This is a genomic window from Flavobacterium tistrianum, assembly GCF_003254545.1.
In the GTDB taxonomy this organism is placed as follows: Bacteria; Bacteroidota; Bacteroidia; order Flavobacteriales; family Flavobacteriaceae; genus Flavobacterium; species Flavobacterium tistrianum.
In genome coordinates, this window is the sequence record NZ_QJRH01000066.1 from 173015 (window position 1) to 230685 (window position 57671).

At 34.1% G+C, this 57671-nt stretch carries 51 protein-coding genes and 1 pseudogene (2 of these 52 running past the window's edge); 38 read left to right on the forward strand and 14 right to left on the reverse strand.

All coding sequences use genetic code 11. The features are described 5' to 3' along the window. The 18 genes and pseudogenes from gltB to DMB71_RS08960 all read left to right on the forward strand — a co-directional run. Positions 1 to 3856, forward strand: partial view of a glutamate synthase large subunit gene (gltB, locus tag DMB71_RS08875; protein WP_111365387.1) — the 3' portion only. Its footprint begins 662 nt before the window's first position; only the last 3856 of its 4518 coding nucleotides appear in the window; its start codon lies off the left edge, out of view; it ends in the stop codon at positions 3854 to 3856. A gap of 93 nt (positions 3857 to 3949) precedes the next feature. Next, positions 3950 to 5404 carry a glutamate synthase subunit beta gene (locus DMB71_RS08880; RefSeq protein ID WP_111365389.1) on the forward strand — a complete coding sequence of 485 codons (1455 nt, stop codon included), beginning with the start codon at positions 3950 to 3952 and terminating at the stop codon, positions 5402 to 5404. A 501-nt stretch (positions 5405 to 5905) separates the two neighbouring features. After that, the gene (gene lysA / locus DMB71_RS08885) at positions 5906 to 7129 is read left to right on the forward strand and encodes a diaminopimelate decarboxylase (protein ID WP_111365391.1); all 1224 of its coding nucleotides are present in this window, start codon (positions 5906 to 5908) and stop codon (positions 7127 to 7129) included. Between the two features lie 257 nt (positions 7130 to 7386). After that, a pseudogene (locus tag DMB71_RS08890) lies at positions 7387 to 7701 on the forward strand (GIY-YIG nuclease family protein). Between the two features lie 112 nt (positions 7702 to 7813). Beyond that, entirely contained in the window at positions 7814 to 8347 is a 534-nt protein-coding gene (locus tag DMB71_RS08895) for a hypothetical protein (protein WP_111365393.1), read from the forward strand. Between the two features lie 91 nt (positions 8348 to 8438). Beyond that, positions 8439 to 8843, forward strand: coding sequence for a helix-turn-helix domain-containing protein (locus DMB71_RS08900; RefSeq protein ID WP_111365483.1), 405 nt, complete (start codon positions 8439 to 8441; stop codon positions 8841 to 8843). Positions 8844 to 8943: 100 nt separating this feature from the next. Further along, positions 8944 to 9465: a hypothetical protein gene (locus DMB71_RS08905; RefSeq protein WP_111365395.1), complete on the forward strand. Its 522-nt coding sequence runs from the start codon at positions 8944 to 8946 to the stop codon at positions 9463 to 9465. Positions 9466 to 9502: 37 nt separating this feature from the next. Further along, the gene (locus tag DMB71_RS08910; protein WP_111365485.1) at positions 9503 to 9955 is read left to right on the forward strand and encodes a hypothetical protein; all 453 of its coding nucleotides are present in this window, start codon (positions 9503 to 9505) and stop codon (positions 9953 to 9955) included. Between the two features lie 57 nt (positions 9956 to 10012). Beyond that, a complete protein-coding gene (locus tag DMB71_RS08915; RefSeq protein ID WP_111365397.1) occupies positions 10013 to 10378 on the forward strand; it encodes a hypothetical protein in 366 nt (121 codons plus the stop codon). A 335-nt stretch (positions 10379 to 10713) separates the two neighbouring features. After that, positions 10714 to 11181 carry a DUF1572 family protein gene (locus tag DMB71_RS08920; protein WP_111365399.1) on the forward strand — a complete coding sequence of 156 codons (468 nt, stop codon included), beginning with the start codon at positions 10714 to 10716 and terminating at the stop codon, positions 11179 to 11181. Positions 11182 to 11200: 19 nt separating this feature from the next. Beyond that, complete coding sequence (locus tag DMB71_RS08925) at positions 11201 to 11911, forward strand: M949_RS01915 family surface polysaccharide biosynthesis protein (protein ID WP_111365401.1); 711 nt, start codon at positions 11201 to 11203, stop codon at positions 11909 to 11911. Positions 11912 to 12018: 107 nt separating this feature from the next. Next, positions 12019 to 13206 carry a hypothetical protein gene (locus DMB71_RS08930; RefSeq protein ID WP_111365403.1) on the forward strand — a complete coding sequence of 396 codons (1188 nt, stop codon included), beginning with the start codon at positions 12019 to 12021 and terminating at the stop codon, positions 13204 to 13206. A 155-nt stretch (positions 13207 to 13361) separates the two neighbouring features. Further along, entirely contained in the window at positions 13362 to 13688 is a 327-nt protein-coding gene (locus DMB71_RS08935; RefSeq protein WP_008462100.1) for an ArsR/SmtB family transcription factor, read from the forward strand. Continuing rightward, complete coding sequence (locus DMB71_RS08940; RefSeq protein ID WP_111365405.1) at positions 13678 to 14175, forward strand: SRPBCC family protein; 498 nt, start codon at positions 13678 to 13680, stop codon at positions 14173 to 14175. Before DMB71_RS08935 ends, DMB71_RS08940 begins: the two co-directional genes overlap by 11 nt. Positions 14176 to 14225: 50 nt before the next feature. Continuing rightward, positions 14226 to 14732, forward strand: coding sequence for an SRPBCC family protein (locus DMB71_RS08945; RefSeq protein ID WP_111365407.1), 507 nt, complete (start codon positions 14226 to 14228; stop codon positions 14730 to 14732). 102 nt (positions 14733 to 14834) lie between these two features. Next, positions 14835 to 15221 carry a hypothetical protein gene (locus DMB71_RS08950; protein WP_162614805.1) on the forward strand — a complete coding sequence of 129 codons (387 nt, stop codon included), beginning with the start codon at positions 14835 to 14837 and terminating at the stop codon, positions 15219 to 15221. Beyond that, complete coding sequence (locus DMB71_RS08955; RefSeq protein ID WP_111365411.1) at positions 15221 to 16090, forward strand: alpha/beta hydrolase; 870 nt, start codon at positions 15221 to 15223, stop codon at positions 16088 to 16090. The genes DMB71_RS08950 and DMB71_RS08955 overlap by 1 nt, the downstream gene beginning before the upstream one ends. A gap of 323 nt (positions 16091 to 16413) precedes the next feature. Next, entirely contained in the window at positions 16414 to 17640 is a 1227-nt protein-coding gene (locus DMB71_RS08960) for an outer membrane beta-barrel protein (RefSeq protein ID WP_111365413.1), read from the forward strand. Positions 17641 to 17709: 69 nt separating this feature from the next. Here the strand turns inward: DMB71_RS08960 and DMB71_RS08965 are convergent, their stop codons facing one another. Both DMB71_RS08965 and DMB71_RS08970 read right to left on the reverse strand, forming a co-directional pair. Continuing rightward, the gene (locus DMB71_RS08965; protein ID WP_111365415.1) at positions 17710 to 19245 is read right to left on the reverse strand and encodes a YifB family Mg chelatase-like AAA ATPase; all 1536 of its coding nucleotides are present in this window, start codon (positions 19243 to 19245) and stop codon (positions 17710 to 17712) included. Positions 19246 to 19322: 77 nt separating this feature from the next. Then, the gene (locus DMB71_RS08970) at positions 19323 to 20297 is read right to left on the reverse strand and encodes a Gfo/Idh/MocA family protein (RefSeq protein ID WP_111365417.1); all 975 of its coding nucleotides are present in this window, start codon (positions 20295 to 20297) and stop codon (positions 19323 to 19325) included. 315 nt (positions 20298 to 20612) lie between these two features. On the opposite strand from DMB71_RS08970, the gene DMB71_RS08975 reads away from it, so the two are divergent. After that, entirely contained in the window at positions 20613 to 21929 is a 1317-nt protein-coding gene (locus DMB71_RS08975) for an ammonium transporter (protein WP_111365419.1), read from the forward strand. 188 nt (positions 21930 to 22117) lie between these two features. On the opposite strand, the gene DMB71_RS08980 is transcribed toward DMB71_RS08975, so the two are convergent. From DMB71_RS08980 to DMB71_RS08990, 3 genes are all read right to left on the reverse strand, one after another. After that, complete coding sequence (locus DMB71_RS08980; RefSeq protein ID WP_111365421.1) at positions 22118 to 24199, reverse strand: protein-disulfide reductase DsbD family protein; 2082 nt, start codon at positions 24197 to 24199, stop codon at positions 22118 to 22120. Then, positions 24199 to 25509, reverse strand: a complete 1311-nt coding sequence (gene tilS / locus DMB71_RS08985; protein ID WP_111365422.1) for a tRNA lysidine(34) synthetase TilS — start codon at positions 25507 to 25509, stop codon at positions 24199 to 24201. Before tilS ends, DMB71_RS08980 begins: the two co-directional genes overlap by 1 nt. 221 nt (positions 25510 to 25730) lie before the next feature. After that, positions 25731 to 27017 carry an anthranilate synthase component I family protein gene (locus DMB71_RS08990; protein WP_111365424.1) on the reverse strand — a complete coding sequence of 429 codons (1287 nt, stop codon included), beginning with the start codon at positions 27015 to 27017 and terminating at the stop codon, positions 25731 to 25733. A gap of 299 nt (positions 27018 to 27316) precedes the next feature. On the opposite strand from DMB71_RS08990, the gene DMB71_RS08995 reads away from it, so the two are divergent. Continuing rightward, positions 27317 to 27691 carry a DoxX family membrane protein gene (locus tag DMB71_RS08995; RefSeq protein WP_111365426.1) on the forward strand — a complete coding sequence of 125 codons (375 nt, stop codon included), beginning with the start codon at positions 27317 to 27319 and terminating at the stop codon, positions 27689 to 27691. 60 nt (positions 27692 to 27751) lie between these two features. Here the strand turns inward: DMB71_RS08995 and DMB71_RS09000 are convergent, their stop codons facing one another. The 3 genes from DMB71_RS09000 to DMB71_RS09010 all read right to left on the reverse strand — a co-directional run bounded on the left by DMB71_RS09000 (position 27752) and on the right by DMB71_RS09010 (position 30674). Continuing rightward, positions 27752 to 28294 carry a lipocalin family protein gene (locus tag DMB71_RS09000; protein WP_111365428.1) on the reverse strand — a complete coding sequence of 181 codons (543 nt, stop codon included), beginning with the start codon at positions 28292 to 28294 and terminating at the stop codon, positions 27752 to 27754. A gap of 148 nt (positions 28295 to 28442) precedes the next feature. Beyond that, a complete protein-coding gene (gene lpdA / locus DMB71_RS09005; RefSeq protein ID WP_111365430.1) occupies positions 28443 to 29846 on the reverse strand; it encodes a dihydrolipoyl dehydrogenase in 1404 nt (467 codons plus the stop codon). A 369-nt stretch (positions 29847 to 30215) separates the two neighbouring features. After that, the gene (locus DMB71_RS09010; protein WP_111365432.1) at positions 30216 to 30674 is read right to left on the reverse strand and encodes an Lrp/AsnC family transcriptional regulator; all 459 of its coding nucleotides are present in this window, start codon (positions 30672 to 30674) and stop codon (positions 30216 to 30218) included. 342 nt (positions 30675 to 31016) lie between these two features. Between DMB71_RS09010 and DMB71_RS09015 the strand changes: the two genes are divergently transcribed. Beyond that, complete coding sequence (locus DMB71_RS09015) at positions 31017 to 32243, forward strand: aminotransferase class I/II-fold pyridoxal phosphate-dependent enzyme (RefSeq protein ID WP_111365434.1); 1227 nt, start codon at positions 31017 to 31019, stop codon at positions 32241 to 32243. A 110-nt stretch (positions 32244 to 32353) separates the two neighbouring features. On the opposite strand, the gene DMB71_RS09020 is transcribed toward DMB71_RS09015, so the two are convergent. From DMB71_RS09020 to DMB71_RS09030, 3 genes are all read right to left on the reverse strand, one after another. After that, entirely contained in the window at positions 32354 to 33448 is a 1095-nt protein-coding gene (locus DMB71_RS09020) for a DUF695 domain-containing protein (protein WP_111365436.1), read from the reverse strand. 148 nt (positions 33449 to 33596) lie between these two features. Then, positions 33597 to 35531, reverse strand: a complete 1935-nt coding sequence (locus tag DMB71_RS09025) for an amino acid permease (protein WP_111365438.1) — start codon at positions 35529 to 35531, stop codon at positions 33597 to 33599. A 336-nt stretch (positions 35532 to 35867) separates the two neighbouring features. After that, on the reverse strand, positions 35868 to 38774 hold the full coding sequence (locus DMB71_RS09030; RefSeq protein WP_111365440.1) for an FAD-binding and (Fe-S)-binding domain-containing protein: 2907 nt from the start codon (positions 38772 to 38774) through the stop codon (positions 35868 to 35870). A 199-nt stretch (positions 38775 to 38973) separates the two neighbouring features. Here DMB71_RS09030 and DMB71_RS09035 point away from each other — a divergent pair, with 199 nt between their 5' ends. Both DMB71_RS09035 and DMB71_RS09040 read left to right on the forward strand, forming a co-directional pair. Further along, on the forward strand, positions 38974 to 39786 hold the full coding sequence (locus tag DMB71_RS09035) for a mechanosensitive ion channel family protein (protein ID WP_111365442.1): 813 nt from the start codon (positions 38974 to 38976) through the stop codon (positions 39784 to 39786). Between the two features lie 528 nt (positions 39787 to 40314). Continuing rightward, positions 40315 to 40548: a hypothetical protein gene (locus DMB71_RS09040; RefSeq protein WP_111365444.1), complete on the forward strand. Its 234-nt coding sequence runs from the start codon at positions 40315 to 40317 to the stop codon at positions 40546 to 40548. Between the two features lie 171 nt (positions 40549 to 40719). On the opposite strand, the gene DMB71_RS09045 is transcribed toward DMB71_RS09040, so the two are convergent. The 3 genes from DMB71_RS09045 to DMB71_RS09055 are packed head-to-tail and all read right to left on the reverse strand — an operon-like array spanning position 40720 to position 42756. Further along, positions 40720 to 41379 (reverse strand): hypothetical protein, encoded by a 660-nt coding sequence (locus DMB71_RS09045; RefSeq protein WP_111365446.1) that lies wholly within the window; start codon positions 41377 to 41379, stop codon positions 40720 to 40722. Between the two features lie 40 nt (positions 41380 to 41419). Further along, entirely contained in the window at positions 41420 to 41929 is a 510-nt protein-coding gene (locus DMB71_RS09050) for a hypothetical protein (RefSeq protein ID WP_111365448.1), read from the reverse strand. Further along, complete coding sequence (locus DMB71_RS09055) at positions 41926 to 42756, reverse strand: DUF4747 family protein (RefSeq protein WP_111365450.1); 831 nt, start codon at positions 42754 to 42756, stop codon at positions 41926 to 41928. Before DMB71_RS09055 ends, DMB71_RS09050 begins: the two co-directional genes overlap by 4 nt. A gap of 175 nt (positions 42757 to 42931) precedes the next feature. Between DMB71_RS09055 and DMB71_RS09060 the strand changes: the two genes are divergently transcribed. The 15 genes from DMB71_RS09060 to ribB all read left to right on the forward strand — a co-directional run. Next, entirely contained in the window at positions 42932 to 44140 is a 1209-nt protein-coding gene (locus DMB71_RS09060) for an anhydro-N-acetylmuramic acid kinase (protein ID WP_111365452.1), read from the forward strand. A gap of 188 nt (positions 44141 to 44328) precedes the next feature. After that, positions 44329 to 45903, forward strand: coding sequence for a glycoside hydrolase family 10 protein (locus tag DMB71_RS09065; RefSeq protein WP_111365453.1), 1575 nt, complete (start codon positions 44329 to 44331; stop codon positions 45901 to 45903). Then, positions 45890 to 47161 carry an MFS transporter gene (locus tag DMB71_RS09070; protein ID WP_111365455.1) on the forward strand — a complete coding sequence of 424 codons (1272 nt, stop codon included), beginning with the start codon at positions 45890 to 45892 and terminating at the stop codon, positions 47159 to 47161. The genes DMB71_RS09065 and DMB71_RS09070 overlap by 14 nt, the downstream gene beginning before the upstream one ends. 21 nt (positions 47162 to 47182) lie before the next feature. Beyond that, complete coding sequence (locus DMB71_RS09075; protein WP_111365457.1) at positions 47183 to 47524, forward strand: tetratricopeptide repeat protein; 342 nt, start codon at positions 47183 to 47185, stop codon at positions 47522 to 47524. 96 nt (positions 47525 to 47620) lie between these two features. Beyond that, positions 47621 to 48067, forward strand: a complete 447-nt coding sequence (locus tag DMB71_RS09080) for a GNAT family N-acetyltransferase (RefSeq protein ID WP_111365458.1) — start codon at positions 47621 to 47623, stop codon at positions 48065 to 48067. Between the two features lie 2 nt (positions 48068 to 48069). After that, positions 48070 to 49695, forward strand: a complete 1626-nt coding sequence (locus DMB71_RS09085) for a glycoside hydrolase family 3 protein (protein ID WP_111365460.1) — start codon at positions 48070 to 48072, stop codon at positions 49693 to 49695. A 110-nt stretch (positions 49696 to 49805) separates the two neighbouring features. Next, positions 49806 to 50444, forward strand: a complete 639-nt coding sequence (locus tag DMB71_RS09090; protein ID WP_111365461.1) for a peroxiredoxin — start codon at positions 49806 to 49808, stop codon at positions 50442 to 50444. Positions 50445 to 50689: 245 nt separating this feature from the next. Continuing rightward, on the forward strand, positions 50690 to 50998 hold the full coding sequence (locus tag DMB71_RS09095) for a thioredoxin family protein (RefSeq protein WP_007805605.1): 309 nt from the start codon (positions 50690 to 50692) through the stop codon (positions 50996 to 50998). A gap of 110 nt (positions 50999 to 51108) precedes the next feature. Then, positions 51109 to 51366, forward strand: coding sequence for a DUF6952 family protein (locus tag DMB71_RS09100; protein ID WP_008462029.1), 258 nt, complete (start codon positions 51109 to 51111; stop codon positions 51364 to 51366). Between the two features lie 594 nt (positions 51367 to 51960). Further along, positions 51961 to 52458: a thiol peroxidase gene (tpx, locus tag DMB71_RS09105; RefSeq protein ID WP_111365463.1), complete on the forward strand. Its 498-nt coding sequence runs from the start codon at positions 51961 to 51963 to the stop codon at positions 52456 to 52458. Positions 52459 to 52471: 13 nt separating this feature from the next. Further along, positions 52472 to 52846, forward strand: coding sequence for a diacylglycerol kinase (locus DMB71_RS09110; RefSeq protein ID WP_111365465.1), 375 nt, complete (start codon positions 52472 to 52474; stop codon positions 52844 to 52846). 18 nt (positions 52847 to 52864) lie between these two features. Continuing rightward, the gene (locus DMB71_RS09115) at positions 52865 to 55324 is read left to right on the forward strand and encodes a DNA translocase FtsK (protein WP_111365467.1); all 2460 of its coding nucleotides are present in this window, start codon (positions 52865 to 52867) and stop codon (positions 55322 to 55324) included. A gap of 7 nt (positions 55325 to 55331) precedes the next feature. Then, entirely contained in the window at positions 55332 to 56024 is a 693-nt protein-coding gene (locus DMB71_RS09120) for a LolA family protein (protein ID WP_111365487.1), read from the forward strand. Positions 56025 to 56032: 8 nt separating this feature from the next. Further along, entirely contained in the window at positions 56033 to 57487 is a 1455-nt protein-coding gene (locus DMB71_RS09125; protein WP_111365469.1) for an LptF/LptG family permease, read from the forward strand. Positions 57488 to 57489: 2 nt separating this feature from the next. Continuing rightward, positions 57490 to 57671 carry the beginning of a 3,4-dihydroxy-2-butanone-4-phosphate synthase gene (gene ribB, locus DMB71_RS09130; protein ID WP_162614806.1) on the forward strand. The gene runs 952 nt beyond the window's last position, so only the first 182 of its 1134 coding nucleotides appear in the window; it begins with the start codon at positions 57490 to 57492; its stop codon lies beyond the right edge, outside the window.

Consider the following 57671-nt stretch of genomic DNA (forward strand, 5'->3'; position numbering starts at 1 on the left):
TTTAGCGCTTGTACACCAACGTTTCTCTACAAATACATTCCCATCTTGGGATCTAGCTCAACCGTTTAGATACATGTGTCATAATGGTGAGATCAATACACTTCGTGGAAACGTAAGCCGTATGCGTGCTCGTGAAGAGCTTATGCAGAGCAAAGTTTTTGGAGAAGACATCAAAAAATTATTCCCAATTATCTTAGAAGGAAAATCAGATTCTGCTTCTATGGATATGGTAATTGAACTTTTATTAATGACTGGCCGTTCTCTTCCAGAGGCAATGATGATGGTGGTTCCTGAAGCTTGGGAAAAACACCAAACAATGTCTCCTGAGAAAAGAGCTTTCTACGAGTACAATGCTTGTATCATGGAGCCTTGGGATGGTCCTGCTTCTATTCCGTTTACAGACGGTAACGTAATTGGAGCTTTACTAGACAGAAATGGTTTACGTCCTTCTCGTTATACATTAACCCATAGCGGATTCGTAATTATGTCATCTGAAATTGGTGTATTAGACATCGATCCAGAAGATGTGATTCAACACGGTCGTTTGGAGCCAGGAAAAATGTTCTTGGTTGATATGAACGAAGGGCGTATCATCGAAGACGAGGAAGTTAAAAAAGCGATCGTTACAAAACGTCCATACAAACAATGGGTTGAAGAAAACTTATTGCCACTTGCTAAAGTTCCTTACACCAACAATCCTACTCCTGTTGAAAAATTAGATTTCTTAACAAGACAGCGTTTGTTTGGTTACACCATTGAAGATTTAAAAACAATCATCAACCCAATGGGAAGCGACGGAGCTGAAGCAATCAGTTCTATGGGTAATGATACGCCTTTGGCAGTTCTTTCAGATCAACCTCAGTTGTTGTACAACTACTTCAAACAATTGTTTGCTCAGGTTACTAACCCGCCTTTGGATGGTATTCGTGAAGAAATCATTACTGATATCAGTTTAGCAATTGGTGGTGATTTCAATATTTTCGAAATTGAATCTAAACAATGTAAAAAACTAAAAATCCAAAATCCAGTTATTTCTAATGAGGATTTGGATAAAATTAGAAATATCGATCACGCAGATTTCAAATCGGCTACAATTTCTACTTTATACAAAATAGAAAAAGGAGTTAACGGTTTAGAGCGTGCGCTTGAAAAATGTGTTCAAGCAACTTTTAAAGCGGTTAATGAAGGATGCAACATCATCATTTTATCTGATAGAGGCGTTAGCGAAGAATTGGCTCCAATCCCAATGTTATTGGCTTGTTCTTATATTCACCACTCTTTGAACATTTTACAAGTTCGTTCTAAATTCGGAATCATTATCGAATCTGCAGAACCACGCGAGCCTCATCATTTTGCTTTATTGTTCGGATACGGTGCAAGTGCAATCAATCCTTACATGGTAAACGAAATCATTCACGATCAAGTTGAAAAAGGTTTCATTACAAAAGTAAAAGCTGATTATGCAGTTGTTAACTACAACAAAGCGATCGCAAAAGGAATCGTGAAAATCATGAACAAAATTGGTATCTCTACTTTACATTCGTACAGAGCTGCTCAGATTTTCGAGATTTTAGGATTAAACAAAACATTTACATCTAAATACTTCCCTTACACTCCATCTAGAATTGAAGGAATTGGTTTAATGGAAGTAGAAAAAGAGGTTAAAAAACGTTTCCAAAAAGCTTTCCCAAATTCAAAAATTGCAAACTTGCTTTCTCTTGAAATTGGAGGTATTTACAGATGGAGACGTGGTGGAGAAAAACACATGTTTAACCCAACTACGATTTCTAAATTACAACAGGCAGTTCGTTTAAACAGCCCAGAAAGCTATAAAGAATATGCTAATGCGGTAAACGAGCAAAGCTCAAACTTAATGACGATTAGAGGTTTGTTTGAATTCAACAATTTAGATCCAATTTCTATTGACGAAGTAGAGCCTTGGACAGAAATTGTGAAGAAATTCAAAACCGGAGCAATGTCTTACGGTTCTATCAGCCAAGAAGCGCACGAGAACTTAGCGATTGCAATGAACAGAATTGGTGGAAAAAGTAACTCTGGAGAAGGTGGAGAAGATCCAAGACGTTTCCAGAAAGAAATTAACGGAGATTCTAGGAACTCTGCCATCAAACAAGTTGCTTCTGGACGTTTTGGAGTTTCGATCAACTATTTGACAAACGCAAGAGAAATCCAAATCAAAATGGCTCAAGGTGCAAAACCTGGAGAAGGTGGACAATTACCTGGAGAAAAAGTAGTGCCTTGGATTGCTGAAACTAGAAACTCTACTCCTTATGTAGGTTTGATCTCGCCTCCGCCTCACCACGATATCTACTCTATTGAGGATTTATCTCAGTTGATTTACGATTTGAAAAACGCAAACCGCGAAGCTCGTATCAACGTGAAATTAGTTTCTGAAGTTGGAGTTGGAACAATCGCTGCCGGTGTTGCCAAAGCAAAAGCTGACGTTATCTTAATCTCTGGTTATGATGGAGGAACAGGTGCTGCACCATTAACATCATTACAGCACACAGGTATTCCGTGGGAGCTTGGTTTAGCTGAAGCACAGCAAACGCTTATTTTAAACGACTTAAGAAGCCGTGTAGTTCTTGAATGTGACGGACAGTTGAAAACAGGACGTGACGTGGCGATTGCAGCTTTATTAGGTGCTGAAGAATTCGGTTTCGCCACTGCTCCGCTTGTAGCTTCTGGATGTATCATGATGAGAGCTTGTCACTTGAATACTTGTCCAGTTGGTATTGCAACTCAGGATCCTGAATTGAGAAAAAATTTCAAAGGAACTCCAGAGCACGTAATCAACTTCATGTATTTCATTGCTGAGGAGTTAAGAGAAATCATGGCGCAGTTAGGTTTCAGAACTTTAAAAGAAATGGTAGGTCAGTCTCAAAAATTAAATGTAGACAAAGCTATCAAACATTATAAAGCTAATGGTTTAGATTTATCAACTATTTTATACAAACCGGAAAAAGCGAAAACAGTTCCAAATCACAACACAACAACTCAAGACCACGCTCTTGAAAACGTATTGGATTTTGACATCATCAAAGAAGCTATTCCGTCTATCTATAGAAAAGAGAAAACGAGAGTTACATTCAAAATCAAAAATACAGACCGTTCTGTAGGTGCGATTTTGAGTAACGAAATCTCAAAAATTTATGGCGCACAAGGATTACCAGATGACACTATTTTAGTTGATTTTGAAGGTTCTGCCGGACAAAGTTTTGGTGCATTCGCAACAAACGGATTGTCATTTAAAATTCACGGAAACTGTAATGACTATTTAGGAAAAGGTCTTTCTGGAGGAAAACTAATTGTAAAAGTACCTCCTACTGCGACTTTCAACCCTGAAGACAACATCATTATTGGAAACGTTGCCCTTTACGGAGCTATTACCGGAGAGGCTTATATTAATGGTATCGCAGGAGAGCGTTTCTGTGTGAGGAACTCTGGAGCAACAGCAGTTGTTGAAGGAATTGGAGATCACGGATGCGAATACATGACTGGTGGTACAGTAGTAGTTTTAGGAAAAACAGGAAGAAACTTCGCAGCTGGTATGAGCGGCGGTGTAGCTTATGTTTACGATCCAAATAAGAAATTCGATTCTACAGTTTGCAACATGGAAATGGTTGCATTCGATCCAATGGAAGAAGAAGAAGATCTTACGAAACTAAGAAAACTGATCAAAAATCATTCATTGTACACCAGCAGTCCATTAGCAAAAAGAATTTTAGCAGACTGGGAAAACCAACAACAGCACTTCGTAAAAGTAATGCCGACGGATTACAAAAAAGCATTACAAAGAATTGCAGAAGAAAAACAAATAGAAGAATTAATAGCTTAATTAAAGGTTCTGAGATACAAAGGTGCAGAGGTGCTAAGTTTTTAACTCACCTCTCACATTTTACAACTCACAACTAAATTTATTAAAAATGTCATGGGTAAAATAGGCGGATTTAAAGAGTATAATAGAGCCGACGAAAGTAATTTAGCAGTTGCAGAACGTGTTTCGAACTACAACGAATTTACTATTCCGGTTCCAAAAGATAAATTAAAAGAACAAGGATCAAGATGTATGGACTGTGGAATTCCTTTTTGCCACAGCGGTTGTCCGTTAGGAAATTTAATTCCTGACTTCAACGACATGGTACATCAGGAAGAATGGCAGAGCGCGTTAGAGATTTTACAATCTACTAATAACTTCCCTGAATTTACAGGACGCTTATGCCCTGCTCCATGTGAGAAATCATGTGTATTGGGAATCATCAAAGATCCGGTTTCTATCGAAAACATCGAAAAAAGCATCGTAGAAAGAGGTTTCGCAGAAGGATGGATTAAACCTCAGCCACCAAAATCAAGAACTGGCAAAACAGTTGCCGTTATTGGTTCAGGACCTGCAGGTCTTGCAGCTGCGCAACAATTAAACAGAGCGGGTCATACTGTAACTGTTTTTGAAAGAGACAACGCAATTGGAGGTTTATTACGTTACGGAATTCCAAATTTCAAATTAGAAAAAGGAATTATCGACCGTCGTGTAGCTATTCTAGAAGCAGAAGGAATCACTTTCAAAACAAACGTAAACGTTGGGGTAAACTTCAGCGTTGAAGAATTAAACCAATTCGATTCTATCGTTTTATGCGGAGGAGCAACTGAAAGAAGAAGCTTGCCAACTAAAGGAATCGAAAGTAAAGGCGTTGTTCAGGCAATGGATTTCTTAACGCAGCAAACTAAAGTTTTATACGGAGAATCAATTCCAGACCAAGTTAAAGCAACTGGAAAAGATGTAATCGTTATTGGTGGTGGAGATACTGGTTCTGACTGTATCGGAACTTCTAACAGACATGGAGCAAAATCGGTAACTAACTTCGAGATTTTACCAAAACCTCCTGTTGGAAGAAGCGAGTCAACTCCTTGGCCTTTCTGGCCGTTGCAGTTGAAAACATCTTCTTCTCACGAAGAGGGTTGCGACAGAAACTGGTTGATCAACACTAAAGAATTCATTTCTAACGAAAAAGGCGAATTAACAGGACTAAAAACAGTTGAAGTTCAATGGAAAATGACTCCAGGAAATAGACCAGAATTAATCGAAAAAGAAGGTTCTGAGAAAATCTGGCCTTGTGATTTAGCTTTATTGGCTCTTGGGTTTACTGGTCCTGAGAAAACTTTAAGCGAGCAATTAGGTATCGAAATTGACGCAAGAAGCAACTATAAAGCCCATAATTACCAAACAAATGTTCCTCACATTTTCACTGCTGGTGATATGCGTCGTGGACAATCATTAATCGTGTGGGCTATTTCAGAAGGTCGCGAAGCAGCAAGAGAAGTAGATTTATTCCTTATGGGATCTACAAACTTGCCTACTAAAGGAAAAGGAGATTTACCGAGTCTTTAATTTTTAAGGTTCTGAGATGCTAAGGTGCTAAGTTTTTTTCCTTGCATTTTATTTAATCTTTATTCCGATAACAACATAACTACTACAAACCCTTGAATTTATATTCAGGGGTTTTGTTTTTTTGTTTTGCCACAGATTAAAAGGATTAAATGGATTTTTTCTGTTGCCACGACCCGAGCGATAGCGAATTGGCGAAGCAATCGCTCGGGTCGTGGCAAACAAAAAATAATCTGTGAAAATCATTTTAATCAGTGGCAAAAAAAATAATTTCAACGTCACGTAGAAATTAGAAAAATTCGTGAATTCGTGGCGAAAAAAACTTTGTATCTTAGCATCTCAGTCCCGATAGCTATCGGGATAGCACCTTTAAAAAGGTTACAAAACTCCAAAAACACCAACTTTTTGTTTAAAATAAAACAATTTGTTATATTTTGTTATTTTTCTGCAAATTATTTGCTGGTAATCAAAAGTGTAATAACTTTGCTCAAAATAATTTGAAAAATGCAAGCAAAAGATTTACTGCAGTTAGCAGACCAATTTGGAAGTCCATTGTATGTTTACGATGCTGAAAAAATCCAATCTCAGTACAATAGATTAACTAAAGCTTTCTCTAAGGTAGAAAACTTAAGAGTTAATTATGCCATGAAGGCATTGTCTAACATTGCAATTCTTCAGTTATTAAAGAACATGGGGTCTGGATTAGACACTGTATCTATTCAGGAAGTTCTATTAGGACTTCATGCTGGCTATGAACCCGAAAGAATTTTCTTTACACCAAACGGCGTTTCTTTAGAAGAAATCGAAGAAGTTGCCGCAATGGGTGTACAAATCAATATCGACAATTTATCTATTTTAGAGCAGTTCGGAACAAAACATCCACATATTCCGGTATGTATCCGTATCAATCCGCACGTAATGGCAGGAGGAAATGCTAATATTTCTGTTGGACATATCGATAGTAAATTCGGAATCTCTGTGCACCAAATTCCGCACATTTTGCGAATTGTAGAGAACACAAAAATGAGCATTATCGGAATTCACATGCACACAGGATCTGATATTTTAGATATCGAAGTATTCTTGTATGCTGCTGAAATCTTGTTTGATACAGCTAAACATTTCAAAGATTTACAATTCTTAGATTTCGGAAGCGGATTCAAAGTGCCTTATAAAAAAGACGATATCGAAACAGACATCGAAGAATTAGGTAAAAAATTATCTAAAAGATTCAATGCTTTCTGTACAGAATACGGAAGAGATTTAACACTGATTTTTGAACCAGGAAAATTCCTAGTGAGTGAAGCAGGTCATTTCTTAGTAAAAGTAAACGTAGTAAAACAAACAACCTCAACAGTTTTCGCTGGAATCGACAGTGGTTTTAACCACTTAATCCGTCCAATGTTTTATGGATCTTCGCACCATATCGAAAACATCTCTAATCCAAAAGGAAAAGAGCGTTTTTACTCTGTTGTAGGATACATTTGCGAAACGGATACTTTTGCTAACAACCGTAGAATCGCTGAAATCACCGAAGGTGACATTTTAGAATTCAGAAACGCTGGAGCATATTGTTTCTCAATGTCTTCAAACTACAACTCAAGATACAAACCAGCAGAAGTTCTATGGAAAGACGGAAAAGGAATCTTGATTCGTCAAGCCGAAACATTTGAAGATTTACTTAAAAATCAAATTCCGTTGCCAGAAGAAATTGCTGCTACGGTATAACAATAGAAAAAAAGAGAATATCAATTGTTGAAATCCCGTTCCCGAAAGGTGAGCGGGATTTTTTTTTTGCTCAATCTTGTCATTTCGACGGAGGAGAAATCTTCACAAGAAACTCCGCAGTGAAAGTCAAAGTTCACGCCAGTTTTGTCATTTCGACGTAAGGAGAAATCTTCGCAAGTAGCTCTACAAAGATTAGAAACAAAATCATGAAAAAGAAAGAAAAATCTTAAATAAATTTTATCTCTAACATCAAAAAAATGCTACATCAAGAAGGCTATCATACTTACTACGTATACATCCTAACAAACAAATACAAAACCGTTTTCTATACAGGAGTGACAAATAATTTAAAAATCCGTTTGAGTCAGCACAAAGAAAACAATACAACTGGAAACAAAACCTTTACATCAAAATACAATGCTATTTATTTGCTGTAATACGAAAAATTTACTTGGATTCAAGAAGCCATTGTTCGCGAAAAAGAAGTAAAAGACTGGCGCAGAGAGAAGAAAATCGAATTAATAAAAACTATTAATCCTGATTTGGATTTTTTGAATTATTTATTTGAATAACATTTCCAATCTTTGTAGAGTTACTTGCGAAGATTTCTCCTTCGTCGAAATGACAAGATTGTGGGTAAACTTTACGTAATCAAAACAAAAAAATTATTTAATACCTAAACAAATGAGCTTTGAAGTACTTAACATACGTAAAATAGACTCTTCAACAGGAAATTTCAAATTACATGAAGACTACATTCTTTCCTATGATCATTTTGATGGTTGGTCAGAAAGATTATTGAGCTTAGGGATTTATGTAGATATCATTTTTGAATGTAAAGTTCGATTACATTTTCTTGATAAAAATATGGAACAATTCGAAAAACAATTTGAATGTGAAATACCATCAGAAATTAAAACCTTAATTTTAGGATTCATAAATCTCGACCAAGTAGTATTAAAACATTACTATGCAGATATGTTTTTAGAAGATGAAACTAGACAAAATTATGTTATTAATCATTTAGGAAAATCACATAACATTACCATAGGGACTTTGCTCAAAAAATTGCAACCAGAAAACTCATCCGAAGAATTATTTTTTAATCTAATAGATCTTTTCAAAAAATGGCGAGAAGAAATTTATCATGAATGCTTAAAGGAATTAGCACCATCCAATCAAATTCCTATTAATGAAAAGCGGAAACGAAAAAGATAAAAAGTTATTCAAAAGCATAAATCAAATTACCTCAGAAAAATCATATATTTACTCTTCAATAAAATCAAAAAAATTAAATACCTTTGAAACTATGAGCACGACATCAAAACCAAAACATATCGGCAGAAACATCAGCCGAATCAGAGAGCTTAAAGGTATGAAACAGGAAGCGCTTGCAATTGCAATTGGTTTAAGCCAACAGACTGTTTCTAATATTGAAGCAAGCGAAACTATTGATGAAGATAAACTTGTTGAAATTGCAAAAGCTTTAGGCGTAACTAAAGAGGTGATTGAAAATTTTTCTGAAGAATCAGTTTTTAATTTCTTTAATAACTTTTATGACAATAGTGCAAATAACGGAGCGCAAGGAAGTGGAAACACTAACAATTCTTGCACTTTCAATCCACTTGATAAAGTTGTAGAACTTTACGAACGTTTGGTTCAGGCTGAAAAAGACAAAGTAGAGTATTTAGAAAAATTACTAAAAGGAAAATAATTCCTTCAAATTATAAATTTTAAGAAAGCACAAATATCTTTTTATTTTGTGCTTTTTTTAATGTGACCTTTAAATTTAGTTATTACTAATCTATTTCTAAATGTCAAAACTTCAATTCCATTTTATTGCTTTTCTATTCCCGCTCTTATTATTATCACAAAATAAAATCTCCAAATCTGAAGTTCAAAAAATAATTAAAGACAGTCAAGCAGCAAAGAAAGATGGCTCTATTAGTTTACCTTCAATAAAATCATGGAAATTTAATAATGTTGATAGTTTATATTTTAAAAGCGATACATTAATTGCAATTCAAAATAAGGCAAATACACAAAATGATTTTTGCGAATTTATTGATTGGACTTTTTATCAAAAAAAGGCATTTATTTTAGGTCGCTGTTCTTTTTGTAAAGAACCTCCGTCACGAATAGTTACAAAATATCCTAAAGATTATTTTTCGATTGCAATCTATGAAGTTGAAAACAAAACAATGATAGATATTCTCAGATATGACAAAATGATTGTGGAATCATTTAATGTAATAAAAATTGAAAGTGACGAAAAATTTATTAAAATAAAACTAGTTCGAAGATTTATTCCCGAACCATATGATGAAGTTTATTAGATATATTTACATTCTAAATCCAAACCCCAAAAATCAAATGAAACCTACAATCCTACTATCAACACTATTACTATTATTTGCAACCAATTCATTCAGCCAAACCCTTGGTGATTTAAAACTAAAACCAAAAGAAATTCCAAAAGGCGGTTATATGGTAAGCGACGGAAATATTTGCATTACGCCGCAAGCTTGTAGTTTTTATAATGATATTGAAACCTACAGTAACATTGTTGGAACTATAAAAAGTAAAGCTATTCAGAGTTTTAAAAGCAAAGCAGATCGTGGTTCTATTATGTATTTTGAATTTGATCACGTTTTTAAAGGCGATCGTTTTCTGCAAGGTTTACTTTGGGGAAAAGCAGGCGAGCCAACAGATGAGCATCCAGAAGAATATGTTGTAAAAGGAAAATTTCTAATCATTTGGAGTTTGAAAGCAGATAGTCCGCTAAAGGAAAAATCGGAAACCAAAATAGAAACGCTTTTGCCATAAAAACCTAATCAGAGCTTCATTTTAAATGCTTAATTTTGCTCGATAAAAAAATACAAAATGAAACCACAAATACGAATCTTAATTTATTCTATCCTCTTCTTTTTATATCTTACTTCTACGCACCTTCTGCTTGAATTAAACGAAAAATTTAAAGGTGATCCTTTTGTAACTTTAGGAGCTGGTTTCGGTATTTTAAATCTTATTTATGCCTTTACAGCTTTAAAATGGAAACCTTTGCTTAATGCACTTTGTGCCATCGGAATTGCTGCTTTAGCAATGTTTTTGGCTCTACAATTTACCAATTTGCATCTGTTTGTCAATTACGATCCTTATCAGGTTAAAACTGCCATTTTTGCTAATGCTGTTTTCTCAATTATCTTTTGGGAGATTGTGTATCAGGTGAAAATTAGGAAATCTAAATAATATATTCAATTGCCTCCAGCTTTAGCTGGAGGTTCATAAAAAGTCTCAAAAGGGCTTTAGCCAAATCGCTTTTTGGGCTAAAGCCTTTTTTATATCAATACCTATACCCCCAGCTAAAGCTGGAGGCAATTCATAATATGATTTGCGAGGATGGGATCCAATAATTCATAAAACCATAAATTTTCGTACGTATTTTTTTATATTCGCATTTTAAATTTATCTAAGCCTAATATGAAAATTATAAGTTGCGGTGGCTTTATTTATCTGAAAAACGGAAAATACGAATGGATTCAGCAGGAACAAATTCTCAATAGTAACTCCTAAATTTATGGAACATGAAAAGTACAGCAGAAATCGCTAATCGTTTTAGAGAAGTCATTTTAAACGGAACTTGGATTGCAAACACCAATTTTAAAGATCAGCTAGAAAATCTAGATTGGAAAATTGCTGTTAGTCCGATTCAGAATTTAAATACGATTGCATCTTTGGCTCAGCATGTTCATTATTACATAAACGGAATCAATCAGGTTTTTAATGGTGGAACTTTGGATATAAAAGACAAATTTAGTTTTGATTTTCCTCCGATCCATTCGCAGGAACAATGGAATAATTTTCTAACTAAATTTTGGAATGATGCCGAAGTGTTTGCTTCTTTTGTAGAACGATTGCCTGACGAAAAACTCGATGATGTTTTTGTAGATGCCAAATACGGAACCTACAAAAGAAACATAGAGGCTATGATTGAACATAGTTATTATCATTTAGGACAAATTGTATTAATCAAAAAACAACTCGCACATTAAAATTGCATATAAACCTTTTATGAAAAAAATCACGATCTTATTATTGTTTATTGTTCTGTTTTCGAATTGCAAACCAGAGAAAAAAGATGAAGTTAAAACTGTTGTTTCAAATGAAAAACTTTCAATTGAAAAACCTTTTATTTTGACAGTTGAAAAAATCGATTCTACTCAATTTCCCGCTTCTATAAAATATGAAGGTTTTATAAAAAATGCGGTTAGATGGAAAGATAAATTGGGAGATAATATTGTAATTACTACAGAAACTGGCTACCATTTCAACAAAAAATTTGTACACGAAACTGATGGTTCTGATGCTGAATTATTTGCCTATCATTTTATAGTTTCTGGCAACGAAGTGAAACAAACTTGGAAAGTGTACGATTATATTTCAGATTGTCCGGTTGATATTGTTGCTTCATTTGTTAAAAACACTTTTCAAGTCACAGATTTAGACAAAAACGGAATTGCGGAAACTTGGCTCATGTATAAAACCGTATGTCATGGCGATGTTAGCCCTTGTGACATGAAGATTATTATGTACGAAGGCAATACAAAATATGCCATGCGAGGTGAAAACAAAGTTAAAATTGGTATAGATGACAACGGTAAAAAACTGTTTGAAGGCGGCGAATATAAATTGGACGAAAACTTTAAAAAAGGTCCAAAAGTTTTTAAAGAGTTTGCTGAAAAATTATGGAGTGATAATGTAATTGAAACTTGGGAAAATTAATTTTTTCTTTCACATCAAAATCTCCATCCTGCTCCTCAAATAAATTAGAAAAAGGCATAGTTGTTGAAAGTTAAATAAAATATATTTGCAACTTCAAAAAACAAACTATGCAAAAAATTACTTTTCTCGTTTCTATATTGTTTTTAGCCCTTTCTTCTTGTGGGGTAAAAACAACACAATCAATGCTTAGCGATGGAAATTACGACGGTGCAATTGATCGCGCTGTTGAAGCGCTTCGCACCAAAAAAGATTCTAAAGGAAAACAAGATTATGTCTATTTACTAGAAGAAGCTTTTGCAAAAGCCAAAGATCGCGATTTGCGTAATCTTGAAATGCTGAACAAAGAGAATAATCCTGCTAATACTGAACGCATCTACAACACTTATTTACAATTAAATAATCGTCAGGAAAAAATTAGACCTATTCTCCCTTTGCCTTTATTGAAGCTGGGACGAAATGCAAATTTTCCGTTTGATAATTATTCGAATGAAATTGTAAACAGTAAAAATGCACTTTCGAAATATTTATATGAAAATGCTTCGGGACTTTTAAAATCAAACAATAAATTGGATTTCAGAAAAGCGTATGATGATTTTGCATATTTGGAAAGCATTAATCCAGGTTACAAAAACACCAAAAAGCTAATGGATGATGCGCAGTTTAAAGGAACTGATTTTGTAGATGTTTACGCTAAGAATGAAACCGAAATGGTGATTCCAAAAATGCTTCAGGACGATTTATTAGATTTTAAAACCTACGGATTAAATGATAAATGGACAGTTTACCACAGCGCGAGACAAAAAAATGTAACCTATGACTATAGTTTGATTTTGAGTTTTAGACAGATTGCAATTTCGCCAGAGCAAATTAAAGAGAAAGAATTTGTTAAGGAAAGACAAGTTAAAGATGGTGTAAAAACGCTTTTGGACAGTCGCGGAAGACCTGTAAAAGATAGTTTAGGAAAAGAAATTAAAGTAGATAATTATAAAACGCTTCGTGCCACGGTTTACGAATTCAGACAGTTTAAGTCTTGCCTTGTAACAGCAAAAGTCGATTATATAGATTTAAAAAGTAATCAGCTAGTGCAGACTTTCCCGATAAGCAGCGAATATGTTTTTGAAAATATTTATTCTACTTACAAAGGAAACAGAGGCGCTTGTGATGATAATTATCTCGGGTATTTTGACAAACGTGCTGTTGCGTTTCCTAACAACGAACAAATGGTTTATGATACTGGTGAAGACTTGAAAGCCAAGCTGAAAGACATCATCGTAAAGAATAAATTTAGACGGTAATTATATAACAAGATTATAGAGAAAAAGACGCATTTTTGATGCGTCTTTTTTTATTTAGGTTCTTCTCATTTAAAAAAAATCATGTTTTTATATTGCGCAACCAAAAAGTTGCGTATATTTGCAACTGATTAGTTGCGAATAAATATTCCAAAAACATGAAAAGAGATATTTTTCAAGCTATTGCCGATCCGACGAGAAGAGCAATATTAGTTTTGATTTCTTCGAGTGCATTAACCCCAAATGCAATTGCAGAACAGTTTCAAACTACAAGGCAGGCGGTTTCTAAACACATTAAAATATTGAACGAATGTGATTTATTGGAAGAAAAGAAATTGGGCAGAGAAATTTATTATCAGCTCAAAATTGAGAAAATGAAAGAAGTTGATCAATGGCTGGAGCAATTTAAAGCAATTTGGGAACAGCGTTTTAGCCAATTGGATCAAGTATTACTTAACTTAAAATCTAAAGAAAATGAAGACTGATTTATTAATGAATTTTTCTGTAGACAAGGAAAATAAAATGGTGAATGTAAAACGCGAATTTGATGCACCATTGTCAAACGTTTGGTCTGCATGGACAGAACCTGAGATTCTAGATTTGTGGTGGGCGCCAGCTCCGTTTAAATCTAAAACTAAAACTATGGAATTTAAAGAAGGCGGACGAAGATTGTATGCCATGGTTGGTCCTGACGGCACTGAGCGCTGGAGCTATTTTGAATATTCTTCGATTTCTCCTAAAACTAACTTTAAACATTCTGCTACTTTTTCTGATGCCGATGGAAATCCAAATTCAGAATTTGGCAGTTCATATTGGGATATCACTTTTTCTGAAGAAGGTGGTTCGACAATTGTTGATATTGTGATCAAAAGAGACAGTTTTGAAGAACTGCAAAAAATAATCGAAATGGGCTTTAAAGAAGGTTTCACTTCTGCAATGCAAGGTTTGGACAAAGTCTTAGCGGAGAAATAAAAGCTGTTTTAATTGAATTAACTATTTAACAAACTTTAAAATCTAAAAAAATGAAATCAAATCTTTTAATGAATTTTACTGTAGATAAAGAAAATAATACTGTAAATGTAAAACGCCAATTTGATGCGTCATTGCCTCAAGTTTGGTCAGCTTGGACAGAACCTCAAATTCTAGATTTATGGTGGGCGCCAGCTCCATGGAAATCTAAAACAAAAAGCATGGATTTTAAAGAAGGCGGACGAAGATTATATGCAATGCTTGGGCCAGAAGGCGAAGAACATTGGGCCATTGCTGATTTTACTTCAATTAGTCCGAAAACTAATTTTAAATACTCAGATGCTTTTAGCGATAGCGAAGGAAATTTAAACAACGAATTTCCGCGTTCTGACTGGAATGTAACTTTCTCAGAAAAAGACGGTTCTACTTTTGTAGACGTTGTTATTAAACACGAAAAACTATCTGATTTGGAAATGATTATTCAAATGGGATTCAAAGAAGGCTTCACCATTGCAATGGAAGGTTTGGATACTATTTTTGCTGAAAAAAATAAGAACTAAATAAATTCTTACTATTTGTTAAATCCTGCATTTTTGCAGGATTTTTTTGTATTTTCGATTTGAAAATTAATTTTATGATCTAAAAAACTAAAAAAAATACAAATGATGAAATTCTTCACTTTCCTGTTTTTATTTATAACAGCTACTGTTTTCTCTCAAAACAGATACGAGCTTTCTGACGAAGGACAAGACAAACTCTATCTTTCTGACTCTATTTCAAATCTTGCTAAAGCCGGAAAAATTACAGATCATCCGATTGTGGTGGTTGACGGAATTCCGCATCGCTTTGAAGATCTAGAAAAAGAAAAACTTGTTCTTTCTAAAATTGAAATCAAAAAAATTATTGCTCTTGAAAAAAAAGCTGGAATCAGTATTTATGGCAATTACGGAGAAGCTGGCGTTTTAATTGTTACCACAAATAGAAGTAGTTATTATAAGCCTGAGCAAGAAGTAAAACAAGAATCACTACCACAAAATTTTAAAAATTAATGACCAAATTTATTGCCCTAGCTTTTTTACTTTTTTCTTCCACTTTAACATTCAGCCAAAAGAATAAAGCTAAAACTATAGAAACTCCGAAGCCTTTTGTATTAGGCGTTATCGACGAAATTCAGTCAAAAGAATTAAACGAAAAAAGGATTTTAAACATCTATCTTCCTGAAGGTTATAATCCTGCCGAAGCGACAAAATATCCAGTCATTTATTTGCTGGACGGTTCTGCCGATGAAGATTTTATTCATATTTCGGGATTGGTTCAGTTTAATAGTTTTGAATGGATTAATCAGGTTCCGAAATCAATTGTTGTGGGTATTGCAACTGTTGACAGAAAAAGAGATTTTACTTTTCCTACTACTCTTGAAAAAGATAAAACCCGTTTTCCAACTACAGGACATTCCGATCAGTTTATTGCTTTTATTGAAAAAGAATTACAGCCTTTTATTGAAAAGAAATACAAGACCAATAATTCTAGAACCATAATCGGCCAGTCTCTTGGCGGATTATTAGGAACTGAAATTCTGCTTAAAAAGCCAAATCTTTTTAATAAATATGTTATAGTAAGTCCAAGTATATGGTGGAACAATGGTTCTTTGCTTGACTTGGATTCTGAAATGCTAAAAGAAAATTTTAATCAGCAAACTGAAATCTATATTGCTGTCGGCAAAGAAGGATTAGCCCCAACAGAAATTCCGCGCGTTATGGAAGTTGACGCTAATTTACTTGCAGAAAAATTAAAGGAATCTAAAAGCAAAAATGTAAAAGTCTATTTTGATTATTTCCCAGAAGAAAACCACGGGTCGATTCTACATACAGCTGTTTCTAATTCGTTTAAATTCTTTTATTCCAATATTAAAGAATAAAAAAATTGCTTTTATAAAAAACAACTCATTTTGTTTAACTAAAAAATCATAAAGGAAGAGTTTCTTTTATGATTTTTTGTTTTAACACTATAAATCAAAGAATAACAAAAAATTAAAAGACATTAAATAATTTTCTGAAAAAACAAACAAAATTACGGTTTCCCGTAAAGATCATAGATTCTTATTGCATTATATTTGGCTCCAAAAAAAGTCAAAAACTAATCAAAATAATTTAATCTAAACACCACTATTTTTATTACTTAATTAAATAAAGAATAACTATACACCAAAATAAAACAAATCTATTTAACCTAATTAACTTAATGAAAAAACAAATTTTATTTATTGCCTTAACTCTATTTTTAACTATTAAAAACTACTCTCAAATAACTTTCGAAAAAGGGTATATCATCTCAGAGAACAATCAAAAAACAGAATGCTTAATTGAGAATGTTGATTGGAAAAATACTCCAACCAATTTCAGATACCGACTTTCTAATGATTCGCCTATTATCGATGCAGATATTAAAACTGTAAAAGGTTTTGGAATTTCTGGTCAAAACAAATTTATAAGATCAACTGTAAATATCGATCGCTCCACAAAAAACCTGCAAAATATGAATAAAGACAAAAATCCTGTTTTTAGACAGGAAAACTTATTTCTGCAAGTTTTAATGGAAGGAAATGCTTCTTTGTATTTGTTTGATGATGGAACTGTAAGACGTTTCTTTTACAAAATGAATGATTCTGAAATAAAACAGCTTGTTTACAAAACTTACTTTGCAAATGACGACCAAATTGCTAAAAATAATCAATTTAGAGAACAGCTTTATCTTGACTTGAAATGTGATAATATTCAACAAAATGAATACGAGACATTAAGCTATACTAAAAGTTCTCTATTAGGTATTTTCACAAAATACAATAAATGCACGAATTCTGAATTTGTTGATCTTGAAGTAAAAGAAAAGAAAGACTTATTCAACCTTACACTTAGACCTAGATATAATAATAGCTCACTATCTATGGACAATTCTGTTTTTAAAGGAATGGATTTTGATTTTGGCGGAAAATCAAGCTTTAGCGTAGGGATTGAAGCCGAATTTATTTTGCCATTCAATAAAAACAGATGGTCTGTTATTGTTGAGCCAACGTATCAATATTACAAAGGAGAACAAACAATACAAAGCCCTCAAGTTGTTGGCGGAACTCTGACAGGCAAAGTAGATTACAAATCTATTGAACTACCAATCGGTCTTAGACGATATTTCTTCATCAATAAAAATGTCCAAATATTTGCTAATGGATCTCTTGTTGTAGATTTCAGTAACAACTCTAAAGTTAGCGTTACAAGAAAAGATGGATCTGAATTAAATAAATTGGATGTAAAATCAGGAATCAATTTTGGTTTTGGTTTAGGATGTAAATTTTTGGATAAATTTAGTGCAGAAGTAAGATACCAAACTCCGAGAGGTGTATTGGCTGAAAATCCTAACTGGGGTTCTTCTTACCAAACCACTTCTTTAATTGTTGGATATTCTTTTTTTTAATTTCAATTTAACTAATTATATATGCTAATTGAGAATCTTATCAATTAGCATATATAATTAAATAATAAACTATCCCAGCCACCCTTCTCGATCCAGACTTCTATATTGAATCGCTTCAGCAATATGAGAAGAAACAATATTTTCTGAATGATCCAAATCTGCGATGGTTCTCGAAACTTTTAAAATTCGATCGTAAGCTCTTGCGGAAAGATTCAATCGTTCCATTGCTGTTTTTAGCAACTCTTTTGAAGGTTCGTCTAAAACACAAAATTCTCTAATTAATTTACTGCTCATTTGGGCATTATAATGGACATTTTCGACGTTTTCAAATCGTTTGGTTTGGATTTCTCTCGCTGCGGTAACTCGTTTGCGAATTTCGACACTGCTTTCTGCTTTTCGTTCATCTGATAATTTCTCAAACGGAACAGGCGTAACTTCTATATGAATATCGATTCTATCCAATAAAGGTCCAGAAATTTTACTCATATAACGCTGCATTTCGTGTGGCGAAGAAGTATTCGGCATACTAGGATCGTTAAAAAATCCGCTCGGACTTGGATTCATACTGGCCACCAGCATAAAAGACGAAGGGTATGTAATTGTAAACTTGGCTCTTGAAATAGTTACTTCACGATCTTCTAATGGTTGGCGCATTACTTCTAAAACATCGCGTTTAAATTCTGGTAATTCATCTAAAAACAAAACACCATTGTGCGCCATGGAGATTTCGCCAGGCTGAGGATAACTTCCGCCTCCGACTAAAGCTACATTAGAAATAGTATGATGCGGACTTCTAAATGGTCTTTGATTCATCAAGCCGACTTCTTTTAATTTTCCTGCAACGCTATGAATTTTGGTAGTTTCCAATGCTTCGCGCAAAGTCATTGGCGGTAAAATACTTGGAACACGTTTGGCCAGCATCGTTTTTCCTGCTCCAGGCGGACCAATCAAAATTATATTATGACCGCCAGCAGCTGCAATTTCCATACAGCGCTTAATGCTTTCTTGTCCACGAACATCTGAAAAATCATGTTCGGGAAAATCTAATGTTTTGTAGAATTCTGCTCTTGTATCAATAACCGTTGGCTGTAACGCTCCTTTACCAGCAAAAAAATCAATGATTTCTTTTAAATTTTCAACCCCATAAACATCTAAACCCGCTACGATAGCGGCTTCTTTTACATTCTGAATTGGTAGAAAAAATCCTTTATAACCTTCTTCTTTGGCTTTGATTGCAATGGGTAATGCTCCGCGAATAGGCTGTAAACTTCCATCAAGAGAAAGTTCGCCCATAATAATATATCGTTCAATTTCAGGCGCTTTTATCTGATCTGAACCGACTAAAATTCCCATTGCCAATGTTAAATCATATGAAGATCCTTCTTTTCGAAGATCGGCTGGCGCCATATTGACTGTAATTTTCTTTCCTGGAAAATTAAATCCGTTATTTTTTAAAGCAGCGGCAATTCTAAAACTACTTTCTTTTATAGCATTATCTGGAAGTCCAACTAAATGATAACCAATTCCTTTATCCATATGAACCTCAACTGTAATCGTTGTGGCCTCAACACCAAATACGGCGCTTCCGTAAACTTTTACTAACATAATTATCTTTCATTAATAATTTTTAAAACTAATGAAAAATAATTAATATGTAAATATTTTATTACAAATAATTAAATCTAAAAAGGCAGTTGGATTTGATTCTTTATCTCCTCCACTATCCTACTCAGATCCAAACTACTCTGGTGTGACCAAAGTTTGCTTTCAATTTCATTATTCAGAATACAATTCTGGCATTCCATTATTTCATGAGAATATCCTTTTCCTAAAGTTGGCAAAGTAAAAGTGGCTTCTTTTTCTTCATTAATAAATAAAGAATAACCATCAGCAACATACCACGGAGCATTTAATTCTATTCGTCCTTTAGTTCCTGAAATAATCGCTTTCATATCAGATTCAGAGACTATAGAAGCATGCAAAGCCGATTGAGCAGTTTCGTATTGCAAAACCATTGAAGTTTGCAAATCGACATCGTTTTTATGTTTGATTGCTTTTGCTAAAATCTCTTTTGGTTTTCCTAATAGTATGTAAGACAGGAATAAAGGATAAACACCAATATCAAATAAAGCTCCTCCGCCTAATTCTTTATCAAACAGTCTTTTGTTTTCGGTTTCACTTCCGTGAAAGGCAAAATCGGCTTTTATATAATTTACCTCTCCTATTATTCCGTTGCCAATTTTCTGAAGAAGATTTTGAATTGACGGAATAAATCTTGTCCAAACAGCTTCCATAAAAAATACATTATTTTTTTTAGACGCTCCTATCATTCTCTGTGCATCTTGATAAGACAAAGCCATTGGTTTTTCGCAAAGAACATGTTTACCTTTTTCCAATGCTTTTATAGATAATTCAGCATGCGAATTATGAGGAGTTGCAATGTAAACAATCTCAACTTCTGAATCTTCAAAAAGCAAATCATAAGAATTGTACATTCTTAAAGCATTAAATTTTCCTCCAAATTCCTCAGCTTTAGTAAAATCTCTAGATGCAACTGCCGTCAATTCAGCATTTTCAATCAATAATAAATCTGACGCAAACTGAGTGGCAATATTTCCCAATCCTACTATTCCCCATTTAATTTTTCTATTCCCCATGTTTATAATATAATCATAAAAAGTGTTAAAATGATTCAAAAATATCCTTCACAATCAACTTCAGACGTTTTTTAAACAACAAATATCTATTATCCTACAAAAAATAGCAATCAATTACCCCAAAAATTATCAAAAAGGGTTGTAACTGAGAAAAAAATGTTGCCAAATTGTAAATTTTAAGTTTGTTTTAAGAAATTCACGCAAAATCATAGGGGCTAAATTTTAAATTTAACAAAAATTAAACATCAAACCCTATTTTTCTAGGGGGTATTAAATCATTTTATACTTTTATAAAAAATTTAAAACTAAATAACTATGCGAAAAATTATTTTAAGTGTGATTCTTATCACGATTTTGGTCCTAAGCTTTATTTCAAACTTTATCATTGCAGACAACCCAATTCCTGCAGAAGCGGTAAAGTTTGATACAGGAGATACTGCCTGGATGATCGTTGCTACTGCTTTTGTATTGTTAATGACACCTGGATTAGGATTCTTCTACGGAGGTATGGTAGGTAAGAAAAACGTAATTAGTACTATGCTTCAAAGTTTTATGGCTATGGTAATTGTTACTATACTTTGGACTGTTGTCGCTTTTGGATTGGCTTTTGGACCAACAATTGGAGGAATTATAGGAAACCCGTCTGAGAATTTGTTCTTTGCAGGAGTTGGAACTAATACAGCTTGGAGCCTTGCACCAACAATTCCATTTATATTATTCGCATTATTTCAGGCAAAATTCGCTATCATTACTCCTGCATTAATTACAGGTGCTTTTGCAGAACGTATTCGTTTCTGGGCTTATTTGTTATTCATGGTTTTATTCATATTATTGATATATGCTCCATTAGCTCACATGACATGGCATCCTGATGGAGTTTTCTTCAAAATGGGAGTTCTTGACTTCGCTGGAGGAACTGTAGTTCACATGAGCGCTGGATGGGCTGCATTGGCTGGAGCAATTTTCTTAGGAAAAAGAAAAGTTCAAAAAGTTAATCCTGCTAGAATTACTTATGTATTATTAGGAACAGGTTTACTTTGGTTCGGATGGTTTGGTTTCAACGCTGGATCTGCTTTAGGTGCTAATGGTCTTGCTGCTCAAGCTCTAGGAACAACTACTGTTGCTGCTGCCGCTGCTGCAATGGCTTGGGTTTTCCTTGATAAAATATTAGGACACAAATTATCTGCTCTTGGAGCTTGTATTGGAGCTGTTGTAGGTCTGGTTGCTATTACACCTGCTGCCGGATTTGTAAGCATTCCTCATGCAATCTTCATCGGTTTATTTTCTGCAATTGTAAGTAACATTGTAGTAAGCAAATTCCCTAAAGGAAAAATCGACGATGCTCTAGACGTATTTGCTTGTCACGGTGTTGGCGGTATGGTAGGTATGCTTTTAACTGGAGTTTTCGCTTCAAAAGCAATCAACCCTGCTGTTGGAGATAATCAAGGTTTAATCTTCGGAACTCCAACTTTATTCATCAACCAATTAACCGCTCTTGTTGTAGTTTCAATCTTTGCTTTTGTTGCTTCTTATGTATTGTTTTTTATTGTAAACAAAATCACTCCTCTAAGAGTTACAGAAGAAAAAGAAGAACTAGGATTAGACATCTCTCAACACGGAGAATTCTTATAATAAATTAATTTTCACTTTCGCTTGATAAATAAAAAAGCACTCTAAATTTGACTTAGAGTGCTTTTTGCTTTTGAATTAAATCCCTTTTATATTTTAGATTTTAGATCGCAGATTTTAGATTTCTGAATCATCATCCCACTTCTATTATCTTGCTTCTATTATCTTGCTTCTATTCTCTTTTCTCTTAATTACTTAAAATTCGAAATTCCTTCGTCCAGCCATTGCAAATATTCTTCTGTACTCACGTAACTGATAGTTGGTTTTGTGCTGTTCAAATTATTCCCTTCTAAATCCGTAATTACATACAAAGGCTGTGTGTTTGTTTTATATTTAGAAATCATAAAATCGGTCCATTTATCTCCAACTGTAATGATTTTGTCTCCAGATTCTGTTGTAAATTGCTCTTCTTTTGGCAATTCACGCTTATCATCAACATAAAGCGAAATCAAAACCACATCGTTCTTAAGAATTGGTAAAACTGAAGGATCTGACCAAACATTGTTTTCCATTTTTCTGCAATTCACACAAGCATAACCTGTAAAATCAAGCATAATTGGCTTATTGATTTCTTTAGCATAAGCTAAACCATCTTCGTAATCATGGAAAACCATAATTCCATGTGGGCCTAATTCAGCTCCTTCTGGCATACCTTTAATAGATCCTGCCGAAACCGCTCCGTTTCCTGAACCTCCAACCCCAAACGGACTTTCACTATATTGCGGCGGCGGCGGGAATGCACTGATTAATTTTAAAGGCGCTCCCCAAAGTCCCGGAATCATATAAATTGTAAAACTTAAAACAAGTAATCCTAATGATAATCTTCCTACTGAAATATGATGAGTTGGGCTATCGTGTGGCAATGTAATTTTTCCGAATAAATAGAATGCAAGAGTTCCAAAAATAGCAATCCAAATCGCTAAGAAAACTTCTCTTTCCAAGAAATGCAATTGTAAAACCAAATCGGCGCTTGACAAGAATTTGAATGCTAATGCTAATTCTAAAAATCCTAAAACAACTTTTACAGTGTTTAGCCATCCACCAGATTTTGGTAACGAATTCAACCACCCCGGAAACAATGCAAATAGCATAAATGGCAAAGCTAATGCTGAAGAGAATCCTAACATTCCAACGATTGGCGCGATCCCTCCATTTGAAGCTGCTTCAACCAACAATGTCCCTACAATTGGCCCTGTGCACGAAAACGACACGATTGCTAAAGCCAAAGCCATAAATAATATCCCAACCAAACCACCTTTATCTGCTTGCTGATCAGCTTTGTTTGCCCATGAATTTGGAAGCATAATTTCGAATGCTCCTAAAAATGAAACCGCAAAAATGATTAAAATCACGAAGAAAATAAGATTGAACCAAACATCTGTCGATAACGCATTTAATGCATCCGCACCAAATATTTTTGTTACAATCAATCCTAAAACCACATAAATAGCAATGATTGATAATCCGTAAAAAATAGCATTTCTAATTCCTTTTGCTCTGCTTTTGCTTTGTTTTGTAAAAAAACTCACTGTCATTGGAATCATTGGGAAAACACATGGCGTAAATAAAGCTGCAAAACCACCTAAAAATGCAAGAAAAAAGATCGACCACAAACTTCTCGAAGTCGCTGGCGCAGGAATTTCTTCTTTACCAGTTTTGGCTGTTTTCTCTACTTTTGGTTGCACAGCTTCTTCCTTTTTAACAGTATCAACCGCCAAACCAGCAACTTTTGTTTCGTCCAATTTTGCCTCAGCTACAACTGGAACTTCATCCATTTTAAAAGTTGAAGGAACTGCAATAGAGAATTTTTTATTTGAATTGATGCAAACTTCTTTACAAACCTGAAAATCAAACTCTACATCTACCGTTTTTAAATTTGGGTTTATGATTTTTATTTCTTGTTCGATATGTGCTTTGCCTTCAAAGAAAGTTTCATCTACGCCAAAAACATCGTTAAAAGCTGTTCTGGTTTTACCTTCTTTTGCTTTTCCAACCAACTCGTAATTTCCTTTTTGATTTTTAAACGAAATTTCTAATGCAAGCGGACCGCCGTCTGGCGTAAACTGAGAATACATATGCCAGTCTTTCTCGATTGTTCCATCAAAAATTAGAATAGTCTTATCTGCTTTTTTCTCCATTCTAGAAGTCCATTTTACTGGCTCTAATATTTGAGCGTTACTAGCTAATGCAAAAAAGAAAAAGAGTAAAAAAACGGTTATTTTATTCCAAATACTTTTCGAAGTTATCGACTGATGGGCTTGTGTAAAGTTCATTATAGTAATTCTATTTTTAATATTTTATTTGTGGCTTTTTCTATTTTAAAACGTTCGTCTTGTCTCATTCCGACGACCCAGACTATTTGATCTTCTGAGCATAAAATCCAAGTTTTTTCTTTTTCGATCAATGATAGTTTTTCATCTTTAAAAAGTTTACTTACTTTTTTAGACTTTCCATGCATTCCAAACGGCTGAAAAACATCTCCTTCTTTCCATTTACGCAAAATCAAGGGATAACGGATTTTATCAGAATCGACAAATATAACTTTATTTGAGCCGAATGTTGTGTGATCTACGTTACAAAGACTCATTTTTAAGGGAAAATTAACTTCTGTATCGTTTTCACTAATTTCATATTCGTCTTTTTCTGATGTTTCAGAAAACGGACTTAAAATAAGTGTTTCTCTGTTTTTTAGTAACCTAAATTCCTCGGAAAGAACTTGTTTGCCAGATTGCCCTTCAACCAAATCATAAATATCATTCCATGACGAAAAACCAAATTCTTTCAGCCACTGATACAAATACGATTTATAATTTGGAAGTTTTTTTAGATGATTTAAATCGAAATGAATATCATCGCCAGCTTCTTTTGCCACTTGCTGATAAACCATAATCGACGCATCTTCAACCATTTCTTTTGACTCTTGAAGAAAAGATTGCGTTTTCTGAAATGCGTCTAAAAAATTAGGATTGATTTCTTTTAAAACTGGAACCAAATTATGGCGAATCTTGTTTCGCAGATATTTCGTAGAAGCATTACTGCTATCTTCTCTCCATTCTATCTTATTTTCCTCAGAATATTTCAAGATTTCTTCTCTAGAAAAAGGAAGTAACGGACGAATAATTCTATCATTTTGTTCTGGAATTCCAGTCAAACCTTCCAATCCAGTTCCACGGGTTAAATTGATGATGAAAGTTTCCAGATTATCATCGGCATGATGAGCTGTCAGAATATAATCAAAGTTTTTTTCTTCTAATAATTCGTAAAACCAACTGTAGCGAAGTTCTCTTGCAGCGACTTGCGTCGATAGCTTATAATCTTTAGCGAAAGCTTCTGTATCAAAATGAGTGGTAAAAATCGGAATATTATTTTGATTGCAATAATCCTGTATAAATTCCTGATCTCCAAAACTTTCTAGTCCGCGAAGCTGGAAATTGCAATGCAAAACAGCAATTTCATAAGGCAGTTGATGCAACAAATGCAACAAAACCATACTGTCTAAACCTCCACTTACAGCCAGAAAAAGTTTTTTTTCGGCTAAAAACGGAAATCTTGAAACGATATGATTTTGAAATTTTGAAAACATCTGATAAAAGTAAAAAATTAAATTTGATCTATTTTTAAACGAAATGTTAAGCGTTATTTTTTTCTGCCACGAATTACACTAATTAGCACGAATTATTTTTCTGCCACAGATTAAAAGGATTTACACAGATTTTTTTAACCATTTTAATCCTTTAATCTGTGGCAATATTTTTTTACCTTGAATTGAAGAAAAAATAATTCGCGCAATTCGTGGCAATTTTTTTATCGCAAAACTTCATGCATTGCCTTTGCCTTCAGCAAACATTCTTCATATTCTTTTTCTGGAATTGAAAGCGATGTTATGGCACTTCCAACCGAAAAAGAAACATATTTATTTTCCTGATTATATAAAATACTTCTAATTACGACATTAAAATCAAAATCACCTTCTGGAGTAAAATACCCAACCGTACCACTATATAGTCCTCTTTTGGTTTCTTCTATTTTTTCGACGATTTCCATTACCGAAATCTTTGGCGCGCCAGTCATACTTCCCATCGGAAATGTTGTTTTCAAGACATCTACCACTGAATATTTAGGTTCTAATTTTGAAGTAATCGTAGAAATCATCTGATGCACTTGCAAAAACGAATAAATTCCGCAAAGCTCTTCAACCTCAACCGAACCTTTTTGCGCTGTGTGCGACAAATCATTTCGGACTAAATCGGTTATCATGATGTTTTCAGCGCGTTCTTTGGCATCAGAGGCTAAGATGTTTTTTGATTTTTCATCTTCAATTGGATCTGTAAAACGCTTAGAAGTTCCTTTGATTGGCTGCGAAACAATCTTATCCCCTACTTTTTTCAGATAACGTTCTGGTGAAGCAGAAAGCAGATATTGTTTGTAATTTTTAAAGAAGACAGAAAATGGCGCTTGTGAAATCTCATTCAGTTTCTGAAATTTTTCTAACGGATTTATAACTGCATTTTCAGCATAAAACTCCATACAGAAATTGGCTTCATACATATCACCAATATGAATATGATGAAGCATTTGATTCACTTTTTCAACATACAATTCTTTCGAAATGCGTTGCTTCACTTCGACTCCGCTCAGTGTGACAAATGTTTCGGTCTCAATTTTTAAAATTTCTTCAAAATCCTCATCAAGTTCATCATCGCAAAGCATTAAATATTGAATTTCGAGTTCATTTCCTTTTAGTATAAAAACTTTTTTAGGCTGAAAGAAAAACAAATCGGGAAAATTCAAACCATCAAAATTATTAGACTGAAGGTTTTCGATATCATTCTTTAAATCATAAGAAAGATATCCAAAAAGCCAGTCTTTTGTATTTTGCTGATACTGTTTTAAATCTTCAAAAGCATTATAATAATCTGTTTTTAAAGAAGTAAAAGCATCAACTGCTAAAATGCAGTCAAAACTAGAATATTGTTGCGGATAAGAATTACTGTCTAAAAAAACGACTTCACGAAATTGTTGCGCCCAACTTAAAAGCTGTTCTTTAAACAGTTTCGGATTGGCAATATTTTTACGGATGGAAACTCTCAAAAATGGTAATTTTAAAGGTCAAAATTACGACAAAATTATTTCATTAGAAGAAAACAGAAAAATAATCAAATGTTTTGAATTACATTACAAAACTGTTAAAAAGACATTCTTTTTATAAGAAAAAATTCGTTATATTTGATATACAATTAGATTAATCCAAAAACGGTATTGATTTGATTGTAGAATCCTTAAAAAAGAGCCTTAAAAAAAATTAATTTATGATTCTCTTTTGAGCTTTTAGATTGCATTTCTTCCAATAACTTAATTAATTTTTTTAACCTTAAAAAATCCTAAGTATTATGAAAATTGCCACAATTATTGTCCGCGTTTTAATTGGCCTTTTGCTACTGTTTGCCTCTATCAGTTATTTTTTCCACCTAATGCCTGAACCTGAAACTACAGGGAATTTTAAAGCATTTAATGTAGGTTTAATGGCCTCGACGTATTTAATGCCTCTGGCAAAATCTATCGAGTTATTGTGTGGTATTGCATTTGTATCTGGGCGTTATGTAACTTTAGCAAACATCTTGATCTTACCGATTACGGTAAATATTTTGTTTATCAATTATTTCCTTACTCCAGACGGTCTGCCAATTGCAGCTCTTCTTTTTCTAGGAAACCTATTCTTGATTTACAGATACTGGGATAATTATAAAAGTGTTTTTACCGCATAAGCATTTTTCAAATCGAAATAAAAAAGTCCGTCAGTGTTATTATCTGACGGACTTTATTTTTTAATTTACCTTATCGTGTTTTACCCAAACCAAATCGGTTACATTATACCCAATTTCCTGAGCTTTGATAAGAAAATCTGCTTTTACACTTTCCGGAATTGTTTTTTCCCTAGAAAGTATCCACATATATTTTAAGCTTTCTCCGGCTACAAGTGCGTATTTATAATCAGAATCGATCGCTACGACATTGTAACCAGAATAAAAAGGACCAAAAAATGAGACTTTCAGCATACCAATGTTGTCTTTTTTGACAAATCTAGCTTTCCCGACACTTTGTTCCCATTTGTCTTTTTTGACATTATAGCCCTTATTATCGACTTTTATTGTTTTATCTTCATTTAAAGAATACTCGGCAGTTACATTGTTCAGATCTCTTTCCCATTTATAATCTAATCTGGCAATTTCATACCATTTTCCGAGGTATTTTGCGCTGTCAAAGTTTGTTACAGCTTTTGCATTTTTTGGAATTCCGCCTCCGCATGAGTACAGAGCGATTCCGATTCCTGCTCCAATTAAAACTGGAACGATATATTTAGTTTTCATAACACTATCTTTTTAATTTTCATAAAGATAGCTACTGAAACATCCATCTAATTTACAAAATTATTTTTGATTATTATATTATGTGAAGCATAAAAAAACCGTCTCATTTTTTAACGAGACGGTTTACAAATATCATATAACGTAAAAATTATACGTGTAGAGCTCTATTTTCAGTAGCTGCCAATGCTGCTTCTTTTACCGCTTCCGCGAAAGTTGGGTGCGCGTGGCTCATTCTTGAAATATCTTCGGCAGAAGCTTTGAATTCCATTGCAGTAACCGCTTCAGCAATTAAATCTGCTGTACGAGCACCAATCATGTGAACTCCTAAAACCTCATCTGTTTTCTCATCAGCTAAGATTTTTACAAATCCATCTAAGTCAGCACTTGCTCTTGCACGTCCTAAAGCTTTAAATGGGAAACTTCCAGATTTGTATTTCACTCCTGCAGCTTTCAATTGCTCTTCTGTTTGTCCAACAGCAGCAACCTCTGGCCAAGTGTAAACTACACCAGGAATTAAGTTGTAATCGATATGTGGTTTTTGACCTGCTAAAATTTCAGCAACCATAACCCCTTCTTCCTCTGCTTTGTGCGCTAACATTGCTCCACGAACAACGTCACCAATTGCATAGATATTTGGAACATTAGTTTGTAAATGATCATTTACTTCAACTTGTCCTCTGTCTGAAATTTTCACTCCAGCTTTGTCAGCGTTTAATCCGTCTGTGTAAGGACGACGACCAACAGAAACTAATGAATAATCTCCTTCAAGAGTAATAGTTTCTCCTTTTGCATTTTCAGCCTGAACTACAACAGCGTCACCGTTTCTTTCAACTGATTTTACTTTGTGAGAAACGTAGAATTTCATTCCTTGTTTTTTCAATACTTTAGTCAATTCTTTAGAAAGCGCTCCGTCCATTCCTGGAATGATTCTGTCCATGAATTCCACTACAGAAACCTGAGCTCCTAAACGAAGGTAAACTTGTCCAAGCTCGATTCCGATAACTCCACCACCGATGATAACTAAATGTTTTGGAACTTCTTTTAAAGCTAAAGCTTCAGTAGAAGTAATAATTCTTTCTTTATCAATTTTGATGAATGGTAAAGAAGATGGTTTTGATCCTGTAGCAATTACAGTATATTTTGCTTCGATAGTTTCAGACGTTCCGTCAGCTTTTGCAATCGCAATGTGAGTTGCATCTACGAAAGAACCTAAACCATTGAAAACAGTAATTTTATTTTTATCCATTAGGTAGTTAATTCCACCCACAGTTTGATCTACAACTGCTTGCTTGCGCGCGATCATTTTCTCTAAATTGATTTTTACATCACCAGAAACTTCGATTCCGTGATCTGCAAAATGAGCGATTTCTGAATAATGGTGAGAAGAAGATAATAATGCTTTTGAAGGAATACAACCTACGTTAAGGCAAGTTCCACCTAATGAATTATATTTTTCTACAATTGCAGTTTTGAAACCTAATTGTGCGCAACGAATTGCTGATACATATCCTCCAGGACCTGAACCTATAATGACTACGTCAAATGAACTCATAGTATTTTGTTTTTATTTTAGCGGTTACAAAATTAAGCAATAAAGTTCTGTTTGAGGTTTAATTTTCAATGTTTTTTGTGTGAAATATTAGCCTGTTTCAATCTTGAAGCTGGTAAGATTGTATAAGGTCCGCTAAGTTTTGTTTTTAATCTCGCAAAGACGCAGAGTCGCAGAGTCGCAAAGTTTTTTTTAAGACAAAGATTACCACTCACTATTTGTCATTTCGACGAAGGAGAAATCTCCGCGAGAAGCTCGACAAAGATTAGAGCCTCTCTTTACGGATTTACTTGCGAGGATTTCTCCTTCGTCGAAATGACATAAACTGAGAATAAAAACCTTTGCCCCTTTGTTACTCTGAACCTCTGCACCTCAGAAAGAAATCACCGTCGAATTCTTCACTTCACTAATCATAAACATACTTTGGGTACTTCCAATATGTTGCAACGAAGTAAGTTTGGTTACTAAAAATTCTCTATAAGCTTCCATATCTTTTACCAGAACTTTTAAAATATAATCGTAATCGCCACTTACGTGATGGCATTCTAGAACTTCATTTAGTTTTATGACTTCACTTTCAAATTTGGTTAGAAATTCTTTGGTGTGTTGAATCAGTTTTAAATGGCAGAAAACTACAAATCCTTTTTCGATTTTAGATTTATCGACTAAGGCTGCGTAGTTTTTTATAATGCCTTCTCTTTCGAGCTTTTTTATTCGCTCGTAAACAGCTGTCACCGATAAATTAAGTTTTAAAGACAATTCTTTATTCGTCTTTTTACTATCGGTTTGAAGTAAAACCAGAAGTTTTTTATCTGTAGCATCTAAAGTCATTTTTAGTTGATGGTTTTTGGTTGATGGTTGATGACTATTAAAAAGAAATAAAATCTATTGAATTGCAATTTCAGAATCAAATTTAGATTAAAAATCATTACAAAAACATATTTATAGTTTTAAAATCTAATTTTTCATTTTATAATTGATTAATTTTCTTATTAGACATTATTTTGACTAGAATTTATTTTGAAAATGAGTGTCCTAGCCCTGATAGAAGTGGAAATCCTTTTTGTGCCGGGGTTCGGCACAAAAGATTGGAACGGATAGCAGGAAATAGCTCCAAAAAATTAATACTAACTATGAGGATGAGATTGCTTCGTTCCTCGCAATGACATAAAAATGAAAAACTTCAACCCAGCAGATAAAATTCAGGATTTGCAATATTTTGGCGAGTTTGGCGGTGTAAATCCGTCGATTTCTGATTCTTCGACTTATACTTTTCTTTCGGCTAAAACTATGTTTGATACTTTTGAAGGCAACGTAGAAGGCTGTTATTTATATTCTCGTCATTCTTCTCCAAGTAACTTATATTTAGATCAGGCTTTGGCAGCGATGGAAGGAACGGAAACGGCAAATGTTTCGGCTTCGGGAATGGGCGCTATTACGCCTACTCTTTTGCAATTATGCGGTGCAGGTGATCATATCGTTTCGAGCCGAACGATTTATGGAGGAACTTATGCTTTCTTGAAAAACTTTACACCAAGATTCGGCATTGAAACAAGCTTTGTTGACATCACAAAATTGGATGTTGTTGAAGCGGCAATTACTCCTAAAACTAAAGTTTTGTATTGCGAAACGGTTAGCAATCCGCTTTTGGAAGTAGCTGATATTCGTGGCTTGGCTAAAATTGCTAAAAGACATAATTTGAAATTGGTTGTTGACAATACGTTTTCGCCATTATCGGTTTCTCCTGCAAAATTAGGTGCCGATATCGTGATTCATAGTTTGACAAAATACATTAACGGAAGCAGCGATACGGTTGGCGGTGTGACTTGCGCTTCTAAAGAATTTATTAATTCGCTGAAAAACGTCAATTCGGGTGCGAGTATGCTTTTAGGACCAACGATGGATAGTTTGCGCTCTGCGAGTGTGATGAAAAACCTTCGAACACTTCATATCAGAATTAAACAGCACAGCCATAATGCGCATTATTTGGCGGATCAGTTTGAAAAAGACGGTTTAAAAACGGTTTATCCGGGTTTGAAAAGTCATCCAAGCCACGAATTGTACAAAACAATGATTAATCCTGAATATGGTTTTGGCGGAATGTTGACAATTGACGTAGGCTCTTTAGAAAAAGCTAATGAATTAATGGAATTAATGCAAGAACGAAACTTAGGATATCTAGCAGTAAGTTTAGGGTTTTATAAAACATTATTTAGCGCGCCGGGAACTTCAACTTCGAGTGAAATTCCTTTAGAAGAACAGAAAGAAATGGGATTAACAGATGGTTTGATTCGTTTCTCTATCGGACTAGACAACGATATTCAGCGCACTTACGAAATGATGAAAGCTTGTATGGTTGAGCTTGGCGTATTAAAACAGGAAACATTACTCTATAAATAAATTTGCACATTTTTTTTAGATTGTTTTGAATCCGCTAGAGATCTTTCTCAAAGCGGATTTTTTTGGAGATAAAAAGCCGTTCTGAATAATCCAGAACGGCTTTTTGTAATTTATCTTGGCTCAAAATGTCTAAATGACTGCCAGTATTTATCTTTGTAGATTTCGTAACTTATTTCAAAAACACCGCTGTATTTTTTAATTAGCTCGTCAGCTATTTTGGCTGGTTTTCTAAAGTCTTTGCAAGTAAAAAAGATTTCTCTTTTATTGTTTGCGGTTTCTCTTCCTACATTTAAATAACCTTCAGAATCTGGAAGACTGTGGATAATTTCTTCTTCAATTTCCTCTAATAGCTTGTATGTTTTTTCATCTGGCAACCCACCGTTATCACAGTCATCAAAAGGAATTCCTACTATAAAAACCCAAGGATGAGATGCTTTTTTATCCCACTCAATAATTGTGGTATTGATTAGAGCCAAAACGATTGAACCATCTTGCTTTTTACCTTCAAAATTGGCATAACTATCATTCTCTGTATTATGTCGAGTTCCTTCGTATTTCTCAACAAATTCTTTTTCTCTCCAGATTAAATAGTCCTTTAATTTTTCGATTGGTATCAACTCTTCCGAAGTTTGATCTGGTCCCGTAACTACAAGATTATCAATTAAAGTAACTGAATGAAGTTCACCTAAATAATTATCCAGAAAAATATAGACTCCGTTAGATATATTGGATTTTTTCTCTTCAACAAAGTGATCATAAACAATTACCAAATCTATCTCGTCTGGATATCCTTCATGAATGCGAGGATAAAATTTTAGGCTTTCTTTACTGAATTCAAAATCCTGATACGTAATTCCTATATTATTGATATCCGAAGCTGGTTTTAGAGCTGTAAATTTCCAGCCGTTAATTTTAGGAGCGTCAGCAACTAATTCTTCAATTGCATAAATATTTCTAATTGCTCCGTCTGGCGTTAAAACTAATTCGGCTGTCTGATCATCGAACATTCCGGTAAGAAAGTAAATTCCTTCATGCGTTTCATCCAGTTTTGGAGCTAGTTTATCAAAAAAATCTTTGTGTATATTTTCTCCGCTTTGAACGGTTTTGAAAAATGCTTTTTCATTTGCTGAAAACCAATTCCAGAAATCATTATAAGATTGTATTGGAGCTTCTTTTTTGCCCAATATTTTATCAATAAAACCCATGTATTACTAATTAAATTTAAAATTTTACAGAAAACAAACTTAAGGAAAAGCGTTTTTAAAACATAAGAATATTTCTATAAAATATCAAGAATGCAAAAAGCCGTTCTGAACTACTCAGAACGGCTTTTTATGATATATAATTTTACTTTTATCCTATATTTTCCGTATTCAGTTTACTGTTTTTTCGGCTGTAGCCAAAATAAATTAGAAGTCCGATTATTAACCAAACTGTAAAATAAATCCAGTTCCATACGCTTAATTCAGCCATCATATAAAGACAACAGATTAATCCTAAAAGCGGAATTAAAGAAAGATTTTTTCTGAAAGCCCAAACTGCCAATCCAACCAAAACGAATAAGAATATCCACATTGGAATTTTGTGTTTGAATAAACTGAAACCTGATTCATATTTTGCAGAATCAGCAATTGGAAGGCCTTTTACAACCTCAGCATATTTTACTTCGTCATCTTGATATTGTCCTAATAAATGTTCTAAATCTGAAGTTTCTGCAGTTTTATTGTTTACCTCAATACTTTCCAAATATTTAAAAACTTGCTCAGATTCTGATTTATCTAATGAAGTAACAATCGAAGTGGCATCGTAAATCTGTGGATCATTATTGATAAACGCCATTGTCGCCTTATTGTTGAATGCAAAAGCATAATACAATCCAGCAATCATTAAAACCGGCAAAATAAATTTTGAATTGATATAAGGCGTTTTGAATTTTCCTCTTGGAATTTCAGGTTTGTTCTGCAATACTAAAACACCTGCACAAACCAATACAAAGGCAAATAAAGTCCCGATACTGCATAAATCGGTTACCATTGTAAGGTTTAAGAATAATGCTGGAATCGCCACAACAAATCCTGTAACGATAGTTGCAAATGAAGGTGTTTTGAATTTCGGGTGAACAGTTGAGAATTTCTTTGGCAATAAACCATCACGGCTCATACTCATCCAAATACGTGGCTGTCCCATTTGAAAAACCAATAAAACACTCGCCATTGCTACTACTGCACTAACAGCAATAATTCCCGACATCCATTTTAAGTTTAATTTATCGAAAACAAATGCAAGAGGATCACCCACATTCAATTCATGATATTGTACCATTCCGGTTAAAACTAATGCTATGGCAATATATAAAAGCGTACAAATAATAATCGCCCACATCATACCGCGTGGTAAATCTCTTTGCGGATTTTTACATTCTTCGGCAGTTGTCGAGATCGCATCAAAACCAATGTAAGCAAAGAAAACGGCAGAAACTCCTTTTAAAACTCCGCTAACACCATTTGGTGCAAACGGACTCCAGTTTGCTGTATCGACATAAAATATTCCAACTGCAATTACTAAAAGCACAACGCAAAGTTTTACGACAACCATTAAGTTGCTTGCGTTACGAGATTCTTTCATTCCTCTGTACACCAAAGCCGTAATCAAAATAATGATGAATAAAGCTGGTATATCAGTAACAAAATGAAAAGATCCTATTGTTGGTGCTGTCGCCCATGCTGTATGAGCCTGTTGCAAAGCAACACTTAAATTTTCGAATGATTTTCCGCCTCGCATTAAAGCTTCAGCATCTTTAAATCCGTTTGAAGCAGTTAAATAATCCATCTGAATCCATTGTGGCAAATGAATCCCGCCGCTCTGGAGAAGTCCCGTAAAATAATCACTCCACGATATGGCGACGGTTATATTTCCAACGGCATATTCCATGATTAAAGCCCAACCTATAATCCAGGCGATTAACTCTCCAAAAGCAACATACGAATAGGTGTAAGCACTTCCAGAAACCGGAACCATTGAAGCAAATTCTGCGTAAGCAAACGCAGCAAAACTACACGCCAAAGCCGTAAATAAGAATAAGAAAATTACAGCTGGTCCACCATCTGCACTCGCTTTTCCGATGGTACTAAAAATTCCCGCTCCAACAATCGCCGCTATTCCAAAAGCTGTTAAATCCCTAGTTGTCAAATGTTTCCCTAAGGCATTATGACCGTCTGTTTCGTTCTGTGCAACCTGCTTCAGAATATCCTGTACTGTTTTCTTTCGGAATAAACTTGAAAATGCCATATAATGTTTTACTGTTATAAATTAATTTAATTCAATTCTTTTTGTTTTATTTTGCAAATAATGCAAAAATTATCCTGATTTCAAATATATAAAACGATTTTGTTTTTACAGGTGTTTTTTTTCTGCCACGAATTCACGAATTATTTTTTCAAATATTTGTCTATAAATTTTCTCTCGCAGATTTAGCAGATAATGCAGATTTTTTTCAAATTAAATCTACAAAATCAGCTCAAATCAACAATCCCGATAGCTATCGGGAGCGTAAAATAAATCTGCTCAATCTGCCAAATCTGCGGGAAACCAAAAAATCTTTGCGCTCTTTGCGGTTAGAAAATCTTACTTCAAGCAATTTCTCAAAATACTAACTGGATGTTGCGCCTCACGTTTTGTTCCGTCATAAATTTGATGACGACAGCTTGTTCCTGCAGCAGCGATTTTTACGTTTTCAGCCGTGTTACGTATCTTCGGGAAAAGCGTATCCTCTCCCATTTGCATACTCACTTGATAATGTTCTTTTTCATAACCAAACGAACCTGCCATTCCGCAACAGCCCGAATTGTAAATTGTAACTGTATTATTTTTAGGAAGATTCAGCATGGCGAAAGTCGCTTCAACAGAACTTAATGACTTTTGATGACAATGTCCGTGAATCTTGATTTCTTTGGTTTCTTCTGAGAATGAATCAGATGTTATTTTTCCGTCGATGATTTCTTTTTTGAAGAATTCTTCGATTGTAAATGCATTTCTAGATAATTTTTCTGCCGCTTCTTTGTCATCTGCTAAACGAAGATATTCGTCTCTGAAAGTTAAGATAGCAGAAGGTTCAATTCCGATTAAAGGCGCATTGGCTAAAACCAAATCTTTAAAAACATTTACGTTGTAATTCGCAATTTTCTTCGCTTCTTCCAAAAATCCTTTTGAAAGATACGTTCTACCACTTTCTTCATGATCTACAACTAAAACCTGATAACCCAATTTAGTCAACAATTCGAAAGCATCAATTCCTATATTGACGTCGTAGTAATTCGTGAATTCATCCACAAACAAATACAATCTTCCATTTGGAAAATCTGATGTTGCAGGTTTGTTGTTTTGATACCATTTTCTGAAAGTCTTTTTCGCCAAAAGCGGAACCTTTCTTTCTGGAGCAATTCCCATTGTCTTTTTCACCAGTGACTGATTCGAAATAAAATTCGTAATCGACGGGAATTTACTTCCCATTTTATTCAATTTGGCGTTATTCGCAAAAATCTTATTTCTAGTCGAAAATCCGTTTGCTTTTTGATATTGGTATAAAAATTCTGCTTTTAAAGTTGCGACGTCGACATTACTCGGACATTCGCTCGCGCAGGCTTTACAACTCACGCACAACTCAAAAACTTCGTATAATTCTTTCTGGTCAAATTTGTTTTCTTTTTCAGAATACGTTAAATATTCTCGTAAAGCGTTTGCACGTGCACGAGTCGTTTCTTTTTCATTTCGTGTCGCACGATAACTCGGACACATTGCTCCTCCAGCTGATGGCATTTTTCGGCAATCGCCAGAACCGTTGCATTTTTCAGCTGCACGCAAAATTCCTAAACTATCTGAGAAATCCTGAAATGTTTTAATATCTGGTTCTACTCTTCCCGAAACTACACGATGATTTTCGTCCATTTTCAAGGCATTGACAATCTTCCCGATATTTAAAACCGAATTCGGGTCAAATGCCAATTTTAATCTTTTCAGCAATTCGTAGTTTTTATCACCAATCATAAACGGAATAAACTCTCCGCGCACAATTCCGTCGCCGTGTTCACCGCTCAATGAACCTCTGTATTTCTTTACCAAATGCGCCACTTCGGTCGCAATGGTTCTGAATAATTTTAAGTCTGATGTTTTCTTCAAATTCAAAACAGGGCGAAGGTGCAATTCTCCCGCACCTGCATGCGCATAATAAATCGCTTCTTGTCCGTGGCGCAACATCATCGCAGAAAATTCTGCAATATAAGCAGGCAAATCATTTAATTCTACTGCTGTATCTTCAATAGAATCGGCAGCTTTGTCATCGCCTACAATACTTCCTAAAAGACCTAATCCTGCTTTTCTAAGTTCGTTAGCTTTGTCAATATCTGGTCCAAATAATTTAACGCTGGCATAACCAAAATTGTGTTTTCCTAAATCGGCAATTAAAGCGTTTGCTTGATTTTCGGCATCTTCTAAAGTATGCGAAGCGACTTCAAAAAGCATAATCGCTTTGGGTTCACCAACCAAAAAGAATCGGTTTTTAATATGTTCTCGATTGGTTTTGGTACAATCCAAAATCGTGTCGTCAATCATTTCGCAAGTGTACAAATGATGTTTCATCGCCACAACAACCGATTCTAAAGATTCCTGAATTGTATGATAATGCGCCACAACCATAATGCTGTGAGGTGGCGGCAAATCGTCAACTTTTAGAGTTACTTCAGTTGTAAAAGCTAAAGTTCCTTCGCTTCCGCAAAGTAATTTTCCTAAATTGATTGTAGGTTCAGTTCCGCCAAACAATTCTGATTTTAGCAGGATATCTACAGCGTAACCCGTATTTCTTCTGTGAATTTCTGGCTTTGGAAACTCTTTTATAATTTCTTCCTGATTTTCCTTAACCGAAAGTTCGTCGTAAACACTTTTATAGATTTTATTTTCTAAAGAATCGCCTTTAGTTTTCTCGACAAACTCTGCCGAAGTCAATTCGCCAAAAGCCACTTCAGTTCCGTCGCTCAAAATCGCTTTTACCTCAGCAATTTTATCGCGCGTAACGCCATAACGAATCGAAGTTGTTCCAGACGAATTATTTCCCACCATTCCGCCAATCATCGCGCGGTTTGAAGTTGATGTAATTGGTGCAAAAAATACACCGTGAGGTTTTAAATATAAATTCAATTCATCGCGAATAACGCCAGGCTGAACCGTAACCATTTTTTTCTCGGCATTATAACCTAATATTTTCGTGAAATGCTTCGAAACATCCACTACAAGTCCGTCACCAACTGCTTGTCCTGCAAGTGAAGTTCCTGCAGTTCTTGGCGTAACCGAAATATTATGTTCTGCCGCAAAACGAATTAACCTGCTGATATCTGCTGTAGATTTAGGCAAAGCCACCGCATTTGGACGAATCCGATACACCGATGCATCTGTCGAATAAAGTGTTTTATGAAGACCATCGTATAAAAGTGTGCCTTCGAGTTCGCTGGCTAATTGCTCTAAATGAGATTGGGTCAACATGTTAAATGGTGCTTTTTCTTTAAAATAATTCCTCAAAAATTGAGACAACAAATATAAAGATATAGCAGTTTAAAATGTACAAAATGGGAATTTATCTAAACCTCAGCCTCACATTTTTATAAAATTAAAGCCGAATTCTATAAACGCTCCCAATATCGAAATCGTAATTTTAAGAATTTACATTTTACGCCTTATTATCATGGAAAATTTCGTTCAGGACGTCTTTAAACATTTAGAAAGCTATTATTACAGTATTGTCGATCTTACGCCAAAATTTATTCTGGCCGTTGTCGTAATTCTTGTTTCATGGTTTATCGCAACGAGAATTGGCCTTTTCGCAGGAAACCGACTCAAAGCCAGAATGCACGACCGACTTCTAGCGACTTTTATTGCCCGTTTAATCAAATCGGTTCTGATAATTATTGGAGCTCTCTTCATGTTTAAAATCATTGGTCTTGACGGCGTTGCACAAAGCATGCTTGCTGGCGCCGGAATCTCAGCTTTTGTTATTGGTTTTGCGCTTAAAGATATTGGTGAAAATTTCCTTGCCGGAATTCTGCTCGCTTTCAAACGTCCATTTTCTATTGGCGATATTATCGAAAGCAATGGCGTAAAAGGCGAAGTCATCAACCTCAACCTGCGTGATACCGAAGTAAAAAGCGATTCTAAAATCATTTATATTCCGAACGCACTTCTCATAAAAAACACTTTAATTAACTACAACAGCGAAGGTTTTCTACTCCAGACTTTCACGGTCGGACTAGAATATGGTTCTGATTATACCCGAGCCATCGAACTCGTAAAAGAAGTTTTAGGCAACAGCGAAGAAGTAACCGAAAAAGACCATGAAAACGCGGCCGTAATTACCGATGTTATTGCGGGCGGTATTATTCAGCTCAATATTCGTTATTGGGTTAAAACCGCATCAACGATTCAAAATTCTGAATGCCGTTCTAAAATTATTGCTGCTGTTTTGAAGAAGTTGAAAGAAAATGAGTTTGTGCTTAAGTAAGGTACAAAGGCTCAAAGTTGCAAAGTGACAAAGGTTTTCTCTCTAAATAAATTGTCATCTTGAGCGATCTTATATCCATCGAAAAGGCTCATAAAAACATAAAAAACGATTGTCATCCTGAGCGGAGTCGAAGGCTTATGAAACCTAAAAATTGACACAACGAATTCCCTCAAATTTTGTCATTTCGACGAAGGAGAAATCTTCGCACGTAACTCCGCAACGAAAAGCCAATCTTTATCGAGTTTCTTGCGAAGATTTCTCCTTCGTCGAAATGACATACTGTGTGGAAATTTAGTCGAATTTATCATTTTTCAAAATATCGTTTTATATTTACCAATTAGAGAAAATATACTACAGCAATAGTATTGTTTTTTCTATACAAGAAATAATCTTTTTCCTACTTTAAAATATTTTTTTGATATCTTTACAGTCCTAAACACAAAGAATAAACTAATATAAACTTATCCAAAGAAGTGAAATGAGTAAACAATTCCACTTCCTAGGATTATTATTCTCAAATTTAGGAATATGATTAACAACACTTTTTCCAAGGAAACCGAAATCAAGCTTTTGAATTTTTTCAACGACAGAATCGATCCTGTAGAAATGGCTAAAACATTAAGGCAAGTAAATTTTACGCTCGCTTTATGTGTTTTGAGCGAACATGAAACATTTCAAAGCGAAATCATCAAATTAAGAGACAGTTTTTACTGGCTCAATGAATTAGCAGAAACTTTAAATCCTTATTTGGAGTTGGAGTAAAAGTTTAAAAATGAAAAACCTCGATTTTTTAAGTCGAGGTTTTTTATTTTATTGAAACAGATAGCGCGAATTTGCAATCCGTGTCCACAAAGTATATGTTTTTTTAAAACTTAATTCAGCCCAATCTATGCGGGCAAGGATTGAAAATCCGTCCTAGAGGGCTTCTTTCATTTAACGAGCATCGATTTTTTTTATTTTTTGCAATTTTTCTATACCAAGTAGAGCTTCAGCAACATACAATTCTGAGTTATTTTTACCAATAATTTTTTTTAATATAACATCCAATTTCATATAATTATCTTCATACATAATTACGTATAAAGTTCTAATTTTCTTCTTCATAAACTCTTTATTATTATCTAACTGATTGATCAAATCAATAGTTTGTTCAAATATAACAGTTGAATAAATAATCTTATTTAGGGCATCACTATTTATATTATAAACAAGTGGCTTAGCTTCTCCAATTCGCGTAGTATGAATATTAATAGATCCGTTAATGTTCTTTTTTATTTCCTTAATTACTTCATCGAGATCTATAAAATTATCTTCTAGTCTATAAATTTGTTCTTGAATATGCTGAAAATATTGCTGTTCTTTTAGTAAATTATTTGCATTAACCTGTTCTTTAAAAGCAATGAAAACCAAAATTGCCGCAATTGCGTTAATAAATGGTGCTGTAATTCCATCAAACGTACTTCCTAATTGATCTTTTTCAATAAGAGCAAAAAAGTCAAAAAATGCAGGTTTAAGCAAAAGGGGAGGAATTATTAATATAACAAAACCAAGTAAAAAAACAAGATGATATGTTTTTATTCTATTAAATTTCATGATTGAAAAATAATTTTATTTCATTAGTTAAATTTCTATTTTAATCATTTTTTTTATTTTTCTCCGCCAAATATTTAGAACGAAATTTTGAAAATTTAACAGTATCAATAATACACATCCATGTCGCAAACATTCCATATAGAAATAAAAATTCTAACACAAGAAGAAATATTTTACTTTGCCACCAAATACAATTAGCCTCTTCGTAGGTTTCCAACCAATATGAGGTAGTACAATACATCAAAATTGATAAAATTAAACTAACAAAGAGTACTAATAGAGTAAATTTAAAAGACCATAATAGCTCTGTAAATGTATTACGTTCCTCTAGAAATTCAATAAAATCATTATCTGAGGAAGACATAATAATTGCCATTGCAGTAAAAAACAATGAAAAAATTATTGATAAAACTGTCATTGCTACATTATAAAATGACAGCGTAAATTTCATAATTATAAAATCTGGAAGGATAAAAAAAGTCAATAGAGTTACCAAAAATGTTAACCCAAAATCCCAACATAATATTATTGACTTTATACGCCTTTTCATTCTTGATGATTTGTTCTTTTCTTAATTTTATCAAATGTACTAGATAAATAATTTATAATATTATCAATTCCACTTTTTTCAATAGAATAAGGCAAAGTGTGAGTAACTTCTTGGCTCTTTTTTGCGGTGCTAATTGTTATGGGATCCCCTTGTTGGTCATAACCCGTTGCCTCTGCAAAACCATATCCATCTTCAGACATTGCCATTTTCGCAATAGTCTCATTATCAAGTAAAATCCCTGCATCACTTGAAGATTCCTGAATTTCTCTATATTTTGTTATTCCATTATCTCGCATTCTTTCATCAGTAGCTCTCCATAAATCTGCATTATTAGGATTTGAGGGTACTAATCTTATTGATACGCGTTTAATGTTTGTTAGTTTTTTTGCCTTCTCAATAAAAGAGTATTTTTCACTAATGCTAGAAATAAAAAATTCAAAATTCTGACCTTTGTGATTATTCTTAAAAAGATTTGTAAAAATTCTTACAAACATTGTTTTGGAAATAACATTTTTAACTTCTTCAAAAGCAATGATCATTTCATCTATATTGACTAAAAAAAGAGATTTTGCTACTATATTATTAACCATCCCTCCTTTTTTTACAGTACCTGTCGATTCATCCACAACTTCACCTCTTCCATAAGGATCGTATTTTACAAGATATCCTTTAATATAAGAACCTTTGACCTCTACTTCAACTATTTTATACGAATAATTATTAAATCCTTCAGAGGCTACACTTTTTATTCCATCGATTATGAACGGCTTCTTTGGTCGGTTATCATTAATATTAAGATGTAACCTGTTGAAAAACATTTTAGACATTTTTTTTTATTTTTGGTTATATTAAGATCAAAAGTAAATTTTCATTGTAAGGTAATTTTACGGAAATCCTTACTCGATAAAATTCAAATCAATTATTATCAAAAATATCAATTAGCGGAAATAATTAACTAAGTATTTTTACGTGATTATTATAAAACAGAAAACCTCATTTTAAATGAATAAAAACATAAAAGCTCTCTACGAAATTGCTCAAAAAGAGACCAGAAAAATATTAGGTTTAATGTCTGGAACTTCGCTTGACGGACTCGATATTGCTCTTTGCGAAGTTTCGGGCGAAGGCGGAAATACGATTGTCAAAATCCAGCAATTTGAAACCGTTGATTACAACGACGATATTAAAACCGAAATCAGAAAAGTATTTGCACAGAAAACAATCGATTTTCAGCATTTGGTTTTGCTAAACGAATGGATTGCAGATTTGCATGCTGGAATGATAAACGATTGTCTTTCAAAATGGAATATTCCCGCAAACGAAGTCGATTTGATTGCTTCGCACGGACAAACGGTTCTGCACGCGCCAAAGTTTTTGCATCAGCAGGAAAAATTTCCAAATGCGACTTTACAGATTGGCGACGGCGATCATATTGCGGTAAAAACGGAAATTATTACACTTTCAGATTTTAGACAAAAACATGTTGCTGCAGGTGGCGAAGGTGCGCCTTTGGCGGTTTATGGTGATTATTTGTTATTCAGCAAAAAAGGCGAAAACCGAATTATGCTCAACATGGGCGGAATCGCAAATTTTACCTATTTGCCAGCTTCACAAAATGCCGAAGAAGTTTTTGTAACCGATACGGGAACAGCAAATACTTTAATCGATATTTTCACCAAACAATTTTTCCCTGGAAAAAGCTTTGATAAAGATGCTGAAATCGCTAAAAAAGGCACTGTAAATCAAGAACTTTTAAGCGAATTAAAATGTGATGCTTTCTTCCAGAAAAGTTTTCCAAAAACGATTGGTCAGGAATTATTTAACCATGACTTTGTCAATTCTGCTTTGGTAAAATTAGGTTTACAGAATATTTCGGCATCAGATTTGCTGGCAACTTTAACACGTCTGAGCGCAGAAACGATTGCCGAAGCGGTTTTGTTTGTTGTAGAAAATACTAAAACACCAATCGAAGAGTTTACAGTTTATATGTCTGGCGGTGGCGCTAGAAATCCGTTATTGGTGAGCTGGTTACAGGAATTATTATCTTGTAAATTTGAAAAAAGCGACATTCTCGGAATTTCAGGCGATGCAAAAGAAGCGGTTTTATTTGCCGTTTTGGCTAATGAAACTGTTGCAGGTGGCAATTACAATTTTGGCTCACAAAAAGGAATTCCATCGGTAACCATGGGAAAGATTTCGTTTCCTGATTAAAAAAGATAGCCACGAATTCACGAATTATTTTTTAAATACTTTGCGTAAAATAAAAATTCGTGACTCAAGAGACAGCGAACAGGCGAAGCAATTCGTGGCAGAAAACACGCAATCATTAAAAAAAAATAATTCGTGAATTCGTGGCGGAAAAAAACTATTTTTGGTTTTTGTTAAAATAAACATTTGAAATGCATAAAAATCAGCACTTACTATACTCTCTCCTATTTTTACTTTTCTTTGGATGGAAATCTATTTCACAGGAAAAAACAATGTATCCTAAAAATGAATTTAGAGGAGTCTGGATTGCAACTGTAGTAAACATTGACTGGCCACAAAAAGCGACAGACAACGTAGAAAAAGAAAAAGCTGATTATCTTGAAATTTTAGAAGCTTACAAAAAACTAAATTATAACGCCGTAATTGTTCAGATTAGAAGTGTCGGCGACGCCATTTATCCTTCAGAATTTGCGCCTTGGTCGCGATTTTTAACAGGAAAAGAAGGTTTGGCTCCAAATCCATACTACGATACTTTGGCTTGGATGATCGAACAAGCTCACAACCGCGGATTTGAATTTCACGCTTGGTTAAATCCATACCGTGCCACTTTCGATTTAAATAAAAATCTTTTAAGCCCTGGCCATGATCTTTTTAAACATCCAGAATGGATGATTGAATACGGCGGAAAATACTATTATGATCCTGCATTGCCAGAAGTTCAGGCGCATTTAACAAAAGTGGTAAAAGAAGTCGTTGACAAATATGATATCGATGCCATTCATTTTGATGACTATTTTTATCCTTACGCTGTTCCAGGAAAAGTATTTAACGACAATGCTTCTTACCAGAAATATGGCGCAGGTTTAAGCCGTTCAGATTGGCGCCGTGCGAATGTGAGCAATTTTGTTCACGCCATTTCAGCAACTATTAAAGAAAGTAAACCTTGGGTTCAATTCGGAATTAGTCCGTTTGGGGTTTGGCGAAACAAATATCAAGATCCAAGAGGTTCTGAAACACAATCTACATCAAATTACGACGATTTGTATGCAGATCCAATGCTTTGGATGGATCAAAAATGGATCGACTATATTCTGCCACAACTCTATTGGAGTATGAACAATACCAGAGCTTCTTATTCTAAATTGGTAAAATGGTGGTCTGAAAATGCTAATCCTAATACTGCTATTTATATCGGGCATGCTACCTATAAAATTAGAGCCGACGGCGATAAAAATTGGAATTATATGACCGAAATTCCAAATCAGATTGATCTTCTTAGAACCTTTAAAAATGTTTCTGGAAGTGCTTATTTCAGTTCCAAATGGTTTATGGGTAAAAACTTCGATGTAGTTCGTCATTTAGAAGAAAATCAATATAAATATCCTGCGCTTCCTGCAGCAGTTCCGAATTTAAAACATGTTATTATCGATACTCCAAAAGTTTTGGAGTACATCAAAGACAGCATTAAATATAACTTTACATTCCAAAGTCCGCTTAATACAAAAGTTCGCTATATGGTGGTTTACGGAGGCGACCATATTTCTAAAATCGATATTAATGATGCTACAAAAATCATTGAAAAAGTAACTGTAAAAGAAGTTGACGGAAAAATCAATTTTGCGATTGCGGCCGGAAAACTGAATCTTTACAAAGCCTGCGCTGTAACTTTTATTGATTATTATGCTAATGAAAGTACTCCAACTGCTATTGACCTAAAAAAACCTTATAAAAACTATACACCAAATCAACCTAATGAAAACAGATAATAAACCTTGGTTCTGGATTCCGCTTCTTAATTTCGCATCTGGATTACCGTATGCCATCATAATTTCGGTTTCGGTAATTATGTACAAAAACCTAGGAATTTCCAATGAAGACATTGGAGTCTACACCAGTTTATTATATCTCCCTTGGGTAGTAAAACCACTTTGGAGTCCGCTTATTGAATTGATCGGAACCAAAAGAAAATGGTTTTTATTGATGCAGTTAATAATCTCTATTTCCTTTTTGCTGGTCGGATTTGTCATTCCAACAAACGGATTTTTTATCATGTCTTTAGCCATATTTTGGGTTGCCGCTTTTGCTTCTGCCTCTAATGATATTGCTACTGACGGCTTTTATTTATTGGTTTTACCAGAAGACAAACAGTCTTTCTTTATCGGAATCAGAAGTACTTTCTACAGACTTTCTATGCTTGCCGGAAACGGATTAGTGGTGCTATTTGCTGGATACTTAGAACATAAATTTGGCGACAATACAAAAGCTTGGTCGTATACCATGATTTGCGTTGGTTTATTAATGACATTTATTACCGCTTACAATTTCATTTTTACGCCAAAAAATGAAATCAATGTTGTAGAGAGTAATAAAGAAACATCGCATCAAAACTTTGGAACGATATTTATCAGTTTCTTCAAGAAAAAACAAATCGGATTAATTCTTGCCTTTGTTTTAGTTTTCAGATTAGGAGAATCGCAATTGCTAAAAATGTTAAGTCCTTTTTTACTAGATTCTAAAGAACTTGGAGGAATGGGATTAGACACCGAAGCTGTTGGAATTATTTACGGAACATTTGGAGTTGCCGCATTGACTTTAGGAGGAATTCTGGGCGGAATTGCCATTTCCAGACATGGCCTTACTAAATGGATGTTTCCAATGTTTTTAGCGATGCACTTACCAATTATTGGTTTTATTCTTTTAGCATTTTTCCACCCAACATCAATTTATTACATTTATATCGTCGTTATTTTAGAACAATTTGGTTATGGTTTTGGTTTTACGGCATTTATGATGTATTTAATTCATGTTGCCGAAGGAGAATCAAAAACGGCACATTATGCATTGGCAACAGGATTTATGGCAATGGGAATGATGCTGCCAGGAATGTTAAGCGGTTATATACAACAATATTTAGGCTATGGAAACTTCTTTATATGGGTTTTAATAGCTACAATTCCAGGTCTTATTTTATCACGTTTTTTAACTTTCCCAAAAGATTTTGGGAAGAAATCAGAAGAAGTTTAAACCCCAAATCAAACTTTACCTATGGAAATCAATGAGAATTTGCAGAACGAACGAAATCTGAAAGGATCTGAGTTCGAAAAAAATGGAAATCTTGAAAAAGCGATTGAGTTGTATGAAGAAAATGTTGCAGAAGGCTTTAAAGGAAATCACCCGTATGATCGATTAGCAACGATCTACAAAAACGAAAATGACCTCGAAAATGAAATTCGGGTTTTAGAAAAAGCTATTGTGGTTTATGAAATCATCACAATTGAAGACCGATTGGAAGGTTTGCCAAAACTTTTCCGTTTTAAAAACAGATTAGAAAAAGCTATTGAAACCAAAAAACAATTGGCTAAACAAAAAAAGGCAAAATTAAAGTAAGTGAATTTAAAGGAAGCTTAATTTTCTTTAACCATTAAGAAATTAAGTAACTTAAGCTTTATGAACTTTATATCTTAATGGTAAAAAAAAATCGAAATGAGCATAAAACGAACTAACTCAGACGATACCGATTTTATAAATCTGGTTGTTTTATTAGATCAGGATTTAGCGATTCGAGATGGCGAAGATCATGCGTTTTATAATCAGTTTAATAAAACCGACAAAATAAAACATACAATCGTTTATTATGAAAACGGAATTCCTGTTGGCTGTGGCGCTTTTCGCGAAAAAGAACCCGAAACAACAGAAATCAAACGAATGTACGTTCATCCCGATCATAGAAAAAAAGGAATCGCTTCTGCCATTTTAGCAGCACTTGAAATCTGGGCAAAAGAAGTCGGTTATTCTTATACCATTTTGGAAACCGGAAAAAATCAGCCGGAAGCTATTAACTTATATCAGAAATTAAATTATACCATAATACCTAATTATCCGCCTTACGAAAAAATGGATAATAGTGTTTGCATGAAAAAGACTTTATAATAATGAAAATTACAGCAGAAGCATTACGACAAAAAATAGGACAATTTTTCTTTCCAGCAGTATTTATAAACGATACCGAAGAAAACATTCAAGAAACGGAACGCCTTATAAAAGAGTATAATATTGGCGGACTGACCTTTTTTCACAGCCGTGCGAGCGCTGCAACCAATTACGAAAGCAAGAAAAAAGTAGTTTTCAACGATGACAGCTACGAAAAAATCAAAGCTTTAATTGTTCGTTATCAAAAAGCCGCTTCTACTCCACTTTTAATTAGTATTGATGCGGAATGGGGATTAGCAATGCGAATTGAAAAAACACCGCAATATCCGTACGCAATTACACTTGGTGCTTTACCTGAAAACAAATCTGATTTGGTTTATGAAGTTGGAAAACAAATTGGATTGGATTTAAAAGCTGCCGGAATTCAGTATAATTTATCGCCTTTGGCAGATATTAATAACAACCCAAATAATCCCGTTATTGGATATCGTTCTTTTGGAGAAGATAAAAAGAAAGTAGCCGATTTTTCTGTCGAATATTTAAAAGGAATGTCGGAAGTTGGCGTTTTAGGTTGTCTGAAGCATTTTCCTGGACACGGAAATACAAATGTGGATTCGCATTTAGGATTACCGGTTTTAAAAGAAACTTTAGAAGAATTATTGGATAACGAATTATATCCATTTATAAAAGGAATTGAAAACAATGTCGATTCTATTATGATTGGACATTTGGCTGTTCCGAGTTTAAATGACGGAAAAGATACTTCGGCAACTTTATCAAAAGCAGTTATTCAGGATCTTTTACGCGATAAATTAGGTTACGACGGTTTGGTAATTTCTGATGCCTTAAACATGCACAGTGTTTCTAAATTGTACGAAACCAAAGGTCAATTAGAATGGGAAGCTTTCAACGCTGGAAATGATGTTTTATGTTTCGCCGAAAATGTTCCTGAAGGAATTGAAGCTATTTATAAAAACGCTTCGCCAGATCGTATTTTCGAAAGCTATAACCGAATCATGAAAGCCAAAGAAAAAGCAGGAATTCTTTCTGGAAATACCGCTGTTTCGGGCGAATTAGATTTCGAAAAAACATCAAAATTAAATCTGGAAATTGCTCAAAATGCGATTACCTCAATTATTGATAACTCTAGCGCAGAAGTAGTTTTTGAAGCTCAGAAAAACAACCAATTAGCTAAACTAAGTTTATATAAAAACACTGAAAATACATTCTTCAAAACTTTAAATACAAAACTGCCATCACCAGAATTTGCTTTTGAAAATTTAGAAGTTTCGGATATTTCATCTATTAAAAAAGAATTAGAAAATTTTGAAACGATTATCATTTCATTATTTGTTCCAAAAGCAAAACCGCTAAATAATTTCGAAATTGATAATGAAGTTTTAGACTTGCTTTCTAAATTATTGGATACAAAAAAATGCACTGTTTTTGTTTTCGGAAATCCATACGCATTGCCTTTAATTCCTAACTTGAAAAAAGCGTCAGAATTAATTCAGGCGTATCAGGATTTTGAAGAATTTCAAAAAACAGCGGGAGTTCAATTTTTAGAAAAAAATATTTTCAATGGCGTTTTACCAGTAAATATTGACATTCAACAAGTTAAAACTTAAAATAACCAAAATTTATCAACTTATAAGTTTTTATAATCACATCTTATTGTAAGAACCTGTACTTATGCCCTACTTTTGCACCAATAAATTTTTAACGTAAAACGAATATTATGTCTTTAGTAGGAAAAAAATTCCCAAGTATTGCAGTAGATGCTATCTCAGAAATGGGTGACAATTTAAAAATCAACATTTTTGAAGAAGCAGTAAACAACAATAAAAAAGTACTTTTATTTTGGTACCCAAAAGATTTTACTTTTGTATGTCCAACTGAATTACACGCCTTTCAAGCTGCATTACCAGAATTTGAAAAAAGAAATACTATCGTAATTGGTGCTTCTTGTGATACAAACGAAGTTCACTTTGCTTGGTTAAATACTCCAAAAAACAATGGTGGAATCGAAGGTGTTACTTACCCAATCTTAGCTGATACAAACCGTAACTTAGCTAACATTTTAGGTATTCTTGATATCGAATCTACAAGCTACAGCGAAGATACTGATTCAGTTATCATTGAAGGTTCAAACGTTCCTTACAGAGCTACTTACTTAATCGACGAGACTGGAAAAATTTTCCACGAAAGCGTAAACGATATGCCATTAGGACGTAACGTAAACGAATACTTAAGAATGGTTGACGCATACACTCACATTCAAACTAAAGGTGAAGTTTGCCCAGCAAACTGGGAAGCTGGTAAAGAAGCTATGACTGCTGATAGATTAAGCACTGCTGAATACTTAAGCGCAAACTAATTCTTTTTTAAGGTTCTGAGATTCTAAGATACTAAGGCACTAAGCTTTTTTACTGAACTTTAAATCTTAAATAAAAATTCTACAATATAGTTATCGGGTTCTAAGATTAAAACTTAGAATCTTAGAACCTTGATGACTTTAGATCTCACAAAAATAATTTTAACGTTAAGTCATTTGTGGACTAAGGGCTAAAAAAACTTAGAACCTTAGCACCTCAGCGACTTAGCACCTTAAAAAATAAACAAATGTTAATCGACTTAAACGAAGATACGTTAGCAGATTTAGTTGCTAAAAACGAAAAAGTAGTAGTACAATATTCAGCTTCATGGTGTGGAAATTGCCGTATTATGAAACCAAAATTCAAAAAATTAGCAACAGAAAATGAAGCTATCACTTTTGTTTTGGTTGATGCAGAAAACTCTCCTGAATCAAGAAAATTAGCTAATGTGAGTAACTTGCCTACATTCGCTACTTTCGTAAACGGACAATTGGTTGGCGAAACTCAAACTAACAAACAAGAAGTTTTAATCGATCTTGTAAACGCTATTGCTTAAATTTAGACGAGTTAGACTGGCTTAGATTTTTAGACTTCTTAGAAGTTGTCTACAAACTAAAAAAGGTCTAAGAAGTCTAAGTATGTCTAAAAATCTAAGAAGTCTAAACTATGAAATTACCAGTAATTAAGCATTTAACACAATTCATCGAAGAAAACGATCAGGATTATATCATTGAAACAATTGAAGTTCTAGAAGCGATGACCGAAATTCCTTCTCTTAAAGACGAAGAATTAGACGTGATCGGTGAATTGATTTCAAATATGTATGGTGCTCTTGAAGTACAAAAATTGGTTGCTCAAGGAACAGATAAAAAAGAAGCTTTAAATACGTTTATGAAACGTGTGTTAGGCTCAATCGATAAGTAAATCGATCCCCTCCCAAGAATAAAAACAAAAAAAAGGCTGAGAAAGCGTTTCTAATTTTAGGGACGCTTTTTTTAGTTTACAGTGTTCAGTCGCAGTTTTCAGCCAATCTTTGTCAGGCTGAGCGGAGTCGAAGCCCACGCAAAGCAAATCAAAAATCTACATTCTAAAATTTAAAACAATTTGGGCGAGCCACCATCCCAATAAAAGGGCTAACTCACTTTGCGCATATACGCCCTTTTATCGGGATGCTGTCGGGCTATCCGCGCTACTTCGGTAGCCAGCTCCTATCCCTCTCGCGGATAAAAGGTTTCAATTTACTTTTATATTTATCGACAAAGAATTGTCAGGCTGAGCGGAGTCGAAGCCCAAACAAAGTAACTAGACAAAAATCACCAATTACAATGTGGAGCTACTTACGCGGGCTTCGACTCCGCTCAGCCTGACAAGCGTAATAAATCTAAAATAATTTGACAAATTCGTCAATTAAAAGCCATCCAAAAACGATCCTTAATCTCTCCTTAAACCCTCAACAAATACTTTTAGATTCAAATATTAATCCTTACTTTTGAGCCTCATTAATTTTAATCAAAAATCATGGCATCTATTACATTAGGAGGAAATCCAGTTCATACATCAGGTGAATTACCAGCAGTTGGAACGCAATTAGCTGACTTCAAATTAGTACAAAACGATTTATCAGTTGCTTCTTTAAGCAATTTCGCTGGTAAAAAATTAGTTTTAAACATCTTCCCAAGTGTTGATACCGGAACTTGCGCAACATCTGTTAGAACTTTCAATGCAAGTGCAAGCGGATTAGAAAACACAACTGTTTTATGTATTTCTAGAGATTTGCCTTTTGCTCAGAAACGTTTCTGCGGTGCTGAAGGTTTAGAAAATGTAGTGAACTTATCAGACTTTCAAACTGGTGCTTTTGGTAAAGCAAACGGATTAGAAATCGTTGACGGACCATTAGCAGGTTTACACTCACGAGCAATCATTGTTGTTGATGCCAACGGAAAAATCGTTCATACAGAACAAGTTTCAGAAATTGCAAACGAACCAAATTACGAAGCAGCTTTAGCAGCACTATAATATTTTCCCATAAATGGAGTTTCAAAAAGATAACACATTTGTTACAGGCCGTTTAAAAAGCATGACATATGCTTTTAACGGCGCTGTAAAATTAATTAAGACCGAACATAGCATTATGGTCCAATTTTCATTAGGAATCATAATGACTATTTTAGGTTTTTATTTTCATATTTCGCAAACCGAATGGCTTTGTCAAACTCTGGCAATCGGTTTAGTTTTGGCTGTAGAAGGACTAAATACAGCAGTTGAAAAAATTGCCGATTTTATTCATCCTGATTACAGCAAACGAATCGGATTTATTAAAGATATTGCTGCCGGAGCGGTATTTTTTGCCGCAATGACTGCAATTGCAATAGGCTTGATTATTTATATTCCAAAATTTATTTAGGCAAAGGAAAACGCAAGAATGGCAAAAAATAAAAAAGAAACTGTAGATAAAAAAAACGACAAACAAGAAGGAAACAAAAGATCTTTTAAAATATCTAAACAACAAAAATTTGTTTTAGGGTGTCTTTTGGTTCTTTTTTCTATTGCACTATTAGTTGCATTTATTTCTTTTTACGTTAACGGACAATGGCAAAATGATCAAAGTGTTGTAGACCAACTTGGAGATCGTGCTGAAATTGCTGAGAACTGGCTCGGAAAATTCGGAGCTTATCTTGCCGATCTGATTATTTACAGAGGTTTCGGACTTGCCTCTTTTATTTTTGTGCGTTTGTTTTTCCTTACTGGGATGTTTTTAGCGCTGGATCTTTCGACTCAAAAACTTAAAAACACTTGGTTCTGGGATATTTTTGCTATTATTATAGTTTCTGTATTATTTGGTTTCTTTGCTACTTCTGCACCAGAATTAGGAGGAACAATTGGTTATGAACTGAATTTGTTTCTGCAAGATTACATTGGAAAAACTGGTACTCTGCTTACACTTCTTTTTGGTTTGATTGTTTATCTGATTTTCAAAATCAAATTATCGCCAGAAAAAATTCAATCGTATTTTGATTCGACCAAAAAAGAATTCAAATCAGAATTAGACACTTTAAAGCCAGCTGTAAATCAGCCAGAGAGCGCTTATAATCTGGAAGAATTTGCTATTGTGGAAGAACAGCAAGAAGAAAATGACCCTGAGTTGGATAACATCCACATTAAAACAGTCGATTCTCAGTTCGAACTTAACAAAGAAGCTTTAAAGCCAACGATTTCTCATCCTTCGGAAATTGAGTTAAATCCAGTATTAAAACCAATTACTCCAAAACAAGAACTGCCATTAGTTTCTCCAGACGAAGCTTTTGTCATTGAAAAAGCGGAAGAAGAAGATATTATCGAAGAAAATCTAGCTTCACGTTTAGTTGCCGATTTCGGTTTATTTGATCCGACTTTGGATTTATCCAATTACAAATTCCCGACAATCGATTTATTAAAAGAATATTCGACTGGCGGAATTACAATTAATCAGGAAGAACTAGAAGAAAACAAAAACAGAATTGTAGATACACTTCGTAACTACAAAATTGAAATAGCGCAAATCAAAGCAACCGTTGGACCATCGGTAACTTTATATGAAATTGTACCAGAAGCGGGAATCAGAATTTCTAAAATTAAGAGTTTAGAAGACGATATCGCTTTATCATTATCAGCACTAGGAATTCGTATCATTGCTCCAATTCCAGGAAAAGGTACTATCGGTATTGAGGTTCCGAACAAAAACCCAACTATGGTTTCTATGAAAAGCGTTATCGGTGCGGCGAAGTTCCAAGAAGCTGAAATGGAATTGCCAATTGCATTAGGAAAAACAATTTCAAACGAAACTTTTGTTGTCGATTTAGCTAAAATGCCTCACTTATTGATGGCCGGAGCAACTGGACAAGGAAAATCGGTTGGGTTAAACGCGGTTTTAACTTCGCTTTTATACAAAAAACATCCGGCTGAAGTAAAATTTGTTTTGGTAGATCCGAAAAAAGTAGAACTTACGCTTTTCAACAAAATTGAAAGACATTATTTAGCCAAACTTCCTGACACTGAAGACGCTATTATTACAGATAATGCAAAAGTTGTAAATACTTTAAACTCACTTTGTACCGAAATGGACAATCGTTATTCTTTATTAAAAGATGCGATGGTTCGTAACATCAAAGAATACAACGATAAATTCAAGTCTAGAAAATTAAATCCAGAAGCTGGACACCGATTTTTACCATACATTGTTTTGGTTGTCGATGAGTTCGCCGATTTGATTATGACCGCAGGAAAAGAAGTTGAAGTTCCTATTGCTCGTTTGGCCCAGTTAGCCCGTGCCATTGGTATTCACTTAATTATTGCAACGCAGAGACCATCTGTAAACGTTATTACAGGTTTAATTAAAGCCAATTTCCCTGCTAGAATTGCGTTTAGAGTAACTTCAAAAATTGACTCTAGAACTATTTTGGATACTCAGGGTGCAGACCAGCTTATTGGACGCGGGGACTTATTATACACCAACGGAAATGACGTGATTCGTGTTCAGTGTGCTTTCATTGACACTCCTGAAGTAGAAAAAATTACAGATTTTATTGGAGGACAAAAAGCATATGCCACAGCTTATTTGCTTCCAGAGTTTGTTGGAGAAGAAAGTGGCATTAATCTTGATATAGATATTTCCGAAAGAGATACTTTATTTAGAGAAGCGGCAGAGATAATTGTCAATGCACAGCAGGGATCTGCTTCTTTATTGCAACGAAAATTAAAATTAGGATACAACAGAGCTGGTCGTTTGATCGATCAACTTGAGGCAGCAGGTATTGTTGGTCCGTTTGAAGGCAGTAAAGCACGCAGTGTAAACATCTTAGATTTAAATGCTCTTGATCAATTTTTTAATAATGAACAAAATTAATCCAATCATGAAAGCAAAAATTCAAGAAATCAACAACAATTCTATCACAAACATGACTAAAAAGTGTTTCAAAATGGCAATTATATTGCTTTTGAGCTTCACTTCTATTCAGGCTCAAGATAAAAAAGCTAAAGATTTATTGAACGAAGTAACTTCTAAAATAAAAAGCTACGACAATATTGTTATCGATTTTAAATATTCTTTGAATAACGCGAAAGAAAACATCAATCAAGACAGTAAAGGAAACGTAACAATGAAAGGAAATCAATATGTTTTGAATTTTATGGGTGTTACCAAAATCTTTGACGGCCAAAAAACCTACACTATTGTTCCTGAAGACGAAGAAGTGACTATTTCTAAAGTAAACGAGAAAGATGATAACGCAATCACTCCTTCAAAAATGCTTACTTTCTTCAATTCTGGCTACAAATACAACATGGACATTGTTCAGAATGTAAAAGGAAGAAAAATTCAATATATCAAATTAGTTCCAACTAGCGGAAAAGACCAAAGAAAAGAAATTTTGTTAGGTGTTGACGTTCAGACCAAACACATTTACAATTTGATTGAAACTGGAAAAAACGGAACAAAAACAACTTTAACCGTTAATTCTTTTAAAACCAATCAGCCATTATCAAAAAATCAATTTACCTTTGTAGCGAGTAAATACCCGAAATACTACATCAATAAATTAGATTAATCAGAAGGTTGAAAATTCTAGACAAATACTTATTAAAAACATTCTTACTTACATTTACCACGGTATTTGTAATCTTATTTTTCATATTCATACTGCAAACAGTATGGCTATTTATTTCAGAACTAGCAGGTAAAGATCTCGACTTAATATTGGTCGTGAAATTCCTGCTTTTTTCTATGCCCCGAATTATTCCGCTGGTTTTACCACTTTCCGTTTTATTGGCATCCATCATGACTTTCGGAAATCTTGCCGAAAACTACGAATTCGCAGCCATGAAATCTTCAGGAATCTCGTTGCAAAGAGCAATGAGAGTATTGATTATTTTTATTTTCGTTTTAAGTATTGTTGCTTTTTGGTTTGCGAACAATGTTATTCCGTATGCTGAATATAAGTTTGTCAACTTTAGAAAAAACATTGCCCAAGCCAAACCAGCTATGGCAATTGCTGAAGGTCAGTTTAACGATGTTGGCACTTACAATATTAAAGTAAACAAAAAAACCGGCGAAAATGGCAATCATTTAACTGGCGTAACGATTCATGAGAAAGCAAATAATTTGGGCGAAAACAAAACCGTAATTAAAGCTAAAACGGGAGAACTTGTCAGCAATGAGAAATCTAGTATTTTAAAATTGGTCTTAAATGACGGCTATTATTACCAAGACGTTACTCCAAAAAAATATGAAGATCGCGCTAAAATGCCTTTTATAAAAGGAAAATTTAAAACGCAGATTATCAATATCGATTTATCTGAATTAAATAAGGTTGATGACAGCAAAGAAAGTATTGCAGGAACAAATGGAATGCTTAATGTTAACGAACTGCGCTATACTTTAGATTCATTGAACAAAAATTTAGATAATGAAATTGTTTCTTTTTCTGAAAATATTAATCAACGAGTTGGAATTAAAAAATTTCCTGTAAATACTCAAAAGAACATTAAGAAAAAACCGCTTCCAAACGATGTTTTGTCTATTTATTCTAACAAAGACAAAGTTGATATTTTAAAAATGGCTGGAAGCAATATCACCAGCAATATTTATTCTATAGAAACTACACAAAAAGATTTGAAAGATAAGGAACGAGAAATCAACAAACACTATAATGCATTATACGAGAAATTCGTTATTGCTTTTGCTTGTTTCTTAATGTTCTTTATTGGAGCTCCGCTTGGCGCTATTATTAGAAAAGGAGGACTAGGACTTCCTATTGTATTTGCAGTTTTAATCTTTATTACTTTCCATTTCATCAATACATTCGGAAAAAGATTATCTCAAGAAGGCGGTATGACTCCGTTTATGGGATCATGGATGTCGTCTTTTGTTTTGTCGCCACTTGCCATATTATTAACCTATCGCGCTACAAACGATAATGGATTAATTAATTTTGATGCGATTACAACCCCAATTTCACAACTAATTCAGAAAATCTCTGAGCGGTTTTTGCCAGCTCAAAAGCAAAAATAATTATGTCAACAACAAAAATACAACTGAATACCATTGAGGAAGCTATAGAAGATATTCGTCAAGGTAAAGTAATCATTGTAGTCGATGATGAAGATCGCGAAAATGAAGGTGATTTTTTGGCAGCTGCCGAAAAAGTAACTCCAGAAATGATCAACTTTATGGCTACTCATGGACGTGGTCTAAT

What these genes read in the sequence shown, in the direction of transcription:
- DMB71_RS08955 (WP_111365411.1), top strand. Translation starts at nt 15,221, where the DNA reads ATGACCAAATTTATTGCCCTAGCTTTTTTACTTTTTTCTTCCACTTTA.
- DMB71_RS09070 (WP_111365455.1), top strand. Translation starts at nt 45,890, where the DNA reads ATGAAAACAGATAATAAACCTTGGTTCTGGATTCCGCTTCTTAATTTC.
- DMB71_RS08975 (WP_111365419.1), top strand. Translation starts at nt 20,613, where the DNA reads ATGCGAAAAATTATTTTAAGTGTGATTCTTATCACGATTTTGGTCCTA.
- DMB71_RS09120 (WP_111365487.1), top strand. Translation starts at nt 55,332, where the DNA reads ATGAAAGCAAAAATTCAAGAAATCAACAACAATTCTATCACAAACATG.
- DMB71_RS08910 (WP_111365485.1), top strand. Translation starts at nt 9,503, where the DNA reads ATGAAACCTACAATCCTACTATCAACACTATTACTATTATTTGCAACC.
- DMB71_RS08880 (WP_111365389.1), top strand. Translation starts at nt 3,950, where the DNA reads ATGGGTAAAATAGGCGGATTTAAAGAGTATAATAGAGCCGACGAAAGT.
- DMB71_RS09025 (WP_111365438.1), bottom strand. Translation starts at nt 35,531, where the DNA reads ATGGCATTTTCAAGTTTATTCCGAAAGAAAACAGTACAGGATATTCTG.
- DMB71_RS09020 (WP_111365436.1), bottom strand. Translation starts at nt 33,448, where the DNA reads ATGGGTTTTATTGATAAAATATTGGGCAAAAAAGAAGCTCCAATACAA.
- DMB71_RS09110 (WP_111365465.1), top strand. Translation starts at nt 52,472, where the DNA reads ATGGAGTTTCAAAAAGATAACACATTTGTTACAGGCCGTTTAAAAAGC.
- DMB71_RS08915 (WP_111365397.1), top strand. Translation starts at nt 10,013, where the DNA reads ATGAAACCACAAATACGAATCTTAATTTATTCTATCCTCTTCTTTTTA.
- DMB71_RS08905 (WP_111365395.1), top strand. Translation starts at nt 8,944, where the DNA reads ATGTCAAAACTTCAATTCCATTTTATTGCTTTTCTATTCCCGCTCTTA.
- lysA (WP_111365391.1), top strand. Translation starts at nt 5,906, where the DNA reads ATGCAAGCAAAAGATTTACTGCAGTTAGCAGACCAATTTGGAAGTCCA.
- DMB71_RS09000 (WP_111365428.1), bottom strand. Translation starts at nt 28,294, where the DNA reads ATGAAAACTAAATATATCGTTCCAGTTTTAATTGGAGCAGGAATCGGA.
- DMB71_RS09040 (WP_111365444.1), top strand. Translation starts at nt 40,315, where the DNA reads ATGATTAACAACACTTTTTCCAAGGAAACCGAAATCAAGCTTTTGAAT.
- DMB71_RS08900 (WP_111365483.1), top strand. Translation starts at nt 8,439, where the DNA reads ATGAGCACGACATCAAAACCAAAACATATCGGCAGAAACATCAGCCGA.
- DMB71_RS08935 (WP_008462100.1), top strand. Translation starts at nt 13,362, where the DNA reads ATGAAAAGAGATATTTTTCAAGCTATTGCCGATCCGACGAGAAGAGCA.
- DMB71_RS08970 (WP_111365417.1), bottom strand. Translation starts at nt 20,297, where the DNA reads ATGGGGAATAGAAAAATTAAATGGGGAATAGTAGGATTGGGAAATATT.
- DMB71_RS09030 (WP_111365440.1), bottom strand. Translation starts at nt 38,774, where the DNA reads ATGTTGACCCAATCTCATTTAGAGCAATTAGCCAGCGAACTCGAAGGC.
- DMB71_RS09050 (WP_111365448.1), bottom strand. Translation starts at nt 41,929, where the DNA reads ATGAAAAGGCGTATAAAGTCAATAATATTATGTTGGGATTTTGGGTTA.
- DMB71_RS09060 (WP_111365452.1), top strand. Translation starts at nt 42,932, where the DNA reads ATGAATAAAAACATAAAAGCTCTCTACGAAATTGCTCAAAAAGAGACC.
- DMB71_RS08895 (WP_111365393.1), top strand. Translation starts at nt 7,814, where the DNA reads ATGAGCTTTGAAGTACTTAACATACGTAAAATAGACTCTTCAACAGGA.
- DMB71_RS08965 (WP_111365415.1), bottom strand. Translation starts at nt 19,245, where the DNA reads ATGTTAGTAAAAGTTTACGGAAGCGCCGTATTTGGTGTTGAGGCCACA.
- DMB71_RS08930 (WP_111365403.1), top strand. Translation starts at nt 12,019, where the DNA reads ATGCAAAAAATTACTTTTCTCGTTTCTATATTGTTTTTAGCCCTTTCT.
- DMB71_RS08920 (WP_111365399.1), top strand. Translation starts at nt 10,714, where the DNA reads ATGAAAAGTACAGCAGAAATCGCTAATCGTTTTAGAGAAGTCATTTTA.
- DMB71_RS09065 (WP_111365453.1), top strand. Translation starts at nt 44,329, where the DNA reads ATGCATAAAAATCAGCACTTACTATACTCTCTCCTATTTTTACTTTTC.
- DMB71_RS08950 (WP_162614805.1), top strand. Translation starts at nt 14,835, where the DNA reads ATGATGAAATTCTTCACTTTCCTGTTTTTATTTATAACAGCTACTGTT.
- DMB71_RS09055 (WP_111365450.1), bottom strand. Translation starts at nt 42,756, where the DNA reads ATGTCTAAAATGTTTTTCAACAGGTTACATCTTAATATTAATGATAAC.
- DMB71_RS09095 (WP_007805605.1), top strand. Translation starts at nt 50,690, where the DNA reads ATGTTAATCGACTTAAACGAAGATACGTTAGCAGATTTAGTTGCTAAA.
- DMB71_RS09015 (WP_111365434.1), top strand. Translation starts at nt 31,017, where the DNA reads ATGAAAAACTTCAACCCAGCAGATAAAATTCAGGATTTGCAATATTTT.
- DMB71_RS09115 (WP_111365467.1), top strand. Translation starts at nt 52,865, where the DNA reads ATGGCAAAAAATAAAAAAGAAACTGTAGATAAAAAAAACGACAAACAA.
- tilS (WP_111365422.1), bottom strand. Translation starts at nt 25,509, where the DNA reads ATGTTTTCAAAATTTCAAAATCATATCGTTTCAAGATTTCCGTTTTTA.
- DMB71_RS09010 (WP_111365432.1), bottom strand. Translation starts at nt 30,674, where the DNA reads ATGACTTTAGATGCTACAGATAAAAAACTTCTGGTTTTACTTCAAACC.
- DMB71_RS08945 (WP_111365407.1), top strand. Translation starts at nt 14,226, where the DNA reads ATGAAATCAAATCTTTTAATGAATTTTACTGTAGATAAAGAAAATAAT.
- DMB71_RS09100 (WP_008462029.1), top strand. Translation starts at nt 51,109, where the DNA reads ATGAAATTACCAGTAATTAAGCATTTAACACAATTCATCGAAGAAAAC.
- DMB71_RS08980 (WP_111365421.1), bottom strand. Translation starts at nt 24,199, where the DNA reads ATGAACTTTACACAAGCCCATCAGTCGATAACTTCGAAAAGTATTTGG.
- tpx (WP_111365463.1), top strand. Translation starts at nt 51,961, where the DNA reads ATGGCATCTATTACATTAGGAGGAAATCCAGTTCATACATCAGGTGAA.
- DMB71_RS09045 (WP_111365446.1), bottom strand. Translation starts at nt 41,379, where the DNA reads ATGAAATTTAATAGAATAAAAACATATCATCTTGTTTTTTTACTTGGT.
- lpdA (WP_111365430.1), bottom strand. Translation starts at nt 29,846, where the DNA reads ATGAGTTCATTTGACGTAGTCATTATAGGTTCAGGTCCTGGAGGATAT.
- DMB71_RS09090 (WP_111365461.1), top strand. Translation starts at nt 49,806, where the DNA reads ATGTCTTTAGTAGGAAAAAAATTCCCAAGTATTGCAGTAGATGCTATC.
- DMB71_RS08995 (WP_111365426.1), top strand. Translation starts at nt 27,317, where the DNA reads ATGAAAATTGCCACAATTATTGTCCGCGTTTTAATTGGCCTTTTGCTA.
- DMB71_RS09085 (WP_111365460.1), top strand. Translation starts at nt 48,070, where the DNA reads ATGAAAATTACAGCAGAAGCATTACGACAAAAAATAGGACAATTTTTC.
- DMB71_RS09080 (WP_111365458.1), top strand. Translation starts at nt 47,621, where the DNA reads ATGAGCATAAAACGAACTAACTCAGACGATACCGATTTTATAAATCTG.
- DMB71_RS08940 (WP_111365405.1), top strand. Translation starts at nt 13,678, where the DNA reads ATGAAGACTGATTTATTAATGAATTTTTCTGTAGACAAGGAAAATAAA.
- DMB71_RS08960 (WP_111365413.1), top strand. Translation starts at nt 16,414, where the DNA reads ATGAAAAAACAAATTTTATTTATTGCCTTAACTCTATTTTTAACTATT.
- DMB71_RS09075 (WP_111365457.1), top strand. Translation starts at nt 47,183, where the DNA reads ATGGAAATCAATGAGAATTTGCAGAACGAACGAAATCTGAAAGGATCT.
- DMB71_RS09035 (WP_111365442.1), top strand. Translation starts at nt 38,974, where the DNA reads ATGGAAAATTTCGTTCAGGACGTCTTTAAACATTTAGAAAGCTATTAT.
- DMB71_RS08925 (WP_111365401.1), top strand. Translation starts at nt 11,201, where the DNA reads ATGAAAAAAATCACGATCTTATTATTGTTTATTGTTCTGTTTTCGAAT.